General features: G+C 61.0%; 48 protein-coding genes (2 of these 48 running past the window's edge). 31 read left to right on the forward strand and 17 right to left on the reverse strand.

Going from position 1 to position 57,671, the window contains the following annotated elements; genetic code table 11:
* Both H043_RS0107045 and gpmI read right to left on the reverse strand, forming a co-directional pair.
* Positions 1–1,210, reverse strand: partial view of a murein hydrolase activator EnvC gene (locus H043_RS0107045; protein ID WP_027611262.1) — the 5' portion only. The gene continues 77 nt to the left of window position 1, outside the view; the window shows 1,210 of its 1,287 coding nt (coding positions 1–1,210); its start codon is at positions 1,208–1,210; its stop codon lies beyond the left edge, outside the window.
* A gap of 252 nt (positions 1,211–1,462) precedes the next feature.
* Complete coding sequence (gene gpmI / locus H043_RS0107050) at positions 1,463–2,989, reverse strand: 2,3-bisphosphoglycerate-independent phosphoglycerate mutase (RefSeq protein ID WP_027611263.1); 1,527 nt, start codon at positions 2,987–2,989, stop codon at positions 1,463–1,465.
* A 154-nt stretch (positions 2,990–3,143) separates the two neighbouring features.
* Between gpmI and H043_RS0107055 the strand changes: the two genes are divergently transcribed.
* From H043_RS0107055 to secB, 3 genes are read left to right on the forward strand one after another with little or no spacing between them, the layout of a single operon-like run.
* On the forward strand, positions 3,144–3,557 hold the full coding sequence (locus H043_RS0107055) for a rhodanese-like domain-containing protein (protein ID WP_007961724.1): 414 nt from the start codon (positions 3,144–3,146) through the stop codon (positions 3,555–3,557).
* A gap of 1 nt (position 3,558) precedes the next feature.
* Positions 3,559–3,813 (forward strand): glutaredoxin 3, encoded by a 255-nt coding sequence (gene grxC, locus H043_RS0107060; RefSeq protein ID WP_003220774.1) that lies wholly within the window; start codon positions 3,559–3,561, stop codon positions 3,811–3,813.
* Between the two features lie 57 nt (positions 3,814–3,870).
* Positions 3,871–4,356, forward strand: coding sequence for a protein-export chaperone SecB (gene secB, locus H043_RS0107065; protein WP_027611264.1), 486 nt, complete (start codon positions 3,871–3,873; stop codon positions 4,354–4,356).
* Between the two features lie 130 nt (positions 4,357–4,486).
* Here the strand turns inward: secB and trmL are convergent, their stop codons facing one another.
* A complete protein-coding gene (gene trmL / locus H043_RS0107070) occupies positions 4,487–4,942 on the reverse strand; it encodes a tRNA (uridine(34)/cytosine(34)/5-carboxymethylaminomethyluridine(34)-2'-O)-methyltransferase TrmL (protein ID WP_027611265.1) in 456 nt (151 codons plus the stop codon).
* On the opposite strand from trmL, the gene H043_RS0107075 reads away from it, so the two are divergent.
* Complete coding sequence (locus H043_RS0107075) at positions 4,941–5,381, forward strand: hypothetical protein (RefSeq protein ID WP_027611266.1); 441 nt, start codon at positions 4,941–4,943, stop codon at positions 5,379–5,381. The genes trmL and H043_RS0107075 overlap by 2 nt on opposite strands.
* Before the next feature lie 519 nt (positions 5,382–5,900).
* Here H043_RS0107075 and ntrC read toward each other — a convergent pair.
* From ntrC to glnA, 5 genes are all read right to left on the reverse strand, one after another.
* Complete coding sequence (ntrC, locus tag H043_RS0107080) at positions 5,901–7,337, reverse strand: nitrogen regulation protein NR(I) (protein ID WP_007961729.1); 1,437 nt, start codon at positions 7,335–7,337, stop codon at positions 5,901–5,903.
* Positions 7,334–8,419 (reverse strand): nitrogen regulation protein NR(II), encoded by a 1,086-nt coding sequence (gene glnL / locus H043_RS0107085; RefSeq protein WP_007961730.1) that lies wholly within the window; start codon positions 8,417–8,419, stop codon positions 7,334–7,336. The genes ntrC and glnL overlap by 4 nt, the downstream gene beginning before the upstream one ends.
* A 231-nt stretch (positions 8,420–8,650) precedes the next feature.
* Positions 8,651–9,268 carry a DUF4124 domain-containing protein gene (locus tag H043_RS0107090; RefSeq protein ID WP_027611267.1) on the reverse strand — a complete coding sequence of 206 codons (618 nt, stop codon included), beginning with the start codon at positions 9,266–9,268 and terminating at the stop codon, positions 8,651–8,653.
* Positions 9,265–9,777: a DUF4124 domain-containing protein gene (locus H043_RS0107095; protein ID WP_027611268.1), complete on the reverse strand. Its 513-nt coding sequence runs from the start codon at positions 9,775–9,777 to the stop codon at positions 9,265–9,267. Before H043_RS0107095 ends, H043_RS0107090 begins: the two co-directional genes overlap by 4 nt.
* 286 nt (positions 9,778–10,063) lie before the next feature.
* The gene (glnA, locus tag H043_RS0107100; RefSeq protein WP_007961736.1) at positions 10,064–11,470 is read right to left on the reverse strand and encodes a glutamate--ammonia ligase; all 1,407 of its coding nucleotides are present in this window, start codon (positions 11,468–11,470) and stop codon (positions 10,064–10,066) included.
* Positions 11,471–11,798: 328 nt separating this feature from the next.
* Between glnA and thiI the strand changes: the two genes are divergently transcribed.
* Positions 11,799–13,253, forward strand: coding sequence for a tRNA uracil 4-sulfurtransferase ThiI (gene thiI / locus H043_RS0107105; RefSeq protein ID WP_027611269.1), 1,455 nt, complete (start codon positions 11,799–11,801; stop codon positions 13,251–13,253).
* Between the two features lie 139 nt (positions 13,254–13,392).
* The gene (gene typA, locus H043_RS0107110; RefSeq protein ID WP_007961739.1) at positions 13,393–15,213 is read left to right on the forward strand and encodes a translational GTPase TypA; all 1,821 of its coding nucleotides are present in this window, start codon (positions 13,393–13,395) and stop codon (positions 15,211–15,213) included.
* Positions 15,214–15,404: 191 nt separating this feature from the next.
* Here typA and H043_RS0107115 read toward each other — a convergent pair whose 3' ends face one another.
* A complete protein-coding gene (locus H043_RS0107115; RefSeq protein ID WP_007961740.1) occupies positions 15,405–15,842 on the reverse strand; it encodes a YkgJ family cysteine cluster protein in 438 nt (145 codons plus the stop codon).
* A gap of 257 nt (positions 15,843–16,099) precedes the next feature.
* On the opposite strand from H043_RS0107115, the gene H043_RS0107120 reads away from it, so the two are divergent.
* The 5 genes from H043_RS0107120 (at position 16,100) to H043_RS0107140 (ending at position 25,707) form a co-directional block, all read left to right on the forward strand.
* Positions 16,100–18,550 (forward strand): glycogen/starch/alpha-glucan phosphorylase, encoded by a 2,451-nt coding sequence (locus H043_RS0107120; protein WP_027611270.1) that lies wholly within the window; start codon positions 16,100–16,102, stop codon positions 18,548–18,550.
* Positions 18,551–18,803: 253 nt separating this feature from the next.
* Complete coding sequence (locus H043_RS0107125) at positions 18,804–22,400, forward strand: DUF2339 domain-containing protein (RefSeq protein WP_027611271.1); 3,597 nt, start codon at positions 18,804–18,806, stop codon at positions 22,398–22,400.
* Positions 22,397–23,761, forward strand: a complete 1,365-nt coding sequence (locus H043_RS0107130; RefSeq protein ID WP_027611272.1) for a DUF3999 domain-containing protein — start codon at positions 22,397–22,399, stop codon at positions 23,759–23,761. Before H043_RS0107125 ends, H043_RS0107130 begins: the two co-directional genes overlap by 4 nt.
* 329 nt (positions 23,762–24,090) lie before the next feature.
* Entirely contained in the window at positions 24,091–25,101 is a 1,011-nt protein-coding gene (locus H043_RS0107135) for a class 1 fructose-bisphosphatase (protein WP_007961744.1), read from the forward strand.
* A 3-nt stretch (positions 25,102–25,104) separates the two neighbouring features.
* Complete coding sequence (locus tag H043_RS0107140; protein WP_027611273.1) at positions 25,105–25,707, forward strand: DUF924 family protein; 603 nt, start codon at positions 25,105–25,107, stop codon at positions 25,705–25,707.
* Position 25,708: 1 nt separating this feature from the next.
* Here H043_RS0107140 and H043_RS0107145 read toward each other — a convergent pair whose 3' ends face one another.
* The 3 genes from H043_RS0107145 to H043_RS0107155 all read right to left on the reverse strand — a co-directional run bounded on the left by H043_RS0107145 (position 25,709) and on the right by H043_RS0107155 (position 28,407).
* Positions 25,709–26,041 carry a type II toxin-antitoxin system RelE/ParE family toxin gene (locus H043_RS0107145; protein ID WP_027611274.1) on the reverse strand — a complete coding sequence of 111 codons (333 nt, stop codon included), beginning with the start codon at positions 26,039–26,041 and terminating at the stop codon, positions 25,709–25,711.
* Positions 26,038–26,310, reverse strand: a complete 273-nt coding sequence (locus H043_RS0107150) for a type II toxin-antitoxin system Phd/YefM family antitoxin (RefSeq protein ID WP_027611275.1) — start codon at positions 26,308–26,310, stop codon at positions 26,038–26,040. The genes H043_RS0107145 and H043_RS0107150 overlap by 4 nt, the downstream gene beginning before the upstream one ends.
* 204 nt (positions 26,311–26,514) lie before the next feature.
* Positions 26,515–28,407, reverse strand: coding sequence for a methyl-accepting chemotaxis protein (locus H043_RS0107155; RefSeq protein WP_202369891.1), 1,893 nt, complete (start codon positions 28,405–28,407; stop codon positions 26,515–26,517).
* Between the two features lie 282 nt (positions 28,408–28,689).
* On the opposite strand from H043_RS0107155, the gene H043_RS0107160 reads away from it, so the two are divergent.
* Positions 28,690–28,944, forward strand: a complete 255-nt coding sequence (locus tag H043_RS0107160) for a hypothetical protein (RefSeq protein WP_003220802.1) — start codon at positions 28,690–28,692, stop codon at positions 28,942–28,944.
* Positions 28,945–28,975: 31 nt separating this feature from the next.
* Positions 28,976–29,545 (forward strand): lipocalin family protein, encoded by a 570-nt coding sequence (locus H043_RS0107165; RefSeq protein WP_027611277.1) that lies wholly within the window; start codon positions 28,976–28,978, stop codon positions 29,543–29,545.
* Between the two features lie 119 nt (positions 29,546–29,664).
* On the opposite strand, the gene H043_RS0107170 is transcribed toward H043_RS0107165, so the two are convergent.
* Positions 29,665–31,029, reverse strand: coding sequence for a formimidoylglutamate deiminase (locus H043_RS0107170; protein WP_027611278.1), 1,365 nt, complete (start codon positions 31,027–31,029; stop codon positions 29,665–29,667).
* 146 nt (positions 31,030–31,175) lie between these two features.
* Between H043_RS0107170 and hutC the strand changes: the two genes are divergently transcribed.
* From hutC to H043_RS0107260, 18 genes are all read left to right on the forward strand, one after another.
* Positions 31,176–31,886, forward strand: coding sequence for a histidine utilization repressor (gene hutC, locus H043_RS0107175; RefSeq protein ID WP_162803449.1), 711 nt, complete (start codon positions 31,176–31,178; stop codon positions 31,884–31,886).
* Positions 31,883–32,452: a HutD family protein gene (locus H043_RS0107180; RefSeq protein ID WP_027611280.1), complete on the forward strand. Its 570-nt coding sequence runs from the start codon at positions 31,883–31,885 to the stop codon at positions 32,450–32,452. Before hutC ends, H043_RS0107180 begins: the two co-directional genes overlap by 4 nt.
* 458 nt (positions 32,453–32,910) lie before the next feature.
* Entirely contained in the window at positions 32,911–34,608 is a 1,698-nt protein-coding gene (gene hutU / locus H043_RS0107185; RefSeq protein WP_027611281.1) for a urocanate hydratase, read from the forward strand.
* A 154-nt stretch (positions 34,609–34,762) separates the two neighbouring features.
* Positions 34,763–36,235, forward strand: a complete 1,473-nt coding sequence (locus H043_RS0107190; protein ID WP_027611282.1) for a cytosine permease — start codon at positions 34,763–34,765, stop codon at positions 36,233–36,235.
* A gap of 69 nt (positions 36,236–36,304) precedes the next feature.
* Positions 36,305–37,273: an ABC transporter substrate-binding protein gene (locus H043_RS0107195; protein ID WP_027611283.1), complete on the forward strand. Its 969-nt coding sequence runs from the start codon at positions 36,305–36,307 to the stop codon at positions 37,271–37,273.
* An 84-nt stretch (positions 37,274–37,357) separates the two neighbouring features.
* A complete protein-coding gene (locus tag H043_RS0107200; RefSeq protein WP_027611284.1) occupies positions 37,358–38,209 on the forward strand; it encodes a proline/glycine betaine ABC transporter permease in 852 nt (283 codons plus the stop codon).
* Complete coding sequence (locus tag H043_RS28965; protein WP_047601084.1) at positions 38,206–39,036, forward strand: glycine betaine/L-proline ABC transporter ATP-binding protein; 831 nt, start codon at positions 38,206–38,208, stop codon at positions 39,034–39,036. The genes H043_RS0107200 and H043_RS28965 overlap by 4 nt, the downstream gene beginning before the upstream one ends.
* A gap of 178 nt (positions 39,037–39,214) precedes the next feature.
* Entirely contained in the window at positions 39,215–40,738 is a 1,524-nt protein-coding gene (hutH, locus tag H043_RS0107210; RefSeq protein WP_027611285.1) for a histidine ammonia-lyase, read from the forward strand.
* 116 nt (positions 40,739–40,854) lie between these two features.
* Entirely contained in the window at positions 40,855–42,387 is a 1,533-nt protein-coding gene (gene hutH, locus H043_RS0107215) for a histidine ammonia-lyase (RefSeq protein ID WP_027611286.1), read from the forward strand.
* Positions 42,388–42,489: 102 nt separating this feature from the next.
* A complete protein-coding gene (hutI, locus tag H043_RS0107220) occupies positions 42,490–43,695 on the forward strand; it encodes an imidazolonepropionase (RefSeq protein ID WP_027611287.1) in 1,206 nt (401 codons plus the stop codon).
* Positions 43,696–43,705: 10 nt separating this feature from the next.
* On the forward strand, positions 43,706–44,509 hold the full coding sequence (hutG, locus tag H043_RS0107225; protein WP_027611288.1) for an N-formylglutamate deformylase: 804 nt from the start codon (positions 43,706–43,708) through the stop codon (positions 44,507–44,509).
* Positions 44,510–44,750: 241 nt separating this feature from the next.
* Positions 44,751–45,722, forward strand: a complete 972-nt coding sequence (gene pip, locus H043_RS0107230; protein WP_003220824.1) for a prolyl aminopeptidase — start codon at positions 44,751–44,753, stop codon at positions 45,720–45,722.
* Positions 45,719–46,156, forward strand: a complete 438-nt coding sequence (gene dtd / locus H043_RS0107235) for a D-aminoacyl-tRNA deacylase (RefSeq protein ID WP_027611289.1) — start codon at positions 45,719–45,721, stop codon at positions 46,154–46,156. The genes pip and dtd overlap by 4 nt, the downstream gene beginning before the upstream one ends.
* A gap of 307 nt (positions 46,157–46,463) precedes the next feature.
* The gene (locus tag H043_RS0107240) at positions 46,464–48,248 is read left to right on the forward strand and encodes a glucan biosynthesis protein G (RefSeq protein WP_167734086.1); all 1,785 of its coding nucleotides are present in this window, start codon (positions 46,464–46,466) and stop codon (positions 48,246–48,248) included.
* On the forward strand, positions 48,241–50,811 hold the full coding sequence (mdoH, locus tag H043_RS0107245; RefSeq protein ID WP_027611291.1) for a glucans biosynthesis glucosyltransferase MdoH: 2,571 nt from the start codon (positions 48,241–48,243) through the stop codon (positions 50,809–50,811). Before H043_RS0107240 ends, mdoH begins: the two co-directional genes overlap by 8 nt.
* 190 nt (positions 50,812–51,001) lie before the next feature.
* Positions 51,002–51,799 carry a transporter substrate-binding domain-containing protein gene (locus H043_RS0107250; protein WP_003220833.1) on the forward strand — a complete coding sequence of 266 codons (798 nt, stop codon included), beginning with the start codon at positions 51,002–51,004 and terminating at the stop codon, positions 51,797–51,799.
* Positions 51,800–51,928: 129 nt separating this feature from the next.
* Positions 51,929–52,888, forward strand: a complete 960-nt coding sequence (locus H043_RS0107255; RefSeq protein ID WP_027611292.1) for an amino acid ABC transporter permease — start codon at positions 51,929–51,931, stop codon at positions 52,886–52,888.
* Positions 52,881–53,615, forward strand: coding sequence for an amino acid ABC transporter ATP-binding protein (locus H043_RS0107260; RefSeq protein WP_007961769.1), 735 nt, complete (start codon positions 52,881–52,883; stop codon positions 53,613–53,615). The genes H043_RS0107255 and H043_RS0107260 overlap by 8 nt, the downstream gene beginning before the upstream one ends.
* 137 nt (positions 53,616–53,752) lie before the next feature.
* Here the strand turns inward: H043_RS0107260 and H043_RS0107265 are convergent, their stop codons facing one another.
* The 4 genes from H043_RS0107265 to tatB form a co-directional block, all read right to left on the reverse strand.
* The gene (locus tag H043_RS0107265) at positions 53,753–55,669 is read right to left on the reverse strand and encodes a methyl-accepting chemotaxis protein (protein WP_027611293.1); all 1,917 of its coding nucleotides are present in this window, start codon (positions 55,667–55,669) and stop codon (positions 53,753–53,755) included.
* A gap of 124 nt (positions 55,670–55,793) precedes the next feature.
* The gene (locus H043_RS0107270) at positions 55,794–56,501 is read right to left on the reverse strand and encodes a 16S rRNA (uracil(1498)-N(3))-methyltransferase (RefSeq protein WP_027611294.1); all 708 of its coding nucleotides are present in this window, start codon (positions 56,499–56,501) and stop codon (positions 55,794–55,796) included.
* Positions 56,498–57,307 (reverse strand): twin-arginine translocase subunit TatC, encoded by an 810-nt coding sequence (gene tatC, locus H043_RS0107275; protein ID WP_177325611.1) that lies wholly within the window; start codon positions 57,305–57,307, stop codon positions 56,498–56,500. The genes H043_RS0107270 and tatC overlap by 4 nt, the downstream gene beginning before the upstream one ends.
* Positions 57,286–57,671, reverse strand: partial view of a Sec-independent protein translocase protein TatB gene (gene tatB, locus H043_RS29625; protein WP_081730189.1) — the 3' portion only. Its footprint extends 55 nt past the window's final position; 386 of the gene's 441 nt are visible here — the last part of the coding sequence; its start codon lies beyond the right edge, outside the window; its stop codon occupies positions 57,286–57,288. Before tatB ends, tatC begins: the two co-directional genes overlap by 22 nt.

The following is a 57,671-nucleotide window of genomic DNA, read 5'->3' on the forward strand; positions in this document are numbered from 1 at the left end:
TGTCCTGACCGCCACTGTTACCCACAGTGGAGATCGACTCACCGGCTTTTACCACGTCACCGGCCGACTTGAGCAGTGTCTGGTTGTGACCGTAAAGACTCAGATAACCATTGCCGTGATCAAGGATCACCAGCAGCCCGGCGCCACGCAACCAGTCGGCGAAAACCACGCGCCCGCCATGCACGGCATGCACTTGGCTGCCGGCAGCGGCGCTGATCATCACGCCATCCCACTTGGTACGGGCATCGTCGCCACGGCTTTCGCCGAAGCGTGCCAGCAATCGACCATCAACCGGCCACGGAAGTTTTCCCCGGGTTGCAGCAAAAGGGCCACCGAAGGTCTCGCCGCTGCTGGACACCAGTGCGCCGGGGGTTGATTTGACGGGTTTTCGTGGGGCGTCGCTGTTGTCAGCCTGCGCCTCACGCAAACGCTTTTTTTCCGCTTCCTGCTGGGCGATCAGCGCTTTCTGCCGCGCTTCTTCTGCCTCACGGGCCTGACGGGCCAGGGTTTCTTCAATGGTTTTAAGGACTTTAGACAGGTCTGCCTGATCCTGCTCGCGGGCGGCCAGTTTCTGGTCGCGGGCTTTCACGTCATCGTTGAGCTTGGCGAGGACTTGCTGGCGTTCCTTGCGGACCTTTTCCAGTTCGTCGCGCTGGGTGTCGAGGCTGCTTTTCTGTACCAGCAATTGCGCCTGCTGCATGGCGATGTCTTTTTCGACATTGGCCAGTTGGCGCAGGGTTTCGTTGAAGTTCTTCAACTGCTCCAGGCGGGCCTGGCTCAGGTAATCGTAATAGGTGAGGGTGCGGGCGAACTTCTCGGGATTCTGCTGGTTGAGCAGCAGCTTGAGGTATTCCTGACGGCCGTTCTGGTAGGCCGCGCGGGCCTGGATGGCGATCAGTCGCTGCTGTTCAGTGCGCGCGCTCTGGAGTTTTTTTTTCTCCGCATCGAGCCGCTGCAGCTCGGATTCGCTTTTTTTCAACTCTTTCTGCAGGGCATCGACCTGCTTCTCGAGCTTGCCCATCTCGGTTTCAGTGCCCTTGAGCTCTTTCTGCACACCGGATTTTTCTTCCTGCAGCTTGCCCAGCAGCTTTTTCAGCTCGGCAATGTCCTGACGCGTGGCATCCAACTGCTGTTGGGTTTGCGCGCGCTCGTCAGCGAAGGCCGGTTGGAGCAGGCAGGTCAGAGCGAGGGCGATCAGGACGCGGAGCATAGAGGCGGGCGGCACCAGGGTAATGGACGGCCTAGTATGCCCGCCCGAGGCTGCAAAAAAAACGCCCAATTGGGCTTGTGTGATAACTGGAGCGGCGCAGAGGCCCATTTCCATTTCGAAAACCCCATAAACCACTGTGGGAGCTGGCTTGCCAGCGATGGCGTCCGCACATTCAACATAGCTGTTGGCTGTCAGATTGCTATCGCTGGCAAGCCAGCTCCCACAGGGTTTGGCGGTGTTTGATCTGGCGAATTAAACCAGAATCGAGGTACCAGTCATTTCCGCCGGTTTTTCCAGGCCCAGCAGCATCAGCATGGTCGGTGCCACGTCCGCCAGTACGCCGCCTTCACGGACCTTGAGGTCACGCTTGCCGACATAAATGAACGGCACCGGCTCGGTGGTGTGCGCGGTGTGCGCCTGGTGGGTTTCTTCATCGGCCATTTTTTCGACGTTGCCGTGGTCGGCGGTGATCAACGCTTCGCCGCCAACCTTTTCCAGCGCCTCGACGACGCGCCCGACGCAGGTGTCCAGGCATTCCACGGCTTTTACCGCAGCGTCGAACACGCCGCTGTGGCCGACCATGTCGCCGTTGGCGTAGTTGACCACGATCACGTCGTAACGCTGATGCTCGATGGCGTCGACGATGCGGTCGGTGACCTCGGGTGCGCTCATTTCCGGTTGCAGGTCGTAGGTGGCGACTTTCGGCGACGGGATCAGGATGCGCTCTTCACCCGGGAACGGCTCTTCGCGGCCGCCGGAGAAGAAGAAGGTCACGTGCGCATATTTTTCGGTTTCGGCGATGCGTAGCTGGGTCTTGCCGTTTTTCGCCAAATAGTCGCCAAGCACGTTTTCCAGGCTGCCCGGAGCGAAAGCCGCCGGGGCCGGGATGCTGGCGGCGTATTGGGTCAAGCCCACGTACTGCACTTTTGGCTGGCGCGTGCGCTCGAATTCCTTGAAATCGTCTTCGACAAATACGCGGCTCAGTTCGCGGGCACGGTCGGCGCGGAAGTTCATGAACACCACGGCGTCGCCGTCTTCGACCTTGACCGGCTCGCCGATGGTGGTGGCTTTGACGAATTCGTCGCTCTCGCCACGGGCGTAGGCGGCGTCGAGGCCTTCCTGAGCGGTGGCAGCGTTGAATTCGGCGTTGCCGTCAACGATCAGGTTGTAGGCCTGAGATACGCGGTCCCAACGGTTGTCACGGTCCATCGCGAAGTAGCGACCGATGAGGCTGGCGATGCGGCCCTTGCCGAGCGCCTGGAAGGTCGCGTCGAGCAGTTCGATTGACGACGCGGCGCTTTTCGGTGGCGTGTCGCGACCGTCGAGGAAGGCGTGCAGGTAGATTTTCTCGGCGCCGCGTTTGAAGGCCAGTTCGGCCATGGCGATCAGGTGATCCTGGTGGCTGTGCACGCCGCCATCGGACAGCAGACCCATGAAATGCACGGCTTTGCCGGCGGCCACGGCTTTATCCACGGCAGCGCAGATGGTCGGGTTGTCGAAGAACTCACCGTCGCGGATCGCTTTGGTCACGCGCGTGAAGTCCTGATACACCACGCGCCCGGCGCCGAGGTTCATGTGGCCGACTTCGGAGTTGCCCATTTGGCCGTCCGGCAGGCCGACGTCCATGCCGCTGCCCGAGATCAGGCCGTTCGGCACCGTGGCCCACAGACGATCGAGCACAGGCTTCTTCGCCGCATACACGGCATTGGATTCGTGGCTGTCACTGTGACCGAAGCCGTCGAGAATCATCAGGACCAAAGGTTTAGGCGTGGTAGTCATGGAATCCACTCGTGGCTAATAAAGAAGAGGGCGATGGAAAAGGGAGTGGCGAGTTTAATGCTTAGTTCCGACCACGTCACCGCCGGACGGGGTTTGGCCCACCATAGTGGCTGTGTATACTGGCCGACATTTTAACGCCCTGGAACCTCCTTCGATGGTTGCTCACCTGATTGAATTTGCCACTAACCACTACATTCTTGTCGGTATCTTCGTCGTACTGCTGGCTCTGCTGCTGGCGCACACGATGCAGGGCGGCGGTAAAAGCCTGAGCACCGGCGAACTGACCGCACTGGTCAACAAGGACGCAGGCGTGGTGGTGGACATCCGTCCGGCGAAAGATTACGCCGCCGGCCATATCGTTGGCGCGATCAACATTCCTCAAGACAAACTGGCTGCGCGTACCGGCGAGCTGGAAAAGCACAAGGCCAAGACCATCATTCTGGTCGACGCCCTGGGCCAGACCGCTGGCACCCACGCTCGCGAGCTGATGAAGTCCGGCTTCACTGCCGCCAAGCTGTCCGGCGGGATCTCCAGCTGGAAAGGCGACAACCTGCCGCTGGTGAAGTGATATGAGCGAAGTCATCGTCTACTCCAGCGATTACTGCCCTTACTGCATGCGAGCCAAGCAATTGCTCGCGAACAAAGGTGTGGCCTTCGAAGAGATCAAGGTCGATGGCAAGCCGCAGATTCGTGCTGCCATGAGCCAGAAGGCCGGACGCACGTCCGTGCCGCAGATCTGGATCGGCGAAAAGCACATCGGCGGTTGTGATGATTTGTATGCCCTGGAGCGCGCGGGCAAGCTCGACGCGCTGCTCAAGGCCTGAACGGCTGCACCCACGTACAGCACTCCCTAAAAGACCCAAGATCAGAAAGGATCTGAGATGACTGACCAACAGAACACTGCAGCCAGCGAAGAAGAAACCGCACCGCAATTCTCCTTGCAGCGCATCTACGTACGCGATCTGTCCTTCGAAGCCCCGAAAAGCCCGGCGATCTTCCGCCAGCAGTGGGACCCGACCGTCGGCCTGGACCTGAACACTCGTCAGAAAGAGCTGGAAGGCGATTTCTACGAAGTCGTGTTGACCCTGTCCGTGACCGTGAAAAACGGCGACGAAGTGGCCTTCATCGCTGAAGTGCAACAGGCCGGTATCTTCCTGATCAAGAACCTCGACGCGGCTTCGATGAGTCACACCCTGGGTGCGTTCTGCCCGAACATCCTGTTCCCGTATGCTCGCGAGACCCTGGACAGCCTGGTGACCCGTGGTTCTTTCCCGGCCCTGATGCTGGCGCCGGTGAACTTCGACGCCCTGTACGCGCAAGAGCTGCAGCGCATGCAGGAAGCTGGCGAGACGCCGACCGTTCAGTAAGTATCTGAGCGACGACGCAAGTCCAATGTGGGAGCGGGCTTGCTCGCGAAAGCGCAGTGTCAGGCGACATCAATGTCATCTGATCCGACGCCTTCGCGAGCAAGCCCGCTCCCACATTTGTTATCCGGTGTTATTTGAAGTCGTTCTGCCGCCACGCTTCGTACACGGCCACCGCCACGGTGTTGGACAGGTTCAGGCTGCGGCAGCCTTCACGCATCGGCAGGCGCAGGCGCTGTTCGGCGGGCAGGGCGTCGAGCACTTCCGCCGGCAGGCCACGGCTTTCCGGGCCGAAGATGAACGCATCGCCCGGGACGAACGCGGCGTCGTGAAACGGCCGCGAGCCCTTGGTGGTGAACGCGAACAGCCGTGGGTTGCCGAGGCTTTCCAGGCAACTGGCGAGGTCGGCGTGGCGCTGCAACGTGGCATATTCGTGGTAGTCGAGACCGGCCCGGCGCAAGCGCTTGTCGTCCATCTCGAAACCCAGCGGTTCGATCAAATGCAGGTGGCAGCCGCTGTTGGCGCACAGCCTGATAACGTTGCCGGTGTTCGGCGGAATTTCTGGTTGAAAAAGGATGACGTGAAACATGCACGGCTCCGAAGGTAAAGATGACGCGCATTCTACGCCGCAAGCCGACCCGCGTTCGAAACTATTCCCGCGGGTGATCGGTTCGCTGGCGATTGTCGGCTTGATGGTAGGCTTGATGATCGGTCGCCTGACCACGCCGGACCCCAGCGTGCTGCAGCAGGTCGACGTGACCGGTGACGGACTGGTGGTGTGGTTCAACAACGAACCGAAGCTGCACGGTGAAATCATCGATGGCACCGTGGCCCTGTTGTTTCAGGCAGAGGGCAAGGCGCAAAAGGGTCAGCTCAAGCTCAACGGCAAGGACGTGAACTGGCGAACGCGCTTGAGTGACGGTGGGCTGTTGCTGACGGTGCTGGCGGCGCGGCCGCTGCAGGGGGACTGGGCCGGCAGCAAGGTCGATGACCGCTGGCGGCTGGAGATCCATCTCCGGGAGCAATAAAAGCGGGAATCCCCGGCCTGCCTGTACCAGGGTTCCCAAAACGGGGTGGACTTCGCTGAGAGCGTCGGTCCGGTGTAAAGAGGGAACCCCCGGCCTGCCTGTACCAAGGATCCCAAAAGGGTGGGTTCGCCGCGTTGCGGTTTTGAACCCGGTGTAAAGAGGGGAATCCCCGGCCTGCCTGTACCAAGGTCCCCGAAAGGGTTGGTGAATCGAATCACCTGTGAGGGTTATTGCAGGCGGCGTGCCAGTTTTAGTATTTCGAAACAGAAAAAAGATTCAGATGCGCGAAAGCCCCGTAAATCGGGGCTTTCGTGTTTTTATTGGCTGGTTTTTTCAGTCTTGCCTGAATGGTTTTTGCACCGGCTGCGATGCCCGATCACGGGTCAAAGTGCATTAGGTTGGTGCACGGCGGGCCACTGTGAGAGCGGGCTTGCTCGCGAAGGCGTCGCGTCAGTCACTGATACGTTTCATGAATAGCGCTTTCGTGAGCAAGCCCACTCTCACAGAGGGCGTGGTTGATCAGCCCTCATCCCCCTCATCATCATCCCCACCGTCCACTTTCATCCCCAATTCCTTGATCTTGCGCGTCAGGGTATTACGCCCCCAGCCGAGCAATACCGCCGCATCACGACGGCGACCGGCCGTGTGCTTCAGTGCAGTCTCGATCATGATCCGCTCGAACGCCGGCACCGCGCTGTCGAGCAGGCTCGACTGGCCACGGGCCAACGCCTGATCGGCCCACTGGCGCAGCGCCTGCTCCCAGTTGGTCACTGGCGCCGAGTCCTGCGGCAGGCTCAGCAGTTCCGGCGGCAGGTCACTGATGTGCACTTCGCGCCCGGAGGCCATCACGGTGATCCAGCGGCAGGTGTTCTCCAGCTGCCGCACGTTGCCCGGCCATGGCAGGTTCTTCAGGTATTCCTCGGTCTCGCTCTTGAGCAGCTTCGGCTCCACCGCCAGTTCTTGCGCGGCGCGGCTGAGGAAGTGCTTGGCCAGGGTCGGAATGTCTTCGCGACGGTCCGACAGGCGCGGGATGTGGATGCGGATCACGTTGAGGCGGTGGAACAAGTCCTCACGGAATTTCCCGGCATGCACCAGGGTTTCCAGATTCTGGTGAGTCGCGGCAATGATCCGCACGTCGACCTTGACCGGCACATGCCCGCCAACGCGATAGAACTCGCCGTCGGCCAGCACCCGCAGCAAACGGGTCTGGGTATCGGCCGGCATGTCGCCGATTTCGTCGAGGAACAGCGTGCCGCCGTCCGCCTGTTCAAAGCGCCCGCGACGCAGGTTGGCCGCGCCGGTGAACGCACCTTTCTCGTGGCCGAACAGCTCGGATTCCATCAGGTCTTTCGGGATCGCCGCCATGTTCAGCGCGATGAACGGCGAGGCCGCGCGCGGGCTGTGGCGGTGCAGGGCGTGGGCCACCAGTTCTTTACCGGTACCGGATTCGCCGTTGATCAGCACGGTGATGTTGGAGTGGCTCAAGCGGCCGATGGCGCGAAACACCTCCTGCATCGCCGGCGCTTCGCCGATGATTTCCGGGGTGCGGGTCAGCGCCGGCACCACTTCCAGGCCTTGCTGCTCTTGCGCATGCTGATTGGCGCGCTTGACCAGCGATACCGCCTCGTCAACGTCGAATGGCTTCGGCAAGTATTCGAAAGCACCGCCCTGATAGGAGGCCACTGCGCTGTCCAGGTCGGAGTGCGCGGTCATGATGATCACTGGCAACCGTGGGTGCTGTTCGCGGATGCGTGCCAGCAGGTCAAGGCCACTGGCGCCCGGCATGCGGATGTCGGAAATGATCACATCAGGCTGCTGACGGGCCAGACGACTCATCACGCCATCGGCGCTGTCGAAGCTCTGCGTGGTCATGCCTTCCTGCTGCAAGGCTTTTTCCAGAACCCAACGGATAGAACGGTCGTCATCGACGATCCACACGGTTTCACTACGGCTCATGTCGATGTGGCTCCTTGTTCCAGTGGCAGAAAGATCGAGAACGTGGTGTGGCCGGGGTGGCTGTCACACTCGATCAGGCCCTGGTGCTGGCTGATGATGTTCTGGGTGATGGCCAGGCCCAGCCCGGTACCGTCCGGGCGGCCGCTGACCATGGGAAAGAAGATGGTTTCCTGAAGTTCTGCAGGGATCCCCGGGCCGTTGTCGATGATCTCGATTTTGGTCACCAGGCGATGACGGACGTGGCCGATGGTGAACTGGCGCATGGTCCGGGTGCGCAGGCTGATGCGGCCCAGACGCAGCTCGTTCTGGCTGCTGATCGCCTGCATCGCGTTGCGCACGATGTTCAGTACGGCCTGAATCATTTGTTCGCGGTCGATCAATACGTCGGGAATGCTCGGGTCGTAGTCGCGCACCAAGGTGATGCAGCCCTGGCTTTCCGCTTCGACCAGTTGGCAGACGCGCTCCAGCACTTCGTGGACGTTGCACAGCGCCAGCGACGGCAGCTTGTTCGAGCCGAGCATGCGGTCGACCAGATTGCGCAGACGGTCGGCCTCTTCAATGATCACGTTGGTGTAGTCGCGCAGGCTGTCTTCCGGCAGTTCGCGGGCCAGCAACTGCGCGGCGCCCCGGATGCCGCCGAGCGGGTTCTTGATCTCGTGAGCGAGACCACGCACCAGCATCTTGCTGGTTTCCTGCTTGGACAGTTGCGCCTCTTCCTTGGTGATCCGCAGCAGGCGATCACGCGGGTGCACCTCAAGCAGAAGCATGGTCGCGCCGTTGCTGAGGATCGGTGTCACTGCGTAGTCCACGGTCAGAGTCTGGCCGGTGAGGGCGGTGAGCATCGCTTCGCGCTTGGTGAAAGGGTGCGCCTGTTCGACCGCCTGACGCAGCGAGTTGAGCGCCTCGGTGGACTCGGTGAACAACTCGCTGATGAACTGCCCATGGCTGCGCTGACCGCTGATGGCCAGCAGCATCTCGGCCGCCGGGTTCATGTATTCGAGGCGCAGTTCGGCGTCGAGCAGGATGGTGGCGGTGGTCAGGTTGTCGAGCAGCAAACGGTGGATTGCGTCGCTAATAGTCATCGGAGCCTCTTTTGGGGGCGGAGCGTGCGCAAGAAGCAGGCGTCGTTAAACGGAAAATGCAAAAACCAAACCAAGGCTCCGAAAAGAAGCGTTCAACCCGTGAAACAGGCGTTTGACGCTCGTTTGCGTGGCAGGATGCCAGCTCGAACGGGAAGTTTCGAACCAAAATGGGTTGGAATCTGGGTACGGTGCAGCCTATTGCACCAATATAGTGCGTAAAGCTGAATGGCGTTAGAAGAAGCGCAGGAAGGGATTTTTTTCTTCGGCGGGTTTGTCTTTCAGCGGACATTCCGGGCGCACGCCGTAGTCCTCGCTGACGCAGGGTTTGACCTGGCGTTTCTGCGCCAGCGAGATGCGCAGCATGTGGAATGGCTGGTTGGCGGTGCGCTCGACAGTGCGACCCTGCTCATCAAGGATTTCCACCGACAGGTTGTGACTGCCGCGGTCGATGTTGCTCAGCGGGAATACCGGACTAAGTCCCGGCTCGCCAGTGGCCTGGCCGTCCATCAGCAGGCGATAGCGATGGCCCTGCTGTAAGCCAGGTTCGCTGGTGACACTGACGATCACCTCGCCCGCGCTGCTGCGAAGGGTCGCATCCGGCTCGGGGATCAGGATGCGCAGCATGTCGTAGTGAAACGGTGGTTGTTCCGCGACCTTTTTTACAGCGCTGATCGGTGCTGCAGCCGTGGGGTTGGCCGACATGCGATTGCTGGTGGCGATAGGCACGCGCTTGGCGTTGCCGCGCGGCTGGTCGGTGTAGACGCGATTGCCCTGCGCGTCGACATAGGTGAAGACCTCTGCCGAAACGGGCAGGGCGAACAGGCACAGGATCAGCCAGAAATTTCTCACGGCTTGTGCACCCGCTGTACGGTGAACACCACCGCCGGGCTCTGCTGGATGATCGCTTCGCCGTCGATCACCTGCACCGCGAGACGATGCTCGCCGCGATCGACATTCACCAATTGCAGGATCGGCACGTTGCTCGGCTGGCCGTAAGGCGCGTCGTCCAGCACCAGCCTTAATTGGTGCGGCGCCTGCAGGCGCGGCTTGATCAACACATTGACAGTGAAGGTGCCGTTGTTGGCGCGCAGCGCTTCTTCGCTGGGCAGGCCGGTCAGCTCCAGCACCTCGTAGGCACTGCGTGCCGCGGGGCGTGTGTCGGTGCTTGAAGGCGCTGGCGCGCTCGGTGCCTGTGGCTCGACGCGGTTGAGTGGCGGCAACTCGACCGGCTGCGCCTGAACACCGTCCGGCGAGTGATCGCTGTAAACCGTGTTGCCATTGGCATCGGTGTACTTGTAGATCTGCGCGGCGGCGGGCAGGGCGATCAGCAGCAGGATGTAGAGAAAGGTGCGACCCATGAAATCGACCGGGAAAGAAAGTGATGGGGTGCAGCATAGGCCAGGTGCGGCGGTTGGCCCAACCCGGGACATATCCGGAGATCATTCAGACGCCAAAAATTCCCTGTGGGAGCGGGCTTGCTCGCGAATGCGGTCGGTCATTGAAGGTGATGGTGGCTGACACGATGCCTTCGCGAGCAAGCCCGCTCCCACAGGGGGTTTGCGTAGTTTCATAAATCGTGGGCAATAAAAAGGCCTCCCGAAGGAGGCCTCTTATTGTCACGCCGCGTAGCGCGGCGCTACCGGATCAGCAGCTGTAGTACAGCTCATATTCCAGTGGGTGTACGAAGGTACGGACCTTGATTTCTTCTTCGGATTTCAGCGCGATGTAAGCGTCGATGAAGTCGTCGGAGAACACGCCGCCCTTGGTCAGGAACGCACGGCCCTTGTCCAGCTCTTCCAGGGCTTCTTTCAGGCTGCCGCAAACTTGTGGGATCTCTTTCGCCTCTTCAGGCGGCAGGTCGTACAGGTTTTTGTCAGCGGCATCGCCTGGGTGGATCTTGTTCTGGATACCGTCCAGACCGGCCATCAGCAGTGCTGCGAAAGCCAGGTACGGGTTGGCAGCCGGATCCGGGAAGCGTGCTTCGATACGACGGCCGCGTGGGCTGTTGACGTAAGGAATACGGATCGAGGCGGAACGGTTGCGAGCCGAGTAGGCCAGCATCACCGGCGCTTCGAAACCTGGCACCAGACGCTTGTAGGAGTTGGTAGCCGGGTTGGTGAAGCCGTTCAGGGCCTTACCGTGCTTGATGATACCGCCGATGAAGTACAGGGCGGTTTCGGACAGGCCGGCATAGCCTTCGCCCGCGAAGGTGTTCTTGCCGTCTTTGGCGATGGACATGTGCACGTGCATGCCCGAGCCGTTGTCGCCGTACAGTGGCTTCGGCATGAAGGTCGCGGTGCGGCCGTAAGCGTCGGCTACGTTGTGGACAACGTATTTCAGAGTCTGAACTTCGTCAGCTTTCTTCACCAGGGTGTTGAACTTGACACCGATTTCGTTCTGACCGGCAGTCGCCACTTCGTGGTGGTGAACTTCAACGGTCTGGCCCATCTCTTCCAGTGCGTTGCACATGGCAGTACGGATTTCGTGGTCGTGGTCGAACGGCGGAACCGGGAAATAGCCGCCTTTGACGCCTGGACGGTGACCCTTGTTACCGCCTTCGATGTCCTGGTCGGACATCCAGGAGCCTTGTTCGGAGTAGATCTTGAACATCGAGCCGGAGATATCGGACTTGAACTTCACTTCGTCGAAGATGAAGAATTCTGGTTCTGGACCGGCGAAGACGGTGTCACCAATACCGGTGGTCTTCAGGTATTCCTCGGCACGGTGAGCGATGGCGCGCGGGTCGCGATCGTAACCTTGCATGGTCGACGGTTCGATGATGTCGCAAACCAGGATCAGGGTCGCGTCTTCGGTGAACGGGTCGAGAACGGCAGTATCGTCGTCCGGCAGCAGGATCATGTCGGAGGCTTCGATGCCTTTCCAGCCAGCGATGGAGGAACCGTCGAACATCTTGCCGACTTCGAAGAAGTCGTCTTCCAGCGCATCGCGAGCCGGCATGGTCACGTGGTGCTGAGTGCCTTTGGTGTCCGTGAAGCGCAGATCAATCCACTTGACGTCATGATCTTTGATGAGTTGAACCGACTTCGACATAGTGTCCTCCGGGTGGCTTAGGGCTTGGTAGTGGATGCCCTTAATAGGGGTGATGCCGGCGCAGATACTCTGCCAAGGCAACCTGCCTCACAAGGGAGCAAATTGCATGCCAGTGCCCCAGCATGGGTTTTTTGCCCCAATTTCACGCTTTGAGCGCTGCAAAGCGCCATAAAGGTGAAAATCTCGCCCCTTAATGTAGCGCCTCAAATCAGAAATGACCTGTTTTGGTGCATGTGAAACCTTCTGCATATTAACTGGTTAAACCTTGAGCAATTTCCGCTATAATCCGCGCCCCCCTTTTTCGGCTGGCCCTGCGCGCGCTGTTTTCATGAAACTAATCGTAAAAGTCTTCCCCGAGATCACCATCAAAAGCCGCCCTGTCCGGATGCGTTTCATCCGCCAGCTGGCCAAGAACATCCGCGCCGTGCTCCGCGATCTGGACCCGGCCGTGGTGGTGAACGGTGTGTGGGACAATCTCGAGCTGGAAACCCGCGTTACCGACCCCAAAGCCTTGAAAGAGATGGGCGAGCGCCTCACTTGTACTCCCGGCGTCGCGCACTTTCTGCAGATCGACGAATACCCACTGGGCGACTTCGATGACATCACCGAGAAGTGCAAACAGCACTACGGCGATGTACTGGCCGGGAAGATTTTCTCGGTGCGCTGCAAGCGTGCCGGCAAGCATCCGTTCAGCTCAATGGACGTCGAAAAATACGTTGGCAGCAAGCTGCGTCGTGAGTGCGGTGCGGCCGGAATCGACCTCAAAGACCCGGAAATCGAAGTTCGCATCGAAGTTCGCGACCAACGGTTGTTTGTCATTCACAGCCAGCACAACGGCATCGGCGGTTACCCGCTCGGCGCCCTGGAGCAGACGCTGGTACTGATGTCCGGCGGCTTTGACTCGACGGTTGCCGCGTACCAGATCATGCGTCGCGGCCTGATGGCGCATTTCTGCTTCTTCAATCTGGGCGGTCGTGCCCACGAATTGGGCGTGATGGAAGTCGCGCATTTCATCTGGAAGAAGTACGGCAGCTCGCAACGCGTGCTATTTGTCAGTGTTCCGTTCGAAGAAGTGTTGGGCGAAATTCTCGGCAAAGTCGATAACAGTCATATGGGCGTCGTATTGAAGCGTATGATGTTGCGCGCATCGTCGGCCATCGCCGACCGGCTGCACATCGACGCGCTGGTCACCGGCGAAGCGATCTCCCAGGTATCGAGCCAGACGCTGCCGAACCTGTCGGTGATCGACTGCGTGACCGACAAACTCGTCCTGCGCCCACTGATCGTTGCGCACAAGCAGGACATCATCGACACGGCCAACGAGATCGGCACCGCCGATTTCGCCCGGCACATGCCGGAGTACTGCGGGGTCATCTCGGTCAATCCGAAGACCGCCGCCAAGCGCCACCGTGTTGAGCACGAAGAGAAAGAATTCGACATGGCAGTCCTCGAGCGTGCGCTCGAAAACGCCAAACTGGTGCCGATCGATCGAGTGATCGACGAATTGGGCCAGGACTTGCAGATCGAAGAAGTCGGCGAAGCGCTGGCCGGTCAGATCGTCATCGACATCCGTCACCCGGATGCGGCCGAGGATGACCCGCTGGAACTTGCCGGCATAGAAGTACAGACGATGCCGTTCTACGCAGTGAACGCTCGTTTCAAGGAGCTGGATCCGACTCGCCAGTACCTGCTGTATTGCGACAAAGGCGTGATGAGTCGCCTGCATGCTCACCATTTGCTCAGTGAGGGGCATGCCAATGTGCGCGTTTATCGACCGAGCTAAGTGCCCGGGGCTGTTTGCCTGTGGCCTGCGTCACCGGCCCCCCGACACCGCCGTCAAGCTGTAACGGCCATGCCGGACACTACTGTTAATCGCTGCCAAGACTTGTCAGCAAACCGAATCCTCTGATCGAGATACACAAGTGATCGAAAATCTACGTAACATCGCCATCATTGCCCACGTTGACCATGGTAAGACCACCCTGGTAGACAAACTCCTGCGTCAATCCGGCACTCTGGAGCGCAACGAGCTCAACGACGAGCGCGTGATGGACTCCAACGACCAGGAAAAAGAGCGCGGTATTACCATTCTGGCGAAAAACACCGCCATCAACTGGAACGGCTACCACATCAACATCGTGGACACCCCGGGCCACGCCGACTTCGGCGGCGAAGTAGAACGCGTAATGTCGATGGTTGACTCCGTTCTGCTGCTGGTTGACGCTCAAGACGGCCCTATGCCGCAAACCCGTTTCGTGACCAAGAAGGCGTTCGAAGCCGGCCTGCGTCCAATCGTGGTCATCAACAAGGTTGACCGTCCAGGCGCGCGTCCGGACTGGGTTCTGGACCAGATCTTCGACCTGTTCGACAACCTCGGTGCTACCGAAGAACAACTGGACTTCCAGGTTGTTTACGCTTCGGCCCTGAACGGTATCGCCGGTCTGGATCACACCGCCATGGGCGAAGACATGACTGCGCTGTACCAGGCAGTTGTCGACCACGTTCCGCCTCCGGCCGTTGACCGTGACGGTCCGTTCCAGATGCAGATCTCCGCTCTGGACTACAACAGCTTCCTGGGTGTTATCGGTGTTGGCCGTATCGCTCGTGGTCGCGTCAAGCCGAACACCCCGGTTGTCGCGATCAGCGCCGACGGCAAGCGCCGCAACGGTCGTATCCTGAAGCTGATGGGTCACCACGGTCTGCACCGCATTGACGTTGAAGAAGCAGCGGCTGGCGACATCGTCTGCATCAGCGGCTTCGACGAGCTGTTCATCTCCGACACCCTGTGCGATATCAACACCGTCGAGGCGATGAAGCCGCTGACCGTTGACGAGCCAACCGTTTCCATGACCTTCCAGGTAAACGACTCGCCATTCTGCGGTAAAGAAGGCAAGTTCGTGACCTCCCGTAACATCAAGGATCGTCTGGACAAAGAGCTGCTGTACAACGTTGCACTGCGCGTTGAAGAAGGCGACTCGGCTGACAAGTTCAAGGTTTCCGGCCGTGGTGAGCTGCACCTCTCGGTACTGATCGAAACCATGCGTCGCGAAGGCTTCGAGCTGGCCTTGGGCCGTCCTGAAGTGATCATCCGTGAAGTTGACGGCGTGAAGCAGGAACCGTTCGAAAACGTCACCATCGACATCCCTGAAGAGTCGCAGGGCAAGGTCATGGAAGAGATGGGTCTGCGTAAAGGCGACCTGAGCAACATGGTGCCGGATGGCAAGGGCCGTGTTCGTCTGGAATACAACATCCCTGCTCGCGGTCTGATCGGTTTCCGTAACCAGTTCCTGACCCTGACCAACGGTGCTGGCATCCTGACCTCGATCTTCGATCGTTACGCTCCAGTGAAGTCGGGCCACATGTCCGGCCGTCAGAACGGCGTTCTGGTTTCGGTTGAAACCGGCAAGGCACTGACCTACTCGCTGGAAACCCTGCAGGCTCGTGGCAAGCTGTTCGTAGAACACGGCCAGGAGATCTACAACGGTCAGATCGTTGGTCAGAACAGCCGCGACAACGATCTGGGTGTGAACCCAACCAAAGGCAAGAAGCTCGACAACATGCGTGCTTCGGGTAAAGACGAAACCATCGCTCTGGTACCACCTGTTCGCTTCACTCTGGAACAGGCTCTGGAATACATCCAGGAAGACGAGCTGTGCGAAGTCACTCCTAAGTCCATCCGTCTTCGCAAGAAGATCCTGGACGAAAGCGAGCGTACCCGCGCTGCCAAGAAAGCCAAGGCATAAGATTTAGCCCAGGCTGAAAAAAAACGCCCCCGGTCGTGAGACCGGGGGCGTTTTTGTTTGTCTGGGGTTTACGCGTTGTTTGTGCCGGCCCCTTCGCGAGCAGGCTCGCTCCCACAGGGGAACGCATTCCAATGTGGAAGCGAGCCTGCTCGCGAAGGCGGCGGATCAGCCGCCGCAAATTTCAGGAAAGATCAAAACTTCTCGATCGACCGCGAATTCTGCACCCGCTCGACTTCTTTCGGCTTGTACGCGCAATACCCCGGCCGCGGGCCGATTTTCGGGTGGTTGCGGCAAGTGTCCGGGCGCTTGTCATAAATGGTGCACAGGCGGCTCTTACGATCCAGGTAGTAGCAATCGTTGTTGCTCATGCGCTGCAGGGTGAAGATCCCCGACTTCTGGTTGAAGCGCTCGACCAGCCCTTCCTTTTGCAGGCGCTTGGCGATGTTCTTCGGCGGATCACCCAGTTCGAACTCGTCAACCACGCCGATGCGTACCAAGTCCTTGATCTTGACCTCGACCGGCAGGGTGCAGCAGCTGGAGACACAAGAGCCGCACATCGGGGCCGAATATTTGGCCCACGTATCGAGACGATCGATCTCGGCGGCGGCAATCAGGTTGGGCTTCATCATCGGGAATTACCAGGCGTGTGCATCAGGGCGCGCGATCATACCGGGACTGGTGGATTTTTGAACAACCTTTCGCCAGATTTTTGCAAATGCCGCGCAAATGTCATTCAGTCCGGCACGGCCCCTGCATTCATTAGCCCACTCGCCAAGGTAATGCCGGGCTATCTCACCGACTTCGGAAAAACTGCCGAACCAGCGCCTCTACCGTCGGTCAGACCGTCTAGGCTCAGACAATTCCCCGCTCGCTCGAGGTCCTATCGATGACTCAAGAACCACTAGTTCGCGAAGCAGAGGTGGCCGCATTCCGCGATGCCGTCCTGACCAAGCTCACCTATGCAGTGGGTAAAGACCCGGATCACGCTTTCGACCATGACTGGTTCGAAGCCATTGCCCTGGCGGCGCGCGACCACATGGTCGAACACTGGATGGACCATACCCGGCAGATCTACCGCAAAGGCCAGAAGCGGGTGTATTACCTCTCGCTGGAATTTCTCATCGGTCGTTTGCTCTACGACAGCCTGAGCAATCTCGGCCTGCTCGACGTCGCGCGTGAAGCGCTGACCGAACTGGGCGTCGATCTCGAACGCATCCGCCTGCTGGAACCCGACGCGGCACTCGGCAACGGTGGCCTCGGCCGTCTGGCGGCGTGCTTCATGGAAAGCATGTCGACCCTTGGCATCGCCGGGCACGGCTACGGCATTCGCTACGAGCATGGGCTGTTCCGGCAGGCCATCGTCGATGGCTGGCAGCAGGAACAGACCGAGCACTGGCTGGATTTCGGCAACCCGTGGGAGTTCGAACGTCCGGAAGTGGTGTACTCGATCGGCTTCGGCGGCAGTGTCGAAACCGTGACCGATGCCAGCGGCAAGACCAAACAGGTCTGGTCGCCTGCGGAAACCGTGCGCGCGATTGCCTATGACACGCCAGTGGTCGGCTGGCGCGGGGCGAGCGTCAACACCCTGCGCCTGTGGCGTGCGCGAGCCATGGAAGATCTGCACCTGGAGCGCTTCAACGCCGGTGACCACCTGGGTGCCGTCGCCGAAGTCGCCCGCGCTGAAAGTATTTCCCGCGTGCTTTACCCGGCCGACAGCACTGAGGCCGGGCAGGAACTGCGCCTGCGCCAGGAATACTTCTTCGTCGCCGCTTCCTTGCAGGATTTGCTGCGTCGTCATCGCAACATGCACACCTCGGTGCTGACCCTGGGCGATCACGCGGCGATCCAGCTCAACGACACCCACCCTTCGATTGCCGTTGCTGAATTGATGCGGCAACTGGTCGACGTCTACGACGTGGCCTGGGATGCGGCGTGGCAAGTCACGGTCGATACCTTGTCGTACACCAACCACACGCTGTTGCCCGAAGCGCTGGAAACCTGGCCGGTCGGCCTGATGGAACGCATGCTGCCGCGGCACATGCAGATCATTTATCTGATCAACGCCCAGCACATCGACTCGCTGCGCGCCAAAGGCATTCATGATTTCGACGTGCTGCGCGCGGTGTCGTTGATCGAAGAGGACAACGGTCGCCGGGTGCGCATGGGCAACCTCGCGTTCCTCGGTTCGCACAGCGTCAACGGCGTGTCCGGGCTGCACACGCAGTTGATGCGCAAGACCGTGTTCGCCGAATTGCACAAGCTCTACCCGGAGCGGATCAACAACAAAACCAACGGCATCACCTTCCGCCGCTGGCTGTTCCAGGCCAACTCCGAACTGACCTCGATGCTGGTCGACTCCCTCGGCCCGGAGGTGCTGGATAACCCGGAAGAGCGCTTGCTCGATCTGGAACCGTTCGCCGAGCAACCCGCCTTCCGCAAAGCCTTCGCCGAACAGCGACTGCACAGCAAAAAGGCCTTGGCCTATCTGATTCACGAGCGGCTGGGGATCGCGGTCAATCCGGCGGCGATGTTCGACGTGCAGGTCAAACGGATCCACGAATACAAGCGCCAGTTGCTCAACCTGATGCACACCGTGGCGCTGTATCAGGCAATCCGCGCCGAGCCTGAAGTCGACTGGGTACCCCGGGTGAAAATCTTCGCCGGTAAAGCGGCGGCCAGTTATCACCAGGCCAAATTGATCATCAAACTGACCAACGACATCGCCCGGGTAGTGAACAACGACCCGACCGTGCGCGGTTTGCTGAAAGTGGTGTTCCTGCCCAACTACAACGTCAGCCTGGCGGAAAGCATCATTCCTGCGGCGGACTTGTCCGAGCAGATTTCCACGGCCGGGTTCGAAGCCTCGGGCACCAGTAACATGAAGTTCGGCCTCAACGGTGCGCTGACCATCGGCACCCTCGACGGCGCCAACGTGGAAATGTGCGAGCGCATCGGCGCCGAGCACATGTTCATCTTCGGCCTCAGCGCGCAGCAGGTTGAAGCGCGCAAGCAGAACCACGAGTTCAGCGCTGCACCGGACATCGCCGCGTCGCATCGTTTGAGCGACGTGCTGCAAGCGATCCGCAGTGGTGTGTTCTCGCCGGATGACACGTCGCGCTACACCGGGCTGATCGATTCGCTGGTGGACTACGATCGCTTCCTGGTCTGCGCCGACTTCGATTCCTATTGGGAAGCGCAAAAACGCGTCGATGCGCACTGGCACGACGCCAACAACTGGTGGCGTTCGGCGGTGCTCAACACGGCGCGGATGGGCTGGTTCTCGTCCGACCGGACGATTCGCGAGTACGCCACGGATATCTGGAAGGCACTGGAGTGATTTTCTGCAACAAATGTGCGTAAGGCCCAACGATTGTTGGGCCGGATCGATATACTGAGCGCCGGTTACCGGCAGCGCCAGTCACCACCAATCCAATGTGGGAGCGAGCCTGCTCGCGAAGCGGTTGTCACGTTAAACAGAAATGTTGGCTGACAAACCGCTTTCGCGAGCAGGCTCGCTCCCACAGGGTTGTGCCTAGACTGAAGCAATCGCCGGACTCGCCCCGCCTCGGGGCTGCTTAGGGATATCGACCATGCAATGGATGTTCATGTTGATCGGGCTGCTGCTCGGCTGGCTGCTCGATGAGTCGTTCAGTGCCGCGCTGCTTGGTGCACTGCTCGGGCTGGCGATCGGGCAAACGCTGCGGATCGCCCGGCTTGGCTCGCAGGCCACCGACCAACAGCGTCAACTGGAACAGGCCAAGGTCGCCCTGCAAGCCGTCGAGCAGCGTCTGTTTCTGCTTGAAGGTGCCAGCGTGCGCACCACACCGCCGAGCGTGGCGCCGATGCCGGACGCCATCGTTGAGCCGATCATCGTCGCCGAACAATCATCCTCCCCCACGCCGGATCTGGTCTGGGAACTGCCACCCGAACTCGAACCGATGTCTACCGTTGCCAGCGAAACCAGTCAACCGCTGCCAGCCGATGTCTGGCAGCTGGATGCCGTCACCGCCGAGCCTGCACAACCCGCACAACCTGCCGAACCCCTTGGCCCGAACCTGATCGAGCGCGGCATCAGCGCTGCGCGCAACTGGCTGTTCGGTGGCAACACCGTGCTGCGGGTCGGCGTTGTTCTGCTGTTTTTCGGTCTGGCGTTCCTGCTGCGCTACGCCACCGAAGGCATGGTGGTGCCGATCGAACTGCGTTATGCCGGCGTCGCGGCGGCGGCGTTGGCCCTGCTGGCACTGGGCTGGTGGCTGCGTACGCGCAACAGCAGTTATGCGCTGATTCTGCAGGGCACCGGGATCGCGGTGCTGTACCTGACGGTGTTTGCGGCGATGCGTCTGCATCCGTTGCTCGACCCGTCTGCCGCGCTGGGTTTGCTGGTGGCGGTCACGGTGTTCTCGGCGATTCTCGCCATCACTCAGGATGCTCTTGGACTGGCTGCCGCCGCTGCGCTCGGCGGTTTCGCCGCGCCGATCCTGACCTCGACCGGGGCCGGCAACCACGTCGCGCTGTTCAGCTATTTCGCGTTGCTCAATGCCGGCATTCTCGCCATTGCCTGGTTCAAGGCCTGGCGCCTGCTTAACCTGATCGGGTTCGTCGGCACGTTCGGTATCGGCTTCGCCTGGGGCCTGCGCTCCTATGCGCCCGAGCTGCTGTGGAGCACCGAGCCGTTCCTGATTCTGTTCTTCCTGATGTACCTGGGCATCGGCCTGTTGTTCGCCCGACGCAAGTTGCTCGACATGCCCGATGCGCCAGCAGACGGCGATCGCGAGGCGCTGCTGCACTGGTCGGCGCGCAAGGGCGACTACGTCGACGGCACGATGCTGTTCGGCCCGCCGATCGTGGGCTTCGGTCTGCAGTTTGCGCTGGTGCAGCACCTGGAGTTCGCCGCTGCGTTCAGCGCACTCGCACTAGGCGTGATCTACATGGGCCTGGCCCGGGTGTTGATGGGCGGCCGCGCCTTGTTGCTGGGTGAAACCTGTCTGGCGCTGGGGGTGATTTTCGCCAGTCTGGCGATCCCGCTGGGCCTCGATGCGCGCTGGACTTCGGCGGCGTGGGCGGTGGAGGGCGCGGGGATTTTCTGGCTCGGTTTGCGTCAGCAGCGGCCGTTCGCCCGAGCGTTTGCCCTGTTGTTGCAACTGGGTTCGGCGCTGGCGTTCCTCAGTCAGTTGCGCGTCGGCGAAAGTAGCCTGCTCGACGGCGCACCGCTGGGGGCGTTGATGCTCGGCATCGCGCTGCTGTTCAGTTTCTATCAATTGCGCAAAGCCTCGGCGGAACAGGCTTCGCCGTGGGAGCGCCAGGGTTTGCCGGTGCTGGCGGCGCTGGGCCTGACGTTCCCGTACCTGCTGGCGCCGCTGTTTTTCCTGGTTCAGGCGACAGCGATCAGTTGGGCCTTGGCCGGGCTGGTGACCTTGTTTGTCGGCCTGCGCCTGCAATCGCGCACGTTCCTGTTCACCGCATTCGCTGTGCAGTTGCTCGGTGGTGCGTTGTTCCTGTTGCGTCTGCAAGGTGCAGGTGAGGATTCGGCGGCCGTGTTCAGCGCCGGGTGGAGCGGTTTGCTCAGCGCATCCGTGATCGGTCTGGCATTGATCGGCGGGATGCTGCTGGCGGCGCGCGACGAGATGGTGCGCGGCGATGTGCGGCTGCTGCGCGGCTTGTCGGTGGTGTTGCTGGCGGGGTTGGTGCTGATCAATCTGGCGGTGCTGTTCGTGCTGCCGTGGCAAACCGCAAGTGCGGTGTGGGCGGCGAGCGGTCTGCTGATCATCTGGCTGAGCCTGTACCTCAAGCAGCGCGTCAGTTTTGTTTTCGGCCTGTTGTTGCAGTTGATCGGTGGCGCGGCATTCTTGTTGGCCGGCCCCGAGCTGCTCGGGCCGCTGTCCAGCGAAGGTCTGCGGCCGTTGGCCCATGGCGGCTTCTGGACGCCGCTGGTGCTGGGGCTGGCCGCGCTGGTCGGTGCCTGGCGCCTGCAATTGGGCAATCACGCCTCGGCCTTCGATGCGCTGAGTTTGCAACGCCTGTCTGAAGTGCTGCTGGTGTGGGGCGCCGGTTGGTGGGCGTTGGCGTGGGTCAGTGAGGTGCTGCGTTTTGCGCCGTTGAGTCTGCAGGCGCCGCTATTGCTGCTGGTTGCTGCGCTGAGTGTGGCGCTGTGGACGCTGTTGGCGCTGCGCCTGAAATGGCCGGCGCTGGGCCTGCTCTGCACCTTGCTGATTCCGGCGGCGGGGCTGGTGTTGCTGGCGGCGTGGCATGCGCGTTATCACCCAGCGGCGAATTTTGGTTGGCTGGCGTGGGTATTGGTGTTCGCCGTGCATTTCTTCAGCCTGCGGCGTCTGGCACCGATGCTGCCGGCACGGGCCTTGAGCGCGGCGCACGTGCTGGGTTGCTGGCTGCTGATCGGCGTGCTGGCGCTGGAGTTGCGCTACGGTCTGCTGCTGTTGTCCGAGCAATACAACGCCTGGCGCTGGCTGGGCTGGGCGATCCTGCCGAGTCTGTATCTGTTGCTGGCGGCGGCTCCGCGCAGCTGGCCATGGCCGGTGGCGGCATTCCCGCGGGAATATCGTTTGTACGCCGCCGCGCCGCTGGCAGTGCTGATGCTGGCGTGGTTCTGGCTGGCCAACGGCGTCAGTGACGGCAACGCCGAACCGCTGCCGTATGTGCCGCTGATCAACCCGCTGGAATTGGGCCTGCTGTTCGCCCTGTTCGGGGTGTACGTGTGGTCGCGCCATGCGGTGATGCAGTTTGCCCTGCGCAAGGATTACGCCGAGTACGCCACGCAACTGGTCGCCGGGGTTTCGCTGTTCGCCTTCTGTACCGCGCTGGTGACCCGCGCTGCGCACCATTGGGCGGGTATTCCGTTCGAGCTGGATCTGCTGCTCGAATCGATGCTGGTGCAGGCCGGGTTGTCCATCGTCTGGACCTTGATGGCGTTGGGGCTGATGATCGGCGGACACCTGCGTCACCGGCGCGAAGTGTGGCTGATCGGCGCGGCGTTGATTGCGCTGGTGGTGGCCAAACTGATTTTTGTCGAATTGAGCAACCGTGGCGGACTGGCCCGGATCGTCTCGTTTATCGGCGTCGGCGTGTTGCTGCTGGTGGTGGGCTATTTCGCACCGCTGCCACCGAAACGTGTCGAAGCCGAACCGGTGGCGGACAAACCCGTGCCGGATACCGAAGGAGTTTCATCTTGAGTCGCATGCTGAATCTGGGGTGGTTGGCGTTGGGCGTGGTGATGGTTGCCGGCGCCCAGGAAAAACCGGCGGACTTCGCCACGCAGGTGCCGCTGACGGTGAGCGGCAACGGCCCGTGGTATCGCCTCGACCTGCCGCTGAGCGCACAATTGCAGGCCCGCCAGACCGATCTCAGCGACCTGCGCGTATTCAACGCCGCCGGCGAACCGCAGGCCTATGCCCTGGCCCGGGAATCGGCGCAGACCCGCGACGACGGTCAGTTGCATGAGGTGAAGTGGTTCCCCTTGTACAACGCCGCCGACGCCAGCGAGCGAGCGCCGAACGTACGCGTGCAATCGACCACCACCGGCACATTGGTTGAAGTGCAGCCGTCGACTCAGCTGGAGGCCGGCGAAGAAGTGCTGCGTGGCTGGCTGCTCGATGCCAGTGCAATCAAGGCGCCGCTGCAGCAGTTGATCCTCGACTGGACCAGCGAGCGCGACGGCTTCCAGCGTTTCAGCATCGAGGCCAGTGATGACTTGCAGCACTGGCAGGCGTGGGGCGAGGGGCAGGTCGCGCGGCTGACCTTTTCCGACGAGCGCATCGAGCAGCATGAGGTGGCGCTGCCGGGGCAATCGGCGCGCTATCTGCGTCTGCTGTGGGATGCGCCAACCTCGGCGCCCATCCTCACGTCGGCGCAACTGAAAAGCAGCGATCCGCGTAACGTGCCGCTGCCGTTGGTCTGGTCGCAAGCGCTGGCGGGCAACAGCACCAAGTCCGGTGAGTACACCTGGCAGTTGCCGATGGGCCTGAATGTCGAGCGGGTGCAAGTCGAGCTGAAACAACCGAACAGTCTGGCTCCGGTCACACTCGCGGGCCGCCGCGAAAGCAGCCTGCCGTGGCAGACGTTGAGCAACGGTTTGCTGTATCGCCTGACCCAGAACGGTCAGGACGTGGTGCAAAACGAATTGCAGTTGTACGGGCAGACTGTGCAGCAGCTGAAACTGAGCGTGGATGAGCGTGGCGGCGGTCTGGGTGAACAGGCACCGAGCCTGAAATACGCGGTGCGGGCGACGCAGGTGATTTTCCTCGCACGGGGTGACGGGCCTTACAGCCTGGCGCTGGGCAATCCGACGGTGAAAACCGCGAACCTGCCGCTGAGTACGCTGATTCCGGATTTCAAACCGGAAAAACTCTCGACGCTGGGCAAGGCCTCGGTGCAGGGTGAGTTGGTTGCCACTCAGGCTGCGCCGGCGACTACGGCGGCAGTAGCCGAGACCAACTGGAAGAAAATCGGCCTGTGGGCGGTGTTGCTGGTGAGTGTGGTGTTCCTCGGGGCGATGGCGGCGAGTCTGTTGCGCAAGCCACCAACCAATTCCTGAGCATGGCTGGCGCTGCGGGCCATTCGCGAGCAGGCTCGCTCCCACAGTTGACCGAGTAGCCTCGATGGACGCGATCAATGTGGGAGCGGGCTTGCTCGCGAAGGCGGCTGATCGGCCAACGAGAATTTCAGATCGGCCGCGGTTGCGCACGCACCACCCGTCCCGTTTCGAACTACGCTCAATCCGGTACCTGAACTCTCTCGACCCGATCACGTCTGATACAAGCAATTGCGCCCCAATGCACGTTACCGGGCGTCATCGCTCGCTACGTTTTCAGACTCCCTGTAAACTGCGCGGGTTTTTAGCCCCCCATTCCACCGGAGCCGTCCATGTCCCGCGTTACCCTGAGTCGCTATTTGATTGAGCAGACCCGCAGCAATAACACTCCTGCCGATCTGCGCTTCCTGATCGAAGTGGTGGCGCGTGCCTGCAAAGAGATCAGCCACGCCGTGTCCAAAGGCGCCCTGGGTGGTGTTCTGGGCAGCATGGGCACTGAAAACGTCCAAGGCGAAGTGCAGAAGAAGCTCGACGTGCTGTCGAACGAAATCCTGCTCGAAGCCAACGAATGGGGCGGTCACCTGGCCGGCATGGCGTCCGAAGAAATGGACAATGCCTACCAGATCCCGGGCAAATACCCGAAAGGCGCATACCTGCTGGTGTTCGACCCACTGGACGGCTCGTCGAACATCGACATCAACGCTCCGGTCGGCACCATCTTCTCGGTACTGCGTTGCCCGAACGAATACCTGAGCCAGAACGAGCCGCTGAACGAAAAAGCCTTCCTGCAGCCAGGCACCCAGCAGGTTGCCGCCGGTTACGCGATCTACGGCCCGCAGACCATGCTGGTGCTGACCCTGGGCGACGGCGTCAAAGGCTTCACCCTGGACCGCGAAATGGGCAGCTTCGTACTGACCCACGAAGACATCACCATTCCTGAAACCACCCAGGAATTCGCGATCAACATGTCCAACCAGCGCCACTGGGAAGCCCCGGTGCAACGCTACGTCAGCGAACTGCTGGCCGGCGAAGAAGGCCCGCTGAAGAAGAACTACAACATGCGCTGGGTCGCCGCGATGGTGGCCGACGTGCATCGCATCCTGACCCGTGGCGGTCTGTTCATGTACCCACGCGACAGCCGTGAGCCATCCAAGCCCGGCAAACTGCGTCTGATGTACGAAGCCAACCCGATGTCGTTCCTGGTGGAACAGGCCGGCGGCGCGTCCACCGACGGTCACCAACGCATCCTCGACATTCAGCCGGAAGGCCTGCACCAGCGCGTAGCGGTGTTCCTCGGCTCGAAAGAAGAAGTCGCCCGCGCCACGGCTTACCACAAGGAATAAGCCATGACCGCGCCCTGGCAGCCGCTGCTCGACTGGTGGTTTGGACACGCCGAATCACCGCGCGAGATATCGGCTGACAAGGGCACGTTGTGGTTCGGCAAGAAAGACCGCCAGGACCTCGAAGCGCGTGAGCGTTTCGGGGTCTTTGTCGATCAGGCCCTCGCTGGTGAATTGACCGAGTGGACGCAACGTCCCGAAGGTTGGCTGGCGGTGGTGCTGCTGCTCGATCAACTGCCCCGCATGATTTTTCGCGACACGCCCAAAGCATTCTCGGGTGATCTGCGTGCGCAGAAACTTGTCGCGCAGGGCATTGCGGCGGACTTCGACCGGCAACTGAAGCCGATCCAGCGCGTATTCATTTATCTGGTGTTCGAACACTGCGAAAACCTCGCGGTGCAGAACGAAGCCGTGTCGCGCTTTATCGATCTGCTGGCTGAACAGCCGGAAAGCGAGCGGGCGGTGTTTGCCGACAATCTGGACTATGCCGAGCGGCATCGTAAAGTGATTGCACGGTTTGGACGGTTTCCGCATCGCAATGCGGTGTTGGGGCGGGAGTCTACGGCGGAGGAGTTGGCGTTTCTCAGTCAGCCTGGGTCACGGTTCTAAATCAAGGGTTGCGTCGTAGAAGGCGTTTCATCAACAGCGTCGGCAGGCTTTTTCGCGTATCGACAATGATATGGATGAAAACTGTTTTTTCCCGCACCTCATAAATAATCCGGTTCATTCCCAAAACAATCTGGCGATATTGGCCGAGATTGAGCTTCTCGATTTCTTCGGGAACCGGTCCTGAGTAAGGCAGATCTGCGAGACCAAGAATCGCAGTCTTTAAATCGGCATAAGTGCTTTGCCAAATATGGGTTGAAAACTGTCTGACGAGGTAGGTACGGAGTTCTTTGAGATCTGTTTGTGCGGACTGAAGAATAACGACCTTCAAACTCATTGATGATCGGCCTTATCCAGTTCGGCAAAGACATCTTCAGCAGCACTGAACTTGCCTTCCTCGATCTCCCGATTACCCATCGCCAACAGTTTCAGCAAGGCCATCGTGTCTTCTTGCTCTTCAAAGCTTTTCACATCCATAACCACTAGCTTGGCTTCACCATTTTGGGTGATGACCAATGGCTCACGGCTTTCAGTGATCGTCTTGACGATTTCCGCTGTATGACTTTTGAGGTAGCTGATCGGTTTGATTTGCGATGAAAGCTTCATGGTTGAGTCTCGCCAAATTGAACAGGACTGAGTTTAGTCTTAATTCAGTCCAGCGTCATTGCGAGCTGACCAGCGTATTTCAACTCAAAATTCAATCGTCGCTAACGCCGTCATCGCCAGCAGGCTGCCTCCCAAAGGGGATCTGTGTCGTTCACAAAAACCTGTGGGAGCGGGCTTGCTCGCGAAGACGCCAGTGGCCGCGCCTTAGATCCTGAAGCTGCCTACCAGCTGCTTCAACCGCGCCGCCTGCTGCTCCAGATCCGAACAAGCGCGCAAGGTTGCCTGCAGGTTCTCGACACCTTCCTGGTTCAGCGTGTTGATCTCGTTGATGTCGACGTTGATCGACTCGACCACGGCGGTCTGCTCTTCGGTCGCGGTAGCCACCGACTGGTTCATCCCGTCGATCTCGCCGATGCGTTGGGTCACGCTGCCCAGACGTTCGCCGGCCTGGTTGGCGATGCCGACGCTGCTTTCGCTCTCGCGCTGGCTCTCGGTCATGATGCTCACGGCCTGACGCGCGCCGACTTGCAGTTCTTCGATCATCTTCTGCACTTGCTGCGCCGAATCCTGAGTGCGGTGGGCGAGGTTGCGCACCTCGTCAGCGACCACGGCGAAACCACGGCCAGCCTCACCGGCGCGGGCCGCTTCGATGGCAGCGTTTAGCGCCAGCAGGTTGGTCTGCTGCGAGATGCTGGTGATCACTTCCAGAATCTGCCCGATGTTCACCGTGTTGCTGTTGAGGGTTTCGATGTTGCCGCAGGAGTCGCTGATTTTTGCCGACAACTGCTGCATCGCGTGGATGGTTTTATCCACAACCTGCTGGCCGTCGACCGCCAGGCTGCGCGCATCGCTGGAGTGCTGCGAGGCGAGGGCGGCGTTCTGAGCGATTTCCTGAGCGGCGGCGCCGAGCTGGTTGATCGCCGCGGCCACACTGTTGGTGCGACTGGCCTGCTGGTCGGAGTTGTACATCGACGAGTTCGACGCGGCAACCACGCGCAGGGCGACTTCGTTAACCTGGCCGGTGGCCGAGGACACCTCGCGGATCGAAGTGTGAATACGTTCGACGAAGCGGTTGAACGACAGACCCAGCGCGCCAAATTCGTCGTGGCCGTGGATCACCAGGCGTTTGGTCAGGTCGCCTTCACCTTCGGCGATGTCGTGCATGGCGCGGCCCATGGTCAGCAGCGGTTGCATCAGCACGCGGATCAGCATGCCGAGCAGGGCGATGATGATCACCACGGCGATCACCATGGCGATCAGCGCCGAGGTGCGGAATTCGCTGAGCATCGAGAACGCGGTGTCTTTGTCCAGCACCAGCGCCACGTACCAGTCGGCCGATGGCACGCCGTTAACGCGGGTGAACGAGATCAGTTGAGTCTTGCCGTCGAATTCGACTTCTTTCAGGCCCGGGCTGACTTTCGGTGCGCCGTTTGGATAAGCCTCGGCGAGGGTTTTCAGAACCAGTTTGCTGTCCGGGTGAATCAGAATCTTGCCATCGGCGCTGACGATGAACGCATGGCCGTGGCCACCAAAGTTGAGCGAGTTGATGATCGCGCTGACGCTGGTCAGGTCGATATCCGCGCCGGCCACACCGATCATCTGGCCCTGACGCTGCACTGGAGTGGCGACGGTGATTACCAGTTTGCCCGACGATGCGGCGATGTAGGGTTCGGTGACGATGGTCTGTTGGGCGCTGTTGGCTGCCTTGTACCAGCCACGGGCGCGCGGGTCGTAGTCCGGCGCGCGATTGCCGGCGGGTACCGAGAACATCACGCCGTCAGCGCCGCCGAAGTAGCTGAGCTGGAAATTGCCGGTGTAGGCGGGCAGGTCGATGATGCGCTTGAGGCTGGCCGGGGCGCTGCCGTCGGCGGCGACCTGCTGCGACAGCGATTGCAGTAACTGGATGCGGCTTTCCAGCCAGGTCTGGATGTTGCTGGTGGTCAGGCTGCCCAGTTCCTGCATCGAGGCTTCGGTGCTGCTGCTCAGGGCTTCGCGTTGTCGATAGTCGTTGAACAAAATGAAACAGGCGAACGCAACGGCCACCACGAGGGCGGCAGCCAACAAGATCTTGTGGCTGAATTTCATGTTTCTGGTCATCGAATGAACTACCGCGAAGGGGCTGGTCGAGAAAGGGCGGCAATTTGCCACACTCGGGGGCTTTGCGCTGCTCTTATTTCGACCGCCGCGCGCCAAAGATTAGGCGTCTTTGATGAAATGCGACGAAATGCTCAATAGCCGCACAAAGTGTCTGATTTACCGGTAAATGCCAGACGAGCGGAGCGATAAATAGCCATTTCTGAAGGGAACCAGATGAGGGTTTTCTCTTCTAAGCTTCTGGTTGGCACCATGCCATCCCCCTTCCGCTCCAGGAGTTACTTCATGTCGCTGCGATCTATCGCCCTTCTGACTTTTTGCGTGCTGTTGGCCGCGTGCAGCAAGGTCAATCAGGAAAACTATTCCAAGCTTTCGGCCGGCATGGCCAAGGCCGAGGTTGAGACGCTGCTCGGCAAACCCACCGACTGTTCGGGTGCGCTCGGCATGTCCAGTTGCACCTGGGGCGATAAAAACAGCTTTATCAGCGTGCAGTACGCCGGTGACAAAGTGCTGATGTTTTCCGGCCAAGGCCTGAAGTAAACCGGGGCTATGCGCCCACGGGAGAAAAATAATGAAGCGGTTATTGTTCGTCCTTTTTGCCGGCCTGGTACTGGCCGGCTGCGCCACCCACGGTGAAGATCCGCTGGCGCCCAAGACGGCTCACAGTGTCAATCTCAAGCGTTATCAGGGCACCTGGTATGAACTGGCGCGCCTGCCGATGTACTTCCAGCGCAACTGCGCGCAGTCCGAAGCCCACTACTCGCTCAGACCCGACGGCAATGTCGATGTGCTCAATCGCTGCCTGACCTCCGACTGGCAGTGGGAAGAAGCCAAAGGCAAGGCTTATCCACAGGTGCCGGGCAAGACCGACAAGTTGTGGGTCGAGTTCGATACCTGGTTCTCGCGCTTGATTCCGGGTGTGGCGAAAGGCGAATACTGGGTGTTGTACGTCAGCGACGACTACAAGACCGCCATCGTCGGCGACCCGAGTCGCAAGTACATGTGGTTGCTGTCGCGCACGCCGATCGTCAACGGTGTGGTGCGTGAGGAGTTGCTGAGCAAGGCGCGTCAGCAGGGTTACGACACTACGCGACTGATCTGGCGGGCGTCGGATCGGCAGATGGCCAAGACTTCGAACTAAAGGTCACCACAAAATCAATGTAGGAGTGAGCCTGCTCGCGATGGCGGTGTGTCAGTCACATATTTATGTCTGACACACCGCCATCGCGAGCAGGCTCGCTCCCACATTTTTGTTTTGTGTCAGCCTAAAAGTTCGCGCAGAACCTGGGTGAAGGCACGTGCGCTTTCCTCTTCGCCCGCATGCCGGCCATCGCGCACCACCCATTGGCCATTGACCAACACGTCGCGCACCTGGCGATCGCCCCCAGCGAACAGCCAGCGATTCAAAATCCCGTCACCGCTGGCGGTGGCCAGATACGGATCATTGCCATCGAGCACGATCCAGTCGGCACGCTTGCCGACTTCCAGCGCACCAATCGGCTGCCCCAGCGCCTGGGCGCCGCCGTCCAGCGCCGCGTCATACAACGTGCGCCCGACCATCGGTTGATCCGCGCCATACAAACGGTTACGCCGCTGATCACGCAGACGCTGGCCGTATTCCAGCCAACGCAATTCCTCGACCACGCTGAGCGAGACATGGCTGTCGGACCCGATGCCCATGCGTCCGCCCTGGGCGAGGAAATCCACCGCCGGGAAAATCCCGTCGCCCAGATTCGCTTCGGTGGTCAGGCACAGGCCGGCGATGGCGCGACTCTTGGCCATCAGCGTGACTTCTTCCGGGTTGGCGTGGGTCGCGTGAACCAGGCACCAGCGCTGATCGACCTCGGTGTTTTCGTAGAGCCATTGCAGCGGACGGCGACCGCTCCAGCTCAGGCAGTCATCGACTTCCTTCTGTTGTTCGGCGATGTGAATGTGCACCGGGCATTGTTTGTCGCTGGCTGCCAATACTTCGCTGATCTGCTGCGGGCTGACCGCGCGCAGCGAGTGGAAACACAGACCCAGCGACTGCGCTTTTTGCTGAGCCAGTAATGGCTGCAAGCGCGATTGCAGCTTCAGGTAATTTTCGCTGCTGTTGATAAAGCGGCGCTGCCCATCATTGGGCGTCTGGCCGCCGAATCCGGAATGGCTGTAGAGCACCGGCAGCAGGGTCAGACCGATGCCGCTTTCGCTCGCGGCATGACTGATGCGCAGTGCCAGCTCGGCCGGATCGGCATAAGGCTGACCGTTGTTGTCGTGGTGCACGTAGTGGAATTCAGCAACCGAGGTGTAACCGGCCTTGAGCATTTCGATGTACAGCTGACGGGCGATAACGCCGAGTTGCTCGGGGCTGATTTTTCCGACGAGGCGATACATCAAGTCACGCCAGGTCCAGAAACTGTCGTTGGGATTGCCGGCTACTTCAGCCAGCCCGGCCATCGCGCGCTGGAAGGCGTGGGAGTGCAGATTGGGCATGCCCGGCAGCAGCGGACCGCTCAGCCGTTCGGCGCCGTCTGCGGTGGAATCGGCCAGGATTTGGGTCAACACGCCATCGGCGCTGACCTCAAGACGTACATTATTGGCCCATCCGTTAGGCAGCAGCGCGCGTTCGGCAAAGAAAGCGGACATGGTTCAGCACCCCATCGTGTGTTATTTGTATATACATATACAGACGTTTGCCTGCCCGGTAAACTCCGGCAAGCTAGCAACCTTCATCCAATGAACAGGGATCAACCGTGCCGACTCCGCCTCCAGTCTCCCCGTTGGCCGCGAATATGGGCGACAGTCCGGCGCCCTTGTACGCCCGCGTCAAACAGATGATCACCCAGCAGATCGACAGCGGTAACTGGCCACCGCACTACCGCGTGCCATCGGAAAGCGAACTGGTCAGCCAGCTCGGTTTCAGCCGCATGACCATCAACCGCGCGCTGCGTGAAATGACCGCCGACGGCCTGCTCGTGCGCATGCAAGGTGTAGGCACGTTTGTCGCTGAACCGAAGAGCCAGTCCGCGTTGTTCGAAGTGCACAACATCGCTGATGAAATTGCCTCCCGTGGCCATCGCCACACCTGTCAGGTGATCACCCTCGAAGAAGAGGCCGCCGGCTCCGAGCGCGCGCTGGCACTGGACATGCGCGAAGGGCAGAAGGTGTTCCACTCGCTGATCGTGCATTACGAGAACGACATTCCTGTGCAAATCGAAGACCGCTTCGTCAACGCGCTGGTCGCCCCGGAATACCTCAAGCAGGACTTCACCCTGCAAACCCCTTACGCCTATCTCAACCAGGTCGCGCCACTGACCGAAGGCGAGCACGTCGTCGAGGCGATCCTCGCCGAGCCGTCCGAGTGCAAGTTGCTGCAGATCGAAAAAGGCGAGCCTTGCCTGCTGATCCGTCGCCGTACGTGGTCGGGGCGTCAGCCGGTGACCGCCGCGCGTTTGATTCACCCAGGTTCCCGTCATCGTCTGGAAGGACGCTTTCATAAATGAGTCAGGTAAAGGTTTTACGCGCTGAAGGCTACCCGCGCATGCCGTGGAAAAACGGCGGCGGCAGCACCGAGGAAATCACTCGTGATGCGGGTGCCGGCCTCGATGGTTTCGGCTGGCGCCTGTCGATTGCCGACATTGCCGAGTCCGGTGGTTTCTCGACCTTTGCCGGTTACCAGCGGGTGATCACGGTATTGCAGGGCGATGGCATGACCCTGTGCGTCGATGGTGATGACACGCGGCCGCTGTTACCGCTGGACCCGTTTGCCTTCAGCGGCGAAAGCCAGGTGTCCTGCACCTTGCTCGGCGGCGCGATCCGCGACTTCAACCTGATCTACGCGCCGCAGCGGTACAGCGCGCGGTTGCAGTGGCTGGATGGCGAGCAGCGGTTTTTCAGCTCGGCGACGACGGTGCTGGTGTTCAGTGTCAGTGAGCTGCTGCAAGTGCAGGTTGCTGACAACACTGCGCAACTCGGCCGCCATGATTGCCTGCAACTGGACGGTAACACCGGTCTGGTTGAAGTTGCGGTGAATGCCGCGTGCTGCGTGATTGAGCTGACCGCGCGCTGATCCAACTCTGGTAACACTCCTGTGGTGAGGGGATTTATCCCCGATGGCGGCGCAGCAGACCTTTTGGGACTGCTACGCGCTCCATCGGGGATAAATCCCCTCACCACAATTGCATTTCAATTCCTGTTTCCCTAGGCGCACCAACTTGTTACCGAACGCCCCAGCGTGGCGCAAAACCACGGGTTCGTAACGATCCGCCGAATCCTCAATTCCTCCCCGCAAAAATTTTCATCCACGCCGTAACCCTTGTCTCAGGCGCTCTGCAGCCCTGTCCGCGATTTTTCTTGTACAGCCCTTCAGCAAGTTGGCCGCTTGATTGCATATGCTTGTATGTACAAGTAAAGACGTATGCGTATAAGTCCGCAGCGTCCACTGATTCGCTTGTCGCGCATTGAGGCGCGCAGGCTGCTTGCCCACTGCCAGGGTTGGTTTGAATTGATCGCTGAGGAGTCTTTTTCGTGACTGACAATAAGCCTACAACTGCCGTTTATACAAAGAGACGTGACGTCGAAATCCGTGCATCGCGCGGCAACAAGCTGACCGCCAAGAGCTGGCTGACCGAAGCGCCGCTGCGCATGCTGATGAACAACCTCGATCCGGAAGTGGCCGAGAATCCGAAAGAGCTGGTGGTCTACGGTGGCATCGGTCGCGCGGCGCGTAATTGGGAGTGCTACGACAAAATCGTCGAAAGCCTGACCAATCTGAACGACGACGAGACCCTGCTGGTGCAATCGGGCAAACCGGTCGGCGTGTTCAAGACCCACAGCAACGCCCCGCGCGTATTGATCGCCAACTCCAACCTGGTGCCGCACTGGGCGAGCTGGGAACACTTCAACGAACTCGACGCCAAAGGCCTGGCCATGTACGGCCAGATGACCGCCGGCAGCTGGATCTACATCGGCAGCCAGGGCATCGTTCAGGGCACCTACGAAACCTTCGTCGAAGCTGGTCGCCAGCACTACAACGACAACCTCAAAGGCAAGTGGGTCCTGACCGCGGGTCTGGGCGGCATGGGCGGTGCTCAGCCACTGGCCGCTACCCTGGCCGGTGCCTGCTCGCTGAACATCGAATGCCAGCAGGTGAGCATCGATTTCCGCCTGAAAAGCCGCTACGTCGACGAGCAGGCCAAAGATCTCGATGACGCCCTGGCGCGCATCGCCAAATACACCGCCGAAGGCAAGGCGATCTCCATCGCCCTGCTGGGCAACGCGGCAGAAATTCTGCCAGAACTGGTCAAGCGCGGCGTGCGTCCGGACATGGTCACCGACCAGACCAGCGCCCACGACCCACTCAACGGTTACCTGCCGGCGGGCTGGACCTGGGACGAATACCGCGCCCGCGCCAAGACCGAGCCGGCCGCTGTGATCAAGGCCGCCAAGCAGTCGATGGCCGTCCACGTCAAAGCGATGCTGGACTTCCAGAAACAAGGCATTCCGACCTTCGACTACGGCAACAACATCCGTCAGATGGCGCAAGAAGAAGGCGTGGAAAACGCGTTCGACTTCCCGGGCTTTGTACCGGCCTACATCCGCCCACTGTTCTGCCGTGGCATCGGTCCGTTCCGCTGGGCGGCGCTGTCGGGTGATCCGCAGGACATCTACAAAACCGACGCCAAAGTCAAAGAGCTGATCCCGGACGACGCGCACCTGCACAACTGGCTGGACATGGCCCGTGAGCGCATCAGCTTCCAGGGTCTGCCGGCACGTATCTGCTGGGTCGGTCTGGGCCTGCGCGCCAAGCTCGGTCTGGCGTTCAACGAAATGGTGCGCAGCGGCGAGCTGTCGGCACCGATCGTGATCGGTCGCGACCACCTCGACTCAGGCTCCGTTGCCAGCCCGAACCGCGAAACTGAATCGATGCAGGACGGTTCCGACGCCGTGTCCGACTGGCCACTGCTCAATGCGCTGCTGAACACCGCGAGCGGCGCGACCTGGGTTTCCCTGCACCACGGCGGCGGCGTGGGCATGGGCTTCTCCCAGCACTCGGGCATGGTGATTGTCTGCGACGGTACTGACGAAGCGGCCGAGCGTATTGCGCGCGTGCTGCACAACGACCCGGCCACTGGCGTCATGCGTCACGCCGATGCCGGTTACCAGATCGCTATCGACTGCGCCAAGGAGCAGGGGCTGAACCTGCCGATGATTACCGGTAAATAAACGCACAACCTTGTGGGAGCGAGCCTGCTCGCGAATGCGGTCTGTCAGCCACCACACATGTTGAATGTGCTGACGCCTTCGCGAGCAGGCTCGCTCCCACACTAGTGCGCAAGACGCTCAGTGAACTCGAATAACAATCCACAGAGGTTGAATCATGGCTGTAACCCCCGATCGTGCAGGCAACAAACCGTTGATCGAAAGGCGTTCGATCGACTACATCCCGGAAGCGGAAAGACACGGTCGTCTGTTGAGCCAGTTCACTCTGTGGATGGGTGCGAATCTGCAAATCACTGCGATTGTCACCGGGGCCCTGGCCGTGGTGCTGGGCGGTGATGTGTTCTGGTCGTTGATCGGTCTGTTGATCGGTCAACTGCTGGGCGGTGGCGTGATGGCGCTGCATGCGGCGCAAGGGCCGAAACTGGGCCTGCCGCAGATGATTTCCAGCCGCGTGCAATTCGGCGTGTACGGCGCGGCGATCCCGATCGTGCTGGTGTGCCTGATGTACCTGGGTTTCACCGCCACCGGTACGGTGCTTTCCGGCCAGGCGCTGGGCCAGTTGTTTGGCGTCAGCGACACGGTTGGCATCCTGCTGTTCGCCAGTGTCATCGTAGTGGTCACGGTGCTCGGTTATCGGGTGATCCACTGGATCGGCCGGGTTGCCAGTGTCATCGGCGTGATTGCCTTCGTGTATCTGTTCAGCCGTCTGCTGAGTCAGGTGGATGTGGGCGCACTGTTGCAGATCCGTCACTTCAGTTGGAGCAGCTTCCTGCTGGCGGTGTCGCTCGCGGCGTCCTGGCAGATCGCGTTCGGCCCTTATGTGGCTGACTATTCGCGTTACCTGCCGAGCAAGGTTTCCTCGGTGAAAACCTTCTTTGCCGCTGGCGCCGGTTCGGTCATCGGCGCGCAGGTGGCGATGGTCCTCGGCGTGTTCGCGGCAGCTTCGGCCAACGGCCAGTTTGCCGGTCACGAAGTGGCCTACATCGTCGGACTGGGCGGCACCGGTGCCACCGCCGCGCTGCTGTACTTCAGCATCGCCTTCGGCAAGGTGACCATTTCGACGCTGAACTCCTACGGCAGCTTCATGTGCATCGCCACCATCATCAGCGGCTTCCGTGGACACCTGACGGTCTCGCGCCTGCAACGGCTGGTGTTCGTGCTGGTGATCGTCGGCGCCGCCACCCTGATCGCCTTGCTCGGTCAGCACTCGTTCCTCGGTGCGTTCAAGTCGTTCATCCTGTTCCTGCTGGCGTTCTTCACGCCATGGAGCGCGATCAACCTGGTCGACTACTACTGCATCACCCGCGAGCGCTATGACGTGCCGGCGCTGGCCGATCCGAACGGTCGCTATGGCCGCTGGAATCTGCTCGGGATCAGCGTCTATGTGTTCGGCGTGCTGGTGCAACTGCCGTTCATCTCCACCAAGTTCTACACCGGCCCGCTGGTGGCCGCCCTCGGTGACGTGGATATCTCCTGGATCATCGGTCTGGTGCTGCCTGCTGCCCTCTATTACGTGTGCGCAAAAAAATGGCACGGCTCGGTGCCTGATCAACTGATTCTGCCGGTCGAGCAGAACAGCGTTGTACCACCTGAAAAAAGTGGGGCCGGGCGCGCTGCGGCGCAGGCCTGATTGGACGTGGACAGGGCTGGATGCCTCTTGACTGCCGTAAGCCAATTCATGATTAGGAGCGTCGCAACAATGAAATCGAACAAGACCCTGCTCACCACACTGTTGTCCATGGGCCTGCTGGCCAGTGCCGGTGCCACTCAGGCAGCCGGTTGGTGCGAGTCCGGTAAACCGGTGAAATTCGCCGGTCTGAACTGGGAAAGCGGCATGCTGCTGACCGACGTGCTGCAAGTGGTGCTGGAGAAAGGTTACGACTGCAAGACCGACAGCCTGCCGGGCAACTCCATCACCATGGAGAACGCCCTGAGCAGCAACGACATTCAAGTGTTCGCCGAAGAATGGGTCGGCCGCAGCGAAGTCTGGAACAAGGCCGAGAAGGCCGGCAAGGTCGTCGGTGTCGGCGCCCCGATCGTCGGCGCTATCGAAGGCTGGTACGTGCCGCGCTACGTGATCGAAGGCGACGCCAAACGCAAGATCGAGGCAAAAGCCCCGGAGCTGAAAAACATCGCCGACCTGGGCAAGTACGCGGCTGTTTTCAAAGACGCCGAAGAGCCGTCCAAGGGCCGTTTCTACAACTGCCCGGCGGGCTGGACCTGCGAGCTGGACAACAGCGAAATGCTCAAGAGCTACGGCCTGGAAAACACCTACACCAACTTCCGCCCGGGCACCGGCCCGGCCCTGGATGCGGCGGTGCTGTCGAGCTACAAGCGTGGCGAGCCGATCCTGTTTTATTACTGGTCGCCAACCCCGCTGATGGGCCAGATCGACGCGGTCAAGCTGGAAGAAAAGCCGGGCGTCGACAAAAGCGTGAGCATCAAGGTCGGCCTGTCGAAAACCTTCCACGAGCAGGCGCCAGAGCTGGTGGCCGTGCTGGAAAAGGTCAACCTGCCGATCGACCTGCTGAACCAGAACCTGGGCCGCATGGCGAAGGAACGTATCGAGTCGCCAAAACTGGCGAAAATCTTCCTCAAGGAACATCCTGAGGTCTGGCACGCGTGGGTCAGTGACGACGCAGCCAAGAAAATCGACGCGGCGCTGTAGGTCGATACCTCCCGGTCAACCGTGAGGCTGGCCGGGAGATATGCCGTAAATCGCTTGATTGAGATTTCTGATTGAGAGCCGCTTATGTTTCCCGAAAGCTTTACCTTTTCCATCGCCGACTGGGTCAACGGTTGGGTCGATTCGCTGGTCACCAACTACGGTGATGTGTTCCGCCACATCTCGGACACCCTGCTGTGGGCCATCGTCAACCTTGAAGGCCTGCTGCGCGCGGCGCCGTGGTGGTTAATGCTGGCGATCGTCGGCGTGGTCGCCTGGCACGCCACGCGCAAAGTGCTGACCACCGCCGTCATCGTCGGTCTGCTGTTCCTCGTCGGTGCTGTCGGCCTGTGGGACAAACTCATGCAGACCCTGGCGCTGATGATGGTCGCGACGATCATTTCGGTGCTGATCGGCATTCCGCTGGGGATTCTCTCGGCGCGCAGCAACCGCCTGCGTTCGGTGCTGATGCCGCTGCTCGACATCATGCAGACCATGCCCAGCTTCGTGTACCTGATTCCGGTGCTGATGCTGTTCGGCCTGGGCAAGGTCCCGGCGATTTTCGCCACGGTGATCTACGCCGCGCCGCCGTTGATCCGCCTGACCGATCTGGGCATCCGCCAGGTCGACGGTGAAGTGATGGAAGCGATCAACGCTTTCGGTGCCAACCGCTGGCAGCAACTGTTCGGCGTGCAACTGCCGCTGGCCCTGCCGAGCATCATGGCCGGGATCAACCAGACCACCATGATGGCCCTGTCGATGGTGGTGATCGCCTCGATGATCGGCGCCCGTGGCCTGGGTGAAGATGTGCTGGTGGGGATTCAGACCCTCAACGTCGGACGCGGCCTCGAAGCCGGTCTGGCGATCGTGATTCTCGCGGTGGTCATCGACCGCATTACTCAGGCATACGGTCGGCCACGGCATGAGGTGAGCAAATGAATAACGCAACCGTGAGCAAGATCGAAGTCAAAAACGTCTTCAAGATTTTCGGCAACCGCGCCAAGGACGCACTGGCGATGGTCGGCCAGGGCAAGACCAAGGATCAGGTGCTGAACGAAACCGGTTGCGTGGTCGGGGTCAACGACCTGTCGCTGAGCATCGGCACTGGCGAGATCTTCGTGATCATGGGCCTGTCCGGCTCCGGCAAATCGACCCTGGTGCGCCACTTCAATCGCCTGATCGACCCCACCAGCGGTGCGATCCTGGTCGACGGTGTGGACATCCTGCAATACGACATGGAAGCGCTGCGCGAATTTCGCCGGCACAAGATCAGCATGGTGTTCCAGAGCTTCGGTCTGCTGCCGCACAAGACCGTGATCGAGAACGTCGCCTACGGCCTGAAAGTGCGCGGCGAGAGCAAGCAACTGTGCGCCGAACGCGCGCTGCACTGGATCAACACCGTGGGCCTCAAAGGCTACGAAAACAAATACCCGCACCAGCTCTCCGGCGGCATGCGCCAGCGCGTGGGCCTGGCCCGGGCACTGGCGGCCGACACCGACATCATCCTGATGGACGAAGCGTTCAGTGCGCTGGACCCGCTGATCCGCGCCGAGATGCAGGACCAGTTGCTGGAGCTGCAAAAGACCCTGCACAAGACCATCGTCTTCATCACTCACGACCTCGACGAGGCCGTGCGCATTGGCAACCGCATCGCGATTCTCAAGGACGGCCGCCTGATCCAGGTCGGCACGCCAAGAGAGATCCTGCATTCGCCGGCAGACGAGTATGTTGACCGGTTCGTGCAGCGGCGGGCGGCAGTAGTCTGAAATGGATTGCCTTTGTGGCGAGGGGATTTATCCCCGATGGGTGGCGAAGCCGCCCCCAAACATTGCATGCGGTGCACCTGAAACATCCTGGCTGCAGGTTTTGGGGCTGCTGCGCAGCCCATCGGGGATAAATCCCCTCGCCACAGGGTGTATCAACAGAATTGGCATGAGGTTAAAGATGTCCCAGGCTGAAAAAATCATCATCACCGGCAGCCCCCTGCGTTGGCAGGACGTGGTCGCCGTCGCCCGTCACGGCGCGCAACTGGAGCTGTCGAGCGAGACCTGGGCGCGCATCGAAAACGCTCAGGCCATCGTCCAGCGCATCGTCGAAAGCGGCGAGCGTGCCTATGGCGTCAACACCGGTCTGGGTGGTCTGTCCAACGTCTCGCTGAAGGACGAACAGCTCAGCCAGCTCTCACGCAACACCCTGCTCAGCCACGCCTGCGGCGTCGGCCCGGTGCTGCCTGATGAGCAAACCCGGGCAATCATCTGCGCCGCAATCCACAACTACAGCCACGGCAAATCCGGCATTCACCGGCGGGTGGTCGAAGCGTTGCTGGCGCTGCTCAATCGCGGCATCACTCCGCAGGTTCCGTCGCAAGGTTCGGTGGGTTACCTGACGCACATGGCGCACATCGGCATCGCGCTGCTGGGCGTGGGCAATGTCAGCTATCGCGGGCAGATCACTTCGGCGCAACAGGCGCTGGCCGAAGAAGGCCTGCAACCGGTGCAACTCGGCGCGAAAGACGGTTTGTGCCTGGTCAACGGTACGCCGTGCATGACCGGCCTCAGCTGCCTGGCGATTGCCGACGCGACGCGTCTGGTGCAATGGGCCGATGTGATCGGCGCCATGAGTTTCGAAGCGCAGCGCGGGCAGATCGCCGCGTTCGATGCCGAGATCATCGCGCTCAAGCCGCACCCCGGAATGCAACAGGTCGGTAGCAACCTGCGCGCCTTGCTCGATGGCAGTGAAGTGATCGCGACCAGCAAAGGCATTCGCACTCAGGATGCGCTGAGCATCCGTTCGATCCCGCAGGTACACGGTGCGGCGCGCGACCAACTGGAGCACGCGATCAAACAGGTCGAGGCCGAGCTCAACGGTTGCACCGATAACCCGTTGCTGCTGGGCACGCCGGACAACTTCCGGGTGATGTCGCAGGCCAACCCGCACGGTCAGTCAGTGGCGATGGCAGCGGATCTGCTGGCGATTGCCATGGCTGAAATCGGCTCGATTGCCGAGCGCCGCCTCGATCGTCTGGTCAACCCACACGTCAGCGGTCTGCCGGCGTTTCTGGTGGCCAATCCGGGGGTGAACTCCGGAATGATGATCGTGCAATACGTCGCCGCTTCGCTATGTGCCGAGAATCGCCAACTGGCGCAACCGGCGGTGCTCGACAACTACGTCACCTCGGGCCTGCAGGAAGACCACCTGAGCATGGGCACCAGCGCTGCACTGAAGCTGCACCGCGCCCTGGAAAACTGCACGCAGATTCTCGCCATCGAGTACCTGCTGGCGGCGCAGGCCTTTGAATTCCTCAAGGAGCAGCGCTTTGGCGCGGGCACTGATCGGGCGTGGCGTCTGTTGCGTGAAACCGTCCCGGCCTACGATCAGGATCGCTGGCTGGCGCCGGATATCGCCACCGCCGCCAGCGTGCTGAAAAACCCGAATGCGCTGCACAACGTATTACCGAATCTGCACTGACAACTACCCATACCAGCGTGCCAAGGCGCGGATCGTCCACAAGACGAGAAACGACGGATAACGGAATGCTCCGGAGCGACTGGTAGTTAATAACAATGTTCAAAAGGAGCATTTTAATGACTGCGCTGAACCTGATTCCCGGCCAACTGAGCCTGGCCCAACTGCGTGATGTCTATCAGCAACCGGTCAAGCTGACCCTCGACCACAGTGCTGCGGCGCAGATCGAGGCCAGCGTCGCCTGCGTCGAGCAGATCCTCGCCGAGAACCGCACCGCCTACGGCATCAACACCGGCTTCGGCCTGCTGGCGTCGACCCGCATCGCCAGCGAAGACCTGGAAAACCTGCAGCGTTCGCTGGTGTTGTCGCACGCCGCCGGTGTCGGCCAGCCGATCAGCGATGAGCTGGTGCGCTTGATCATGGTGCTCAAGGTCAACAGCCTCAGCCGTGGTTTTTCCGGCATCCGCCGCGTGGTGATCGACGCGCTGATCGCGCTGATCAACGCCGAGGTTTATCCGCATATTCCGCTCAAGGGTTCGGTGGGTGCATCCGGTGACCTCGCGCCATTGGCGCACATGTCGCTGGTGCTGCTGGGCGAAGGCAAGGCGCGTTACAAGGGCGAGTGGATGGAAGCCACCGAAGCGCTGAAAGTCGCCGGTCTGACCCCGCTGACCCTGGCGGCGAAAGAAGGTCTGGCGCTGCTCAACGGTACTCAGGTGTCCACTGCATTTGCCCTACGCGGTCTGTTTGAAGGTGAAGACCTGTTTGCCGGTGCGCTGGCAATCGGCGGTCTGACGGTTGAGGCGGTGCTCGGTTCGCGCTCGCCGTTCGACGCACGTATTCACGCCGCTCGTGGCCAGAAAGGCCAGATCGATGCTGCAGTCGCATATCGCGATCTGCTCGGCGAGCGCAGCGAAGTGTCCGATTCGCACCAGAACTGCGAGAAGGTTCAGGACCCGTACTCCTTGCGTTGCCAGCCACAAGTCATGGGCGCCTGCCTGACCCAGTTCCGTCAGGCCGCCGATGTGCTGGTGGTCGAAGCCAACGCGGTGTCCGACAACCCGTTGGTGTTCGCCGCTGAAGGCGATGTGATTTCCGGTGGCAACTTCCACGCCGAGCCGGTGGCCATGGCCGCCGACAACATGGCCTTGGCCATCGCTGAAATCGGCTCGCTGAGCGAACGCCGTATCTCGCTGATGATGGACAAGCACATGTCGCAACTGCCGCCGTTCCTGGTGGCCAATGGCGGGGTCAACTCCGGCTTCATGATCGCTCAGGTGACCGCCGCAGCACTGGCCAGCGAGAACAAGGCGCTGTCCCATCCGCATTCGGTCGACAGCCTGCCGACCTCGGCCAACCAGGAAGACCACGTGTCGATGGCTCCGGCCGCCGGCAAGCGCCTGTGGGAAATGGCCGAGAACACCCGCGGGATTCTCGCGGTGGAATGGCTGGCGGCGGTGCAGGGGCTGGATCTGCGTAACGGTCTGAAGACTTCGGCCAAGCTGGAGCAGGCGCGGGCGATTCTGCGCAAGGAAGTGCCGTTCTATGAGAAGGACCGCTTCTTTGCGCCGGACATCAATGCGGCGACTGAGTTGTTGGCTTCGCGCTGCTTGAGCGAATTGGTTCCGGCGAAATTGCTGCCTAGCCTGTAATGGCCTCTTCGCGAGCAGGCTCGCTCCCACAGGGGAATGCATTTCAACTGTGGGAGCGAGCCTGCTCGCGAAATCGATTTTGAATACTGTGGAGACTAAGGGATGAAAACCCTCTGGCAACACTGCCACGTCGCAACCATGGCGCAGGGCGTCTACTCGATCATCGAGGATGCGGCCATTGTGACGTCCGGTGCGCATATCGAGTGGATCGGCCCGCGTAATCTGCTGCCGTCCGGCGAATACCCGGCGGTCAACGATCTGCAAGGCGCGTGGGTGACCCCGGGCTTGATCGACTGCCACACCCACACGGTGTTCGGCGGCAACCGCAGCGGCGAATTCGAGAAGCGTCTGCAAGGCGTCAGCTACGCCGAGATCGCGGCGCAGGGCGGCGGCATTGCCAGCACCGTGCGCGCCACCCGTGAAGCGAGCGAAGACGAGCTGTTCGCCAGCGCCGCCAAGCGTCTGAAAAGCCTGATGCGCGACGGCGTGACCACGGTCGAGATGAAGTCCGGCTACGGTCTCGATCTGGCCAGCGAAAGCAAGATCCTGCGGGTCATTCGTCGCCTGGCCAAGGAGCTGCCGATCAGCGTGCGCAGTACCTGTCTGGCCGCCCACGCGCTGCCGCCGGAGTACAAGGATCGCGCTGACGACTACATCGAGCACATCTGCGCCGAGATGCTCCCGGCATTGGCCGCCGAAGGGCTGGTCGACGCCGTGGATGCGTTCTGCGAATACCTGGCGTTCTCGCCGGAGCAGGTCGAGCGGGTGTTCATCACCGCACAAAAACTCGGCCTGCCGGTGAAGCTGCATGCCGAGCAATTGTCGTCGCTGCATGGCTCCAGTCTGGCCGCACGGTATCACGCGTTGTCTGCCGACCATCTGGAGTTCATGGACGAAGACGACGCCATCGCCATGGCCAAGTCCGACACCGTCGCGGTGTTGCTGCCGGGGGCGTTCTACTTCCTGCGCGAAACCCAGCTGCCGCCGATGGACGCCCTGCGCAAGCACAAGGTCAAGATCGCTATCGCCAGTGACCTCAACCCCGGCACCTCGCCGGCGCTGTCGTTGCGCCTGATGCTGAACATGGCCTGCACCTGCTTCCGCATGACCCCGGAAGAAGCCCTGGCCGGCGCGACCATTCACGCCGCGCAAGCGCTGGGCATGGCTGATACCCACGGTTCGCTGGAAGTCGGCAAGGTCGCGGATTTCGTCGCCTGGCACATCGATCGTCCGGCGGATCTGGCCTATTGGCTCGGTGGTGATCTGGACAAGCGCGTCGTGCGTCACGGCGTCGAATCAAGTCTGTAGGAGAGCGGTTGTGGATAAGGTTCTGAGTTTCAAACAAGGTCGCGTACCGCTGCTGATCAGCATGCCGCATGCCGGTGTGCGCCTGACGCCAGCGGTCGAAGCCGGGCTGATCGCGGACGCGAAAAGCCTGCCGGACACCGACTGGCACATTCCGCAGCTCTATGCCTTTGCCGAGGAACTGGGCGCCAGCACGTTGGCCGCCGAATACTCGCGTTTCGTCATCGACCTTAACCGTCCGTCCGATGACAAACCGTTGTATGCCGGCGCCACCACCGGGCTGTACCCGGCGACGCTGTTCGATGGCATCCCGTTGTTCAAGGAAGGCCTGGAGCCTTCGAAAGAGGAGCGCGCGACTTATCTGGAGCAGATCTGGACGCCTTACCACCGCACGCTGCAACAACAACTGGCGCGGCTGAAGGCCGAGTTCGGCTATGCGCTGCTGTTCGACGCGCACTCGATCCGCTCGATCATCCCGCACCTGTTCGACGGCAAATTGCCGGACTTCAATCTCGGCACCTTCAACGGCGCCAGTTGCGATCCACAGCTTGCTGGACAGCTCGAAGCCATTTGCGCACGCCACGGCAACTTCAGCCACGTGCTCAACGGACGCTTCAAGGGCGGCCACATCACCCGCCATTACGGCAACCCGGCCGAGAACATCCACGCCGTGCAACTGGAGTTGTGCCAGAGCACCTACATGGAAGAGTTCGAACCGTTCCGCTACCGCGTCGATCTGGCGGAGCCGACGCGGGTGGTGCTCAAGGAGTTGCTGCAGGGCCTGCTGGCCTGGGCAAAGTCGCACTACACCGCATAACCCCTGTGGGAGCGGGCTTGCTCGCGAAGGCGTCCGTTCAGCCAGCATCTACGTTGAATGGCACACCGCATTCGCGAGCAGGCTCGCTCCCACAGGATGGTGGATAGCCTGCGAAGTTTACGGCTGACAAACGCTGACTGCTCTGGAGCATGCTCATTGACGTAAATCGGGTTTATGATGCCGAACGGCAGAATAATAGAAGTCCCCCCAGGGATGACCTCGACCCCTTACGGAGCGCGCAATGCAGACATTGTTTCCGCAGATCAAACCCCACGCCCGGCACGATCTGGCTGTCGATGACACCCACACGCTGTACGTCGATGAAAGCGGCTCGCCGGAAGGCTTGCCGGTGGTGTTCATCCACGGCGGCCCGGGTGCCGGTTGCGACGCGCAGAGCCGTCGCTATTTCGATCCGAACCTGTATCGCATTGTCACCTTCGACCAGCGCGGCTGCGGACGCTCCACCCCGCACGCCAGCCTGGAAAACAACACCACCTGGGATCTGGTCGCTGACCTTGAGCGTATCCGCAAGCACTTGGGCATTGATAAATGGGTGCTGTTCGGCGGTTCGTGGGGTTCGACTCTGGCGCTGGCCTACGCGCAAACCCACCCGGAGCGCGTACACGGTCTGATCCTGCGTGGGATCTTTCTCTGCCGTCCGCAGGAAATCGAGTGGTTCTATCAGGCCGGTGCCAGCCGTCTGTTTCCCGATTACTGGCAGGACTACATCGCGCCAATCCCGCTGGACGAGCGCGACGATCTGCTCAGCGCCTTCCACAAGCGTCTGGTCGGTAACGATCAGATCGCTCAGATGCATGCGGCCAAGGCCTGGTCGACGTGGGAAGGACGCACCGCGACCCTGCGCCCGAATCCGCTGGTGGTCGACCGTTTCTCCGAACCGCAGCGCGCCCTGTCGATCGCGCGGATCGAATGTCACTACTTCACCAACAACGCATTCCTCGAGCCAAATCAGCTGATCCGCGACATGGGCAAGATCGCCCACCTGCCGGGGGTGATCATTCACGGTCGCTACGACGTGATCTGCCCGCTGGACAACGCCTGGGAGCTGCATCAGGCGTGGCCGAACAGCGAGCTGCAGGTGATTCGCGACGCCGGTCACGCCGCGTCCGAACCGGGTATCACCGATGCGCTGGTGCGTGCCGCGAGCAACATGGCCCGTCGCTTGCTCGACCTGCCGCCCGAAGAAGCATGAAGGGGCTGTTACAGCGCGTGCGCGGTGCACGGGTCGAAGTCGCGGGAGAGACAGTCGGCGCGGTGGATCAGGGTTTGCTGGTGCTGGTGGCGGTCGAACCCGACGATACCCGTACCAGCGCCGACAAACTTTTGCATAAGCTGCTTAACTATCGGGTATTCAGTGACGCCGAGGGCAAGATGAATCTGTCCCTGGCGGATGTCGGTGGCGGGTTGCTGCTGGTCTCTCAGTTCACCCTGGCCGCTGACACCAAGAGTGGGTTGCGCCCGAGTTTCTCGACCGCGGCCCCTCCGGCATTGGGCGAGGAATTGTTCGACTATCTATTCAACAAAGCGAAACAGATGCATGGCACTGTGGCATCAGGTAGATTCGGCGCGGATATGCAGGTGCACCTGGTCAACGATGGCCCGGTAACCTTCCTGTTACAGACATGAAAGCCCTTGAAACACCTTTTCAAGGGCTTTTCGACTGAAAACAGGCGTTTTTCGCGATAAATACTTTGTTACCCCTGATGCGTTGTCACGCGGGCTACTAGATAATCGCGCGCTATGGGGATCAGCGTTCGCTGTTCCATTTTTGACTTAGGTAGAGACTTGTCTGGATCCGATTGGGGAATCATTTTGCCCCAGCGGAGTCGGAACAATGCTCGCCAACCTGGCATATAGATAGCTGGCCGTTGGTTTTTTGATCTGTTTTCGGCGAGGGTTGCTCGTGATTGTTAGTCCCTGTAATGCAGCAAAAATGTCTGCCAAACGCATGCGAAGTGCCCTGGTAGCCGGCTCGGCGCTCCTGTGCCTGCTCAGCGCCGGCCAGCTTTGGGCGTTCAATCTTGACGATGTATCAGCCAAGGCTAAAGAGCTGGCCGGGCAGAAGTTCGAAGCCCCGCGCAGCAACCTGCCGAACGAATTCCGCGACATGAAGTTCGCGGATTATCAGAAAATCCGCTTCCTCACCGAAAAGGCTGAGTGGGCTGATCAAAAGACACCGTTCAAGCTGTCCTTCTATCACCAGGGCATGCACTTCGACACGCCGGTGAAAATCAACGAAATCACGGCGAACACCGTCGAAGAGATCAAATACGATCCGACCCGCTTCGATTTCGGCGACCTCAAGTTCGATCCGAAGGCCACTGAACAACTGGGCTACGCCGGTTTCCGTGTGCTGTACCCGATCAACAAGGCCGACAAACAAGACGAAATCATGACCATGCTCGGCGCGAGCTACTTCCGCGTCGTCGGCAAGGGTCACACTTACGGTCTGTCGGCCCGTGGTCTGGCGATCGACACCGCACTGCCGTCGGGCGAAGAATTCCCGCGTTTCCGCGAGTTCTGGATTCAGCAGCCGAAGCCGGGTGACAAGCATCTGGTGATCTTCGCCCTGCTGGATTCGCCGCGCGCCACCGGTGCCTATCGCCTGATCCTGCGTCCGGGCAGCGACACCATTGTCGACGTCAAGGCGCAGATGTTCCTGCGTGACAAGGTCGGCAAACTGGGCATCGCACCGTTGACCAGCATGTTCCTGTTCGGCGCCAACCAGCCGTCGAAAGTCCTCAACTACCGTCGTGAACTGCACGACTCCAGCGGTCTGTCGATCCATGCCGGCAACGGCGAGTGGATCTGGCGTCCGCTGAACAACCCGAAACACCTGGCCGTGAGCAACTTCAGCGTCGAGAACCCGCGTGGTTTCGGTCTGCTGCAGCGTGGCCGCGACTTCAGCCACTACGAAGACCTCGACGATCGCTACGACAAGCGCCCAAGCGCCTGGATCGAGCCGAAGGGCGAGTGGGGCAAGGGTACCGTTGATCTGGTAGAGATTCCGACCGCCGATGAAACCAACGACAACATCGTTGCGTTCTGGAGCCCGGAAACCATGCCGGAGCCAGGCAAGCCGCTGGACTTCGCCTACCGCCTGCACTGGACCATGGACGAAGCGGCGATTCACGCCCCCGACAGCGCCTGGGTCAAGCAGACCCTGCGCTCGACCGGTGACGTTAAGCAGTCGAACCTGATCCGTCAACCGGATGGCAGCGTCGCCTACCTGGTCGACTTCGAAGGTCCATCGTTGGCGGCTCTGGCCCCGGATGCCGACGTGCGCAGTCAGGTCAGCGTTGGCGATAACGCCGAACTGGTCGAGAACAGCGTGCGTTACAACCCGGAAACCAAGGGCTGGCGCCTGACCCTGCGCATGAAGATCAAGGACGCGAGCAAGTCCACCGAGATGCGGGCCGCCCTGGTACAGCCAGTGGTCACCGCTGATCTGGCCAAGTCTTCGGTACCGGCGTCGAACTCGTCGGTGGCCAAGGCGGACAAGGTCGCGGCCAAGCAACAAGAGAAAGACGAGAAGGAAGCCAAGGCAGCCGAGGCCAAACAGGCCGACGCCAAGCCAGCCGCAGATGCCAAGGACAAGGCCAACAAAGACGCCAAGCAGCCAGCGGCTGCGAACGCGGCCCCAGCCACACCGGAATCGGCACCGACTGAAGAAGTCCTGACCGAGACCTGGAGCTATCAGTTGCCTGCCGATGAGTAACTCTCAAGTACAGCCAGAGACTCTGTCCGAGTATCTGGCGCATCTGCCGATGACCGACGAGCAGCGCGCGGAACTCGCGGGCTGCCAGTCCTTCAGCGAACTGCACCAGCGTCTGTCGTCGCCGACGTTCGACGCGCCTGCCGAAGCCGCCCAGGCTTCGGTGGGCAAGCGCCTGACCCTGAGCACCGCCGAGGAGCTGGAAGAGGCGGAAATGCTGGTGCTCGACGCCAGCGGTCGGGTCAGCATGAAGGCGACTCCGCCGATCCGTCGGACCAAAGTCGTGCCGGAGCCTTGGCGCACCAATATTCTGGTGCGTGGCTGGCGCCGCCTGACCGGGCGCACCAACCCGCCGCAGCCGCCGAAGGACGAAAACGTCTTGCCGGCAGCGCGCTGGCGCACGGTTGGTTCGATTCGACGTTACATTCTGTTGCTGCTGATGCTCGGTCAGACCATCGTTGCCGGCTGGTACATGAAAGGCATCATGCCGTACCAGGGCTGGTCGTTCGTCGATCTGGACGAAGTGCTGCACCAGCCGCTGCTGCAAACCGCCACGCAAGTGCTGCCGTATGCGCTGCAGACCAGCATCCTGATCCTGTTCGGGATTCTGTTCTGCTGGGTCTCGGCCGGTTTCTGGACGGCACTGATGGGCTTCCTCGAGTTGCTCACCGGTCACGATAAATACCGTATCTCCGGCAAAAGTGCCGGCAACGAGCCGATTCCGAAAGACGCCCGTACTGCGCTGGTAATGCCGATCTGCAACGAAGACGTGCCCCGGGTATTCGCCGGTCTGCGCGCCACCTTCGAGTCGGTCGCCGCTACCGGTGATCTGGATCGCTTCGACTTCTTCGTCCTCAGCGACAGTAACGACACCGATATCTGCGTCGCCGAGCAGCAAGCCTGGCTGGACGTCTGCCGTGAAGCCAAGGGCTTCGGCAAGATCTTCTATCGCCGCCGTCGCCGCCGTGTGAAACGCAAGAGCGGCAACCTCGACGACTTCTGCCGTCGCTGGGGTGGTGACTACAAGTACATGGTCGTGCTCGACGCCGACTCGGTGATGAGCGGCGAGTGCCTGACCAGTCTGGTGCGCCTGATGGAAGCCACGCCGGACGCCGGGATCATCCAGACCGCGCCGCGAGCGTCGGGCATGGACACCCTGTATGCGCGCATGCAGCAGTTCGCTACCCGCGTGTACGGTCCGCTGTTCACCGCCGGTCTGCACTTCTGGCAGTTGGGTGAATCCCACTACTGGGGTCACAACGCGATCATCCGCATGAAGCCGTTCATCGACCACTGCGCCCTGGCGCCGTTGCCGGGTAAAGGTGCGTTCTCCGGTGCAATCCTGTCTCACGACTTCGTTGAAGCTGCGCTGATGCGCCGTGCCGGCTGGGGCGTGTGGATTGCCTACGATCTGCCGGGCAGCTACGAAGAACTGCCGCCGAACCTGCTCGACGAGCTCAAGCGTGACCGTCGCTGGTGCCACGGCAACCTGATGAACTTCCGCCTGTTCCTGGTCAAAGGTATGCACCCGGTGCACCGCGCAGTGTTCCTCACCGGCGTGATGTCGTACCTGTCGGCGCCGTTGTGGTTCTTCTTCCTGGTGCTGTCGACCGCGCTGCTGGCGGTGAACACGCTGATGGAGCCGCAGTACTTCCTGGAACCGCGTCAGCTCTATCCGCTGTGGCCACAATGGCACCCGGACAAGGCGATCGCGCTGTTCTCGACCACCATCGTGCTGCTGTTCCTGCCGAAACTGCTGAGCATCATCCTGATCTGGGCCAAGGGCGCGAAAGAGTTCGGTGGCAAGTTCAAGGTGACCCTGTCGATGCTGCTGGAGATGTTGTTCTCCATGCTGCTGGCGCCGGTGCGGATGATTTTCCACACCCGTTTCGTGCTCGCCGCGTTCCTCGGCTGGGCCGCGACCTGGAACTCGCCGCAGCGTGACGATGACTCCACACCTTGGAGCGAGGCGGTCAAGCGCCACGGTCCGCAGACCCTGCTGGGTTTCTGCTGGGCACTGCTGGTGATCTGGCTGAACCCGAGCTTCCTCTGGTGGCTGGTGCCGATCGTCGGTTCGCTGATGCTGTCGATCCCGGTGTCGGTGATTTCCAGCCGTGTCGGTCTGGGCCTCAAATCCCGTGACGAGAGCCTGTTCCTCATCCCAGAGGAATACAATCCGCCACAGGCGCTGCTGGCGACCGATCAGTACACCCACGAGAACCGCTGGCACGCGCTGAACGACGGCTTCATCCGCGCCGTGGTCGATCCGCAGCAGAACGCCCTGGCGTGCTCGCTGGCGACCTCGCGTCACGGTCAGGCCGAGCCGATCGAGTGGCTGCGTCAGGAGCGTGTACGTCACGCCCTGAAGGCTGGCCCGGCGGCGCTGAGCAACCATGATCGCCTGCAACTGCTGAGCGATCCGGTAGCTCTGTCGCGTCTGCACGAGCTGGTCTGGTCCGAAGATCACAAGGAATGGCTGGATGCCTGGCGCGCTTCGGTGAAAGCCGATCCGCATGCGCCGCTGCTGCCACTCAAGCCTGTGAGGCTGCAGGCGCAACCGGCCTGATGAAGAAACCCCGCGAAAGCGGGGTTTTTTTTGTCCTGACGACAGCGGGCGCTGATCTGCAATCGATCAAAAAACCTTGTGCAAACGAACGAGTGCGTTAGCATCCGTCCCCGAATTGGCGCGCCCGGACGATCTTGTCCATTTCAGTCGGTTTTCGCGCCGCAATTGCAATGGTTTTGGGGACTTGAAGATGAAGAAGTATCTGTCGATGCTGCTGGTCGGCGTCACGGCACTGGTTGCAGTCAATGCGGCGCACGCCGGTGCAATCGATGACGCGGTCAAGCGCGGCACGTTGAAAGTCGGTATGGATCCGACCTACATGCCGTTCGAAATGACCAACAAGCGCGGCGAGATCATCGGCTTCGAAGTCGACATCCTCAAAGCCATGTCCAAGGCCATGGGCGTCAAGCTCGAGCTGGTGTCCACCGGTTACGACGGGATCATTCCGGCCCTGATGACCGACAAGTTCGACATGATCGGCAGCGGCATGACCCTGACTCAGGAGCGCAACCTGCGCCTGAACTTCAGCGAACCGTTCATCGTGGTCGGCCAGACCCTGCTGATCCGCAAGGAACTGGAAGGCACCATCAAGTCCTATAAAGACCTGAACACCGCCGACTATCGCATCACCTCCAAGCTCGGCACCACCGGTGAAATGGTTGCCAAGAAGCTGATCGCCAAGGCCAAGTACCACGGCTACGACAACGAGCAGGAAGCCGTGCTCGACGTGGTCAACGGCAAGGCCGACGCCTTCATCTACGACGCGCCGTACAACGTGGTCGCGGTGAACAAGGTCGGCGCCGGCAAACTGGTGTTCCTCGACAAGCCGTTCACCTACGAGCCGCTGGCCTTCGGTCTGAAGAAGGGTGATTACGACAGCATCAACTTCATCAACAACTTCCTGCACCAGATCCACGAAGACGGCACCTACGATCGCATCCATGACAAGTGGTTCAAGAGCACCGAGTGGCTCAAGGACATGGAATAACACTGGGTCAGTCAGACCGAGTCGCCCCATTCGCGAGCAGGCTCGCTCCCACATTGGAATGCATTTCCCTGTGGGAGCGAGCCTGCTCGCGAAGAGGCCCTCCATAGCAACAAAAAACCGGAACCTGCAATGAAACAGAAAAAAGCCCAATGGCCCTGGCACGTCCTGACCGTGCTGGTGCTGGTCGGCCTGGCGGGCGCGTTGTATTACGCCACGTCGCTGATGTCCTACGAATGGCGCTGGAACCGCGTGCCGCAGTACTTCGCCTATCAGGCCGAAGAATCCCAGCGTGCCACCGATATCTCCACCGTTACCGAGCTGGTACGCAAGGGCGGTAGCGCGCAGGTCACCCTGCGCAACGACGCCGGTGACGAGCAGCACCTGACCGTCGACGAAAACAGCCTGCAATTCGCTCAGGGCGACGATGTGGCTGAAGGTGACGTCGTGGGCGTGACCCGGCACTGGGCGGCAGGGCCGCTGCTGTGGGGCCTTTGGACCACGCTGTGGCTGTCGGTGGTGTCTGGGGTACTCGGTCTGCTGATCGGTCTCGTCACCGGGTTGTGCCGCCTGTCGAGCAACCCGACCCTGCGCGACCTGTCGAGCATCTACGTCGAACTGGTACGCGGCACGCCGCTGCTGGTGCAAATCTTCATTTTCTACTTCTTCATCGGCACGGTGATGAACCTGTCCCGCGAGTTCGCCGGGATCGCCGCGCTGTCGCTGTTTACCGGCGCCTACGTGGCCGAGATCATCCGTTCCGGGGTGCAGTCGATTGCCCGTGGCCAGAACGAAGCGGCGCGTTCGCTCGGTCTGAGCGCCGGCCAGTCGATGCGCCACGTGGTACTGCCGCAAGCATTTAAACGCGTACTGCCACCGCTGGCCGGGCAGTTCATCAGCCTGGTCAAGGACACCTCGCTGGTGTCGGTGATTGCGATTACCGAGCTGCTGAAAAGTGGTCGTGAAGTCATCACCACCTCGTTCTCGCCGTTCGAAATCCTGTTCTGTGTCGCCGGCCTGTACCTGTTGATCAACCTGCCGTTGTCGAAAATCGCCAGCCGGCTTGAGCGGAGGCTCGCGCAAAGTGATTGAAGTCCGCGATCTGGTAAAAGTCTTCGACACCCGTGGCCAGGTAGTCCGGGCGGTGGATAACGTCACCACATCTGTCGCCAAGGGCGAAGTGCTGGTGGTGATCGGCCCGTCGGGCTCGGGCAAATCGACCTTCCTGCGCTGCCTCAACGGCCTGGAAGAGTTCGACTCGGGCTCGGTGAGCATCGACGGCCTGCAACTGGCCGACCCGAAAACCGACGTCAACGCTTACCGCCGCGAAGTCGGCATGGTCTTTCAGCATTTCAACCTGTTCCCGCACATGACCGTGCTGGAAAACCTCTGCCTGGCACAGAAAGTGGTGCGCAAGCGTGGGCAGAAAGAAAGCGAGGCCAAGGCCCTGGCGTTGCTGGAAAAGGTCGGTATTGCGCAGAAGGCCCGGGAATATCCGTCACGCCTGTCCGGCGGTCAGCAACAGCGCGTGGCGATTGCCCGGGCGCTGGCGATGGACCCGAAAGTGATGCTGTTCGACGAACCGACTTCGGCCCTCGACCCGGAAATGGTCGGTGAAGTGCTGGATGTGATGAAGAATCTGGCCGTGGAAGGCATGACCATGGTCTGCGTCACCCACGAAATGGGTTTCGCCCGGGAAGTGGCGGATCGGGTGCTGTTCTTCGATCACGGTAAACTGCTGGAAGATGCTTCCCCGGCGGAGTTCTTTGATGCGCCGAAGGATCCGCGCGCTCAGGCTTTCCTGCGGCAGGTCTTGTAATTTCAGCGTCTCTCAGGACGCCTTCGCGAGCAGGCTCGCTCCCACAGTTGACCAAGCGGACGCGGTCCAATGTGGGAGCGAGCCTGCTCGCGAAAGCATCACCTCGGTTCTGAATGAACCGAGGTTTTCGGATCACCTCAAACCTTGAACCGCCCCACCAGCATCTGCAGATGCGTCCCCAACCGCGCCAGCTCAACACTCGACGCCGCCGTTTCTTCACTCGCCGCCGACGTCTGATCCGACACATCTCGCACATTCAGCACGCTACGGTTGATCTCCTCGGCCACGGCACTCTGCTGCTCGGCTGCCGCTGCAATCTGCTGGTTCATCGCCTGAATCGCCGAGACGGTGCGGGTGATGCTTTCCAGTGAGCCACCGGCACGGCGGGTCAGTTCGACGCTGCTGTCGGTCAGGCTGCGGCTGTTGTCCATGATCGTTGCCACTTGCTGGGTGCCGTTCTGCAGGCCGACGATCAGCTCTTCGATCTCTTCGGTGGACTTCTGCGTGCGCTGGGCGAGGCTGCGCACTTCATCGGCAACTACCGCAAAACCACGCCCGGCCTCACCGGCACGCGCTGCTTCGATCGCGGCGTTTAGCGCCAGCAGGTTGGTTTGCTGGGCCACGGACTTGATCACGTCGAGCACGCTGCCGATCTTGTCGCTCTCGCGCTTGAGTTCGCCCATGGCTTCGGTGGAGTGGCCGACTTCGACGGCCAGACGCTCGATCTGCGCAATGGCTTCACCAACCACCTTGTCACCTTCGCGGGCTTGCTGGTCGGCGGCCACGGCGGCTTCGGAAGCCTCCTCGGCGTTGCGTGCGACTTCCTGCACGGTGGCGGCCATTTCGTTCATGGCGGTGGCGACCTGGTCGGTCTCGACTTTCTGATTGTTGACCCCGGCGCTGGTCTGCTCGGTGACCGCCGACAGCTCTTCGGCGGCGCTGGCGATCTGCGTGACGCCGTCGCTGATGCCACCGATCAACTCGCGCAGGCCTTGGGTCATGCTCTGCATCGAACGTTGCAACTGGCCGAGTTCGTCGCGACGCTGAGACACCAGGTTGTGGGTCAAGTCGCCGGCAGCCACACGTTCGGCGACCTTCAGGGTCTGGTTCAGTGGAATGATGATCTGCCGGGTGATCGCCCACGCGGCCAGCAAACCGAAGGCCACGGCCAGCAGGGTGGCGATGATCAGCATGTTCTTGGCGTGCGCGGCATCGGTATCGCGCACCACGGTTTGTGATTCGGTGAGCTTCTTGCTGAGGTCGAGGAGGATGTCGCCCTGCGCCGTCATGGTTGCCCCGGCCTTGGCATTGTTCACCTGCGAGTCGCGGAACTGAGCGACCGCCGCGCGATAAGCCTTGATCGAGTCGGTGGCCTGTTGCAGGTTGGCGATGTGCTGTTCGGGCAGTTTCGCCGGCAGGCTGTCGAGGTTTTTCAGTGCATTGTCGATGGCGTCCAGCGCGGGCTGCTCCGCCTCGGCCTTGCCGCTGTAGGTGTAGCCGCGCACCTGATAGCGCGCTTGCTGCAACAGTTTGCTCAGTTCGATCACGCTGTTGAATTGCGCGACGCTGTCACCTTGCAGCATGGATTTCTCGACTTCCGAGACTTTGGCCACGGCATTGTCGGCACTGGCGCCGAGCTTGCTGCGCGCGTCCTCACGCTGCACGGTGGCCTGTGTCATGTCGGCGAAGGCACGTTTGTACTCGGCGACAGCGGCCAGTTGCTGATCGACCATGGCCGCATCTGAGGGCTGCTCGATCAGGCCGCGCGCGGTTTGCAAGCCGCTGGCGAGTTTGGCCAGTAACTCGTTGACCGCGCCCGGGCCTTGTTCGCCGCGACGCGCTTCATAGTCCAGACGCGCCAGGCGCAGGTCCTTGGTCAGCTCGTTGAGGCTGGAGATGAAACCGAGCTTGTCGCCACGGCTGATGATGCCGCTCATGCCGGTCCAGCCGGTAAAGGTAATCAGCAGGGTGAGCAACAGCACCAGGCCGAAACCGATGCCCAGCTTGCGTTTGACGCTGACGTTCCCAAGATTCTCGGCTAACCAACGGTACATGCGACGACTCCCCTCGGACCACTAATTGGACTTATGGGGACTGTATCGGCTGGGTGATGGCAATCTGTAACCCGATTTGTCCGACACCGCCACTCTGTAGGAGCTGCCGCAGGGGAGCGGCATGTCAGAACAGGCGGGCGAGCAGGGCGGTGACGGCGGTTTCGACGCGCAGGATACGTTCGCCCAGTTGCACCGGTTGCAGGCCGGATTTGCCCAGCAGGTCGATTTCGTAGGGAATCCAGCCACCTTCGGGGCCGATCGCCAGGGTCACCGGTTCGCTCAACGCACGTGGGCACGGCGGGTAATTGCCGGGATGGCCGACCAGGCCGAGGGTGCCTTCGCTGATCGCTGGCAGACGATCTTCGACGAACGGTTTGAAGCGCTTCTCGATGATGACTTCCGGCAGCACGGTATCGCGGGCCTGTTCGAGGCCGAGAATCAGGTTCTCGCGAATCGCTTCCGGCTCGAGAAACGGCGTCTGCCAGAAACTCTTCTCGACCCGGTAGCTGTTGACCAGAATCACCTTCGACACGCCCATGGTCGCCACGGTCTGGAACACCCGTCGCAGCATCTTCGGGCGGGGCAGGGCCAATACCAGCGTCAATGGCAGCTTGGCCGGTGGTGATTGATCGAGGGTGACACGCAACTCGGCTTCACCGGCCTCAAGGCGAAGCAGCTCAGCCGAGCCCATCAAGCCATTGATCCGTCCCACGCGCAGGCTGTCACCGACTTCCGAGCGGTGAACTTCCTGCATGTGGGTCAGGCGCCGGTCACGCAGCACGACGCGGTCGGCCGCGATGAAGTCGGCCTCTTCGAGCAACAGCAGGTTCATGCCTGGGTCGCTGGCGGCTGGTCGTTGTGATCGTCGGCCGGTGTTTCGTCCGGGCGTTCGCGCTTGCTGATCAGGCCGCCGAACAGAATGCCGATTTCAAACAGCATCCACATCGGTACCGCCAGCAGGGTCTGCGAGAAGATGTCCGGCGGGGTCAGGATCATGCCGACCACGAAGCAGCCGATGATCACGTACGGGCGGATCTTCTTCAGGTATTTGACGTCGACCACGCCGATCCACACCAGCAGCACCACGGCCACCGGGATTTCGAACGCGACACCAAAGGCAAAGAACAGCGTCATCACGAAGTCGAGGTAACTGGTGATGTCGGTCATCATTTCCACGCCGGCCGGGGTGGCGGCGGCGAAGAACTTGAAGATCAGCGGGAACACGAAGTAATAGGCGAACGCCATGCCGGTGTAGAACAGCAGGATGCTCGACACCAGCAGCGGCACGGCGATGCGCTTCTCGTGCTTGTACAGGCCCGGCGCGATGAAGCCCCAGATCTGATGCAGGATCACCGGAATCGCGAGAAATAGCGAGACCATCATCGTCAGCTTCAGCGGTGTCAGGAACGGCGACGACACATCCGTGGCGATCATCGTCGCGCCGACCGGCAGGTACTGGCGCAGCGGCGTCGAGACGAAGGTGTAGATCTGCTGGGTGAAGGCGAACAACCCGGCGAAGATGATGAACACCGCCGCCACACAACGCAGCAGGCGGGTGCGCAACTCGGTGAGGTGCGATACCAGCGGCATGTGCTGGTCGTTTTCGGGAAGATCGCTCATGGGGCTCGCGGCGGCAATGTAGGGTCGTGAGGCGCTGGTGTAGTCGGCGCGGCGGTTGGGGCTACGTGTTCAACCGGCGTTGGCGCCGCGACGGGCACAGGTTCGGTTGTCGCTACGGCAGGTGCAGTTGGCGCGGCTGGCGCATGAATCGTCTGCTCGCCGACATGCTCAACCGGGTTCGGCTCCTGCTGAACCGGCGTGAAAATCTTCCGCGCCTCCTGCTCCAGCGACAGGATGTGCTCGTTGTGCAGTTGCCGACGGATCTCGTCGGCACCGATTTCACGTTCAACTTCCTGTTTGATCGCGTTGAAGCTGCGCTTCAGCCGGCCGACCCACAGGCCGGCGGTGCGCGCAGCGCCCGGCAGACGCTCGGGGCCCAGCA

This window comes from Pseudomonas sp. URIL14HWK12:I6 (genome assembly GCF_000514195.1).
Taxonomy (GTDB): domain Bacteria; phylum Pseudomonadota; class Gammaproteobacteria; order Pseudomonadales; family Pseudomonadaceae; genus Aquipseudomonas; species Aquipseudomonas putida_A.

Bases quoted from the DNA above. Each gene is read 5' to 3' on its own strand.
- gpmI (WP_027611263.1), bottom strand. From the start codon at position 2,989: ATGACTACCACGCCTAAACCTTTGGTCCTGATGATTCTCGACGGCTTC.
- H043_RS0107055 (WP_007961724.1), top strand. From the start codon at position 3,144: ATGGTTGCTCACCTGATTGAATTTGCCACTAACCACTACATTCTTGTC.
- grxC (WP_003220774.1), top strand. From the start codon at position 3,559: ATGAGCGAAGTCATCGTCTACTCCAGCGATTACTGCCCTTACTGCATG.
- secB (WP_027611264.1), top strand. From the start codon at position 3,871: ATGACTGACCAACAGAACACTGCAGCCAGCGAAGAAGAAACCGCACCG.
- H043_RS0107075 (WP_027611266.1), top strand. From the start codon at position 4,941: ATGCACGGCTCCGAAGGTAAAGATGACGCGCATTCTACGCCGCAAGCC.
- trmL (WP_027611265.1), bottom strand. From the start codon at position 4,942: ATGTTTCACGTCATCCTTTTTCAACCAGAAATTCCGCCGAACACCGGC.
- ntrC (WP_007961729.1), bottom strand. From the start codon at position 7,337: ATGAGCCGTAGTGAAACCGTGTGGATCGTCGATGACGACCGTTCTATC.
- glnL (WP_007961730.1), bottom strand. From the start codon at position 8,419: ATGACTATTAGCGACGCAATCCACCGTTTGCTGCTCGACAACCTGACC.
- H043_RS0107095 (WP_027611268.1), bottom strand. From the start codon at position 9,777: ATGGGTCGCACCTTTCTCTACATCCTGCTGCTGATCGCCCTGCCCGCC.
- glnA (WP_007961736.1), bottom strand. From the start codon at position 11,470: ATGTCGAAGTCGGTTCAACTCATCAAAGATCATGACGTCAAGTGGATT.
- thiI (WP_027611269.1), top strand. From the start codon at position 11,799: ATGAAACTAATCGTAAAAGTCTTCCCCGAGATCACCATCAAAAGCCGC.
- H043_RS0107115 (WP_007961740.1), bottom strand. From the start codon at position 15,842: ATGATGAAGCCCAACCTGATTGCCGCCGCCGAGATCGATCGTCTCGAT.
- H043_RS0107120 (WP_027611270.1), top strand. From the start codon at position 16,100: ATGACTCAAGAACCACTAGTTCGCGAAGCAGAGGTGGCCGCATTCCGC.
- H043_RS0107125 (WP_027611271.1), top strand. From the start codon at position 18,804: ATGCAATGGATGTTCATGTTGATCGGGCTGCTGCTCGGCTGGCTGCTC.
- H043_RS0107135 (WP_007961744.1), top strand. From the start codon at position 24,091: ATGTCCCGCGTTACCCTGAGTCGCTATTTGATTGAGCAGACCCGCAGC.
- H043_RS0107140 (WP_027611273.1), top strand. From the start codon at position 25,105: ATGACCGCGCCCTGGCAGCCGCTGCTCGACTGGTGGTTTGGACACGCC.
- H043_RS0107145 (WP_027611274.1), bottom strand. From the start codon at position 26,041: ATGAGTTTGAAGGTCGTTATTCTTCAGTCCGCACAAACAGATCTCAAA.
- H043_RS0107150 (WP_027611275.1), bottom strand. From the start codon at position 26,310: ATGAAGCTTTCATCGCAAATCAAACCGATCAGCTACCTCAAAAGTCAT.
- H043_RS0107155 (WP_202369891.1), bottom strand. From the start codon at position 28,407: ATGACCAGAAACATGAAATTCAGCCACAAGATCTTGTTGGCTGCCGCC.
- H043_RS0107160 (WP_003220802.1), top strand. From the start codon at position 28,690: ATGTCGCTGCGATCTATCGCCCTTCTGACTTTTTGCGTGCTGTTGGCC.
- H043_RS0107165 (WP_027611277.1), top strand. From the start codon at position 28,976: ATGAAGCGGTTATTGTTCGTCCTTTTTGCCGGCCTGGTACTGGCCGGC.
- H043_RS0107170 (WP_027611278.1), bottom strand. From the start codon at position 31,029: ATGTCCGCTTTCTTTGCCGAACGCGCGCTGCTGCCTAACGGATGGGCC.
- hutC (WP_162803449.1), top strand. From the start codon at position 31,176: ATGGGCGACAGTCCGGCGCCCTTGTACGCCCGCGTCAAACAGATGATC.
- H043_RS0107180 (WP_027611280.1), top strand. From the start codon at position 31,883: ATGAGTCAGGTAAAGGTTTTACGCGCTGAAGGCTACCCGCGCATGCCG.
- H043_RS0107190 (WP_027611282.1), top strand. From the start codon at position 34,763: ATGGCTGTAACCCCCGATCGTGCAGGCAACAAACCGTTGATCGAAAGG.
- H043_RS0107195 (WP_027611283.1), top strand. From the start codon at position 36,305: ATGAAATCGAACAAGACCCTGCTCACCACACTGTTGTCCATGGGCCTG.
- H043_RS0107200 (WP_027611284.1), top strand. From the start codon at position 37,358: ATGTTTCCCGAAAGCTTTACCTTTTCCATCGCCGACTGGGTCAACGGT.
- H043_RS28965 (WP_047601084.1), top strand. From the start codon at position 38,206: ATGAATAACGCAACCGTGAGCAAGATCGAAGTCAAAAACGTCTTCAAG.
- hutH (WP_027611285.1), top strand. From the start codon at position 39,215: ATGTCCCAGGCTGAAAAAATCATCATCACCGGCAGCCCCCTGCGTTGG.
- hutH (WP_027611286.1), top strand. From the start codon at position 40,855: ATGACTGCGCTGAACCTGATTCCCGGCCAACTGAGCCTGGCCCAACTG.
- hutI (WP_027611287.1), top strand. From the start codon at position 42,490: ATGAAAACCCTCTGGCAACACTGCCACGTCGCAACCATGGCGCAGGGC.
- pip (WP_003220824.1), top strand. From the start codon at position 44,751: ATGCAGACATTGTTTCCGCAGATCAAACCCCACGCCCGGCACGATCTG.
- dtd (WP_027611289.1), top strand. From the start codon at position 45,719: ATGAAGGGGCTGTTACAGCGCGTGCGCGGTGCACGGGTCGAAGTCGCG.
- H043_RS0107240 (WP_167734086.1), top strand. From the start codon at position 46,464: ATGTCTGCCAAACGCATGCGAAGTGCCCTGGTAGCCGGCTCGGCGCTC.
- mdoH (WP_027611291.1), top strand. From the start codon at position 48,241: ATGAGTAACTCTCAAGTACAGCCAGAGACTCTGTCCGAGTATCTGGCG.
- H043_RS0107250 (WP_003220833.1), top strand. From the start codon at position 51,002: ATGAAGAAGTATCTGTCGATGCTGCTGGTCGGCGTCACGGCACTGGTT.
- H043_RS0107255 (WP_027611292.1), top strand. From the start codon at position 51,929: ATGAAACAGAAAAAAGCCCAATGGCCCTGGCACGTCCTGACCGTGCTG.
- H043_RS0107265 (WP_027611293.1), bottom strand. From the start codon at position 55,669: ATGTACCGTTGGTTAGCCGAGAATCTTGGGAACGTCAGCGTCAAACGC.
- H043_RS0107270 (WP_027611294.1), bottom strand. From the start codon at position 56,501: ATGAACCTGCTGTTGCTCGAAGAGGCCGACTTCATCGCGGCCGACCGC.